Below are 57,671 nucleotides of genomic sequence, written 5' to 3'. Positions count from 1 at the left end.
TCTAAATCCGCTTGATTTTGAATCAGGTCTGCCACTTCTAGCGTTTGCTCAAGAAGATGGTCGTACATATCACCGAGTTGCTTTGGACCGACACTTTGCATCGTCATGAAGACTTTCAGTGCATCAAAGCGCTTGGTAGTCGCAATAGACTTATCGACTAGATTTGGCAGCTCATCGTGCTCGCGATTCAAGTAGTCTGCGTGATGCAGTAGGTACTTAAAGTTCGCTTTATCTTTCAGCAGCACAGCACCACAGCTGATTGTTTGGAAGAACAATTTGTGGAAATCAACGCTGACAGAGTCCGCTTTCTCGATGCCTTTCAGACGAGCTTTATGGCTACTTAAGATAAGCGCGCCACCGTAAGCACTGTCGACATGGAACCAAAGATCTTGTTGGTTTGCGATGTCAGCAATCGCTTCCAGATCATCAATCGCACCGTGATCGGTTGTACCCGCTGTACCGACAACAGCAAAAGGAATCAACCCTTGAGCTTTCAGCGCCTTCACTTCTGCGTCTAGCAAGTCAGGCTTGATAGTGCCGTTTGCGTTGGTGTCAACACAGCACACCGCGCTCTCGCCTAAACCAAGTAGTGAAGCGGACTTTTGAACCGTGAAGTGAGATTTGTTTGAGCACAAGATACGAAGCTTGCTCGCGTAATCTGGTAAACCCAGCTTTTGGATTGAGTGACCATCGTGTTTATCAGCAATCCAGTCTCTCGCTAGCAATAAGCCCATTAGGTTACTTTGCGTGCCGCCACTAGTGAAAACACCGTCCGCTTGGTCGCCAAGTTGGTACTTGTCACACATCCAATCCACCACTCGCTGCTCAACATAAGTCGCAGCAGACGCTTGGTCCCATGAATCCATTGATTGATTCAACACCGCGATAATCGATTCCGCTGCTACCGAAGCCATAAGAGGAGGAGTGTGGAGGTGTGCAATACAGTCTGGGTGTTGCACGAAGATGGAGTTTGCAGCGACAAGGTCTGCAGTGCTATCTACAACATCAACCAAAGCGTGTTGATTGTTATCGAGGTCGACAGCTTTGATAGCGGCCTCTAGTACTTTAGGTTCTAGACCTGAGTATGGCGTTTCAACTTGCTCAAAAACCGCTTTCATCGCTTGAGTGGTTTGGTTCATCACGTTAGCGAATTCGTCGCTACCGCCTAAACCTGTCTGGATGAAATGCTTGTTCCATTCTTGGTTTGCTTGTTCGCTTGAAGCTGGGTCTTTTTGTAAACCACCACCTGCTGCGATGATCGCTTCTTCCATGACGCGCAATGCAAAATCAATCTGCTCAAAAGAGATAATCATCGGTGGTAGGAAGCGAATCACAGAACCATCACGACCGCCCTTCTCGACCATCAAACCACGCTCTAGTGCTGCGCGTTGAATCGCTAGGGTGAGTTCACCGTCTGATTTCGGTTCACCAAATTTGTTAAGTTCGCCGCTTGGTTGCTTGATCTCAGCGCCAAGCATTAGACCTTTACCACGAACTTCAGCAATACAGTTAACGCGAGATTGAATCTTCTCAAGCCCATGACGTAAGTATTGGCCTGCGATGTTCGCGTGCTCAACCAACCCATCACGTTCGATGATTTCCAACGCCTTAGCGCCAGACACCATTGCTAATTGGTTACCACGGAAAGTACCAGTGTGCTCACCCGCTTTCCATGTATCAATGCTCTTATCGAATACAAGCAGCGACATAGGCAGTCCGCCACCAATCGCTTTAGACAAACATAAGATATCAGGGTTAACGCCTGACTCTTCAAACGCGAATCGATGACCTGTTTTGCCGACACCACACTGGATTTCATCAAAAATCAGTAGGATTCCGTGTTCATTACAGATGCGTCGTAAACCTTGTAGCCAAGACGCCGGAGCCGGAATCACACCGCCCTCTCCTTGCACAGGCTCAACGATCATCGCAGCCGGCTTCATGATGCCAGACTCGTCGTCGTTCAACATACGTTCGATATAACGAATGCTCGCGTTAGCCCCCGCTTCACCACCAATGCCAAACGGGCAACGAAGGTTGTATGGGAAAGGCATGAAATGTACGTCAGACATCAAACCGCTACGACGTTCTTTAGTACCTAGGTTACCCATCATACCCATGGTGCCGTTAGTCATGCCATGGTAAGCACCACGGAACGCAAACATGGTGTTACGACCTGTGGTTTGCTTAGCGAGCTTGATCGCCGCTTCCACAGCATCAGCACCAGATGGGCCACAGAATTGAAGAACTGAGTTATTTGAAAAGTCTTGAGGGAGAAAAGCTTTAACTCGCTTGATAAACGTCTCTTTTGCTTGAGTCGTGATATCAAGTGTTTGGTATGGCAAACCAGAATCGAGCTGGTCTTTAAGTGCTTGGTTAATCTCAGGGTGGTTGTAACCCAAAGAAAGTGTACCTGCACCGGCTAAGCAATCGAGAAACAGTTGGCCACGAGTATCTTCAACTAAAGCGCCACATGCTCGTTTAATAGCAATCGGCAGGCGTCTTGGGTAAGAGCGAACATCCGACTCATGCTGTTCTTGCTCTAGCAAAATAGCGTCAGGTGTTAGGTCGTACGTTCCCTCTAAGATAGGAACCATAGTTGAAAATGAATTTGCGATAGTATTGATATCGACTTCAAAGGCGGTAGTCATAAAAGTCCCCTTGAATGTGTTCATACTCACCTCCATCAGACGCAATTACCCACCAACTCTCGTTAAATTTGGAGAGAGTTCATAGTGAAGCACGCGTATTGTCTAGAAATGAGATATAGCTGTACGCTCGCATAAGTCAAATGACGAATACGAAATTAAGCCGTCTTAAGACAGCGATAAATTGTTAGCGTGAGCTCAAGGTTCAGTAATGCTACTGTTTTGAAGAATTGGACATTTTTGCAGGATCGGGCAGCTATGAGGAGCTGATCCCTTTGGAAATGCAGAGCTGATTAGCAATGTTGTAATTAGTGTGTTCAATGTTGGGTTTCCCATTAACATGGCGAACTGCGCCATAAGTATCCCGTCTATCAGCTAAAGGACTAGCCAATACCTACCCTACGTAATGTCCCAATCAGCAAGAATGGTCACTACGCGTATCCCCCAGAAGCAATCGTTGCTCTTCTTGAACATTGTTCATTCCGAGATTGCGCAGGAAAGTAACATAAAGTGAAATGAACGATCAATAGTTTTTAATAATAGCCTGATAAATAGCAGTGGTGGCTAAGCAATTGCTGAAAATATTGTCAGCAATATCGTTTAAGAAAGAGATCTCCGGTTCATTCGTTCCTCATGCCCGAGGATGACGACACAGGTATATAGGCGGTGTTAGTGATGGCTTGAGGCTGTGCCGCCTTTACATCATTCCCAGGTACGAGGAACGAGTTCATAGGGGATCTCGCTTTTAAAAACTAACTGTTCTAAACGAACTTAATTGCGAAATTTTGAAATAAAAATAGAAGTGAATTTTGAGTGTGGATTCAAACAACAAAAGTACAGATATGGAAACGCTGAACGCCAGAAACCAAAAAGCCCGAACATTTCTGTTCGGGCTTTTTAATTTGGAGCGATACATCGGGTTCGAACCGATGACCTCAACCTTGGCAAGGTTGCGCTCTACCAACTGAGCTAGTATCGCATTTGCTTTATCAAGATAAAGACTTTAATAGATGGTGCCCCGGGCCGGACTTGAACCGGCACAGCGCGAACGCCGAGGGATTTTAAATCCCTTGTGTCTACCAATTCCACCACCAGGGCACGCAATTCTTTATTGCGATGCCGATTACTGAAAAGTAAAACACCATCTTAATGCTGACGCCAATCAACATTACAAAATTTGGAGCGATACATCGGGTTCGAACCGATGACCTCAACCTTGGCAAGGTTGCGCTCTACCAACTGAGCTAGTATCGCATTTTCATTCATATTCTTTCTAGAAGAAAGAGAGAATGGAGGCGCCTCCCGGAGTCGAACCGAGGTCCACGGATTTGCAATCCGCTGCATAGCCACTCTGCCAAGGCGCCTTAGTAACTCCAAGCGAATCGCTTATTGCCATCCTCTTGGGTACGGCATGCATTCTACGGATTCAGACGATTGAGTCAATATTATTTTTGTATTTTTAATTCGTTTGAATAGATTTCATACGAAACAGGCCAAATAGCTGACTTTATGTTCAAAACACACTGTGAGCGGGTTATTCAAAGGAGATCTATATCACATTAGATATCCGCTATTTGTGGCTTAACCTTAGGTTAAAGATCAAAAAAGCGAGCCTCAGCTCGCTTCTTCATCAATGATGTTTTTCGTCTAACAAATCGTCTTTAGCGGCCATCAAGTATTGCGCCATTGACCAGTAAGTAAGAACGGTTGCGACATAGAGTGCAATGTATCCTACCCAAACCATCCAGTCGTCATAGCGCCAGATAAGCACCCAAAGGGCGAACATCTGAGAAACGGTTTTGACTTTACCAACCCAAGATACCGCAACACTTGCACGTTTACCGATTTCAGCCATCCATTCACGAAGTGCTGAAATGATGATCTCACGAGCAATCATGGTCACCGCTGGAATCGTCACCCAGATTGAGTGGTAATGCTCAGTAATCAGGATAAGTGCCGTAGCAACCAACACTTTGTCAGCCACTGGGTCAATGAATGCGCCAAAACGAGACGTTTGCCCTAACTTGCGAGCCAGCATACCATCTAGCCAATCAGTAAAGCCTGCCACCCAAAACACCATCGCAGCAGCAAAAGGAGCCCATTGATAAGGTAGATAAAAAACGACAACGAATACTGGGATCAAAAATAGTCTCAGTAAGGACAAAATGTTAGGTATATTCAAACGCATATTATTGGGCTCTTATTAATTGCGCTTTAATGGTGCGGGATTTTTACTATTGTTTCAATGCTTGATAAATGTTTTCTGCCAAAGAATGACTAATGCCCGGCACTTTGGCTATTTCTTCGACAGTTGCACGCTTAAGTTCTTGTAAGCCACCCATATATTTCAGCAACGCTTGACGACGTTTAGGCCCTACCCCTTCAATTCCTTCCAAAGCACTGGTTCTACGTGTTTTGCCACGTTTAGCTCTATGCCCTGCAATCGCATGATTATGGCTTTCATCACGGATGTGCTGGATAAGGTGTAGTGCTGGCGCATCACTGGGTAAATTGAACTCTTCCCCTTCTAGGGTCACTAGAGTCTCTAAACCAGGTTTACGAGTCACGCCTTTCGCAATACCCATCATTCTTGGTCTAAACGGCCAATCCCCCCAATATTGAGAAATGATCTCATGAGCGCGGTTTAGTTGACCTTTGCCACCATCGATAAAGATAATGTCTGGGATCTTGTCGACATCGAGTTGCTTCGAATAACGCCTCTCAAGCGCCTGAGCCATCGCAGCGTAGTCATCACCACCAGTAATGCCGGTGATGTTGTAACGACGGTACTCCGGTTTAACCGGGCCTTCTTGATTAAATACCACACAAGAAGCGATCGTACTTTCACCCATGGTATGACTGATATCGAAACATTCCATTCGCTTGATAGCATCCATCGACAGCACTTCTTGAAGCTCTTTGAAGCGCTGATTAATCGTCATCTTGTGATTAATCTTGGTAGTAATAGCCGTCAATGCATTGGTATTCGACAACTTAAGGTAACGACCTCGAGTCCCTGAAGGGTTGGTATTGAAGTGGATCTTACGACCCGCAACTTCACACAAAGCTTCTTGAATCGGTGTGACATCTTCCATCAAATCGGCATTGAGAATCAGACGAGTTGGGATGGTTCTCGCTTCATTATGCGCAAGATAGTATTGGCTTAGAAAACTCGAAAAGACCTCTTCTCGCACCGTATTGTTTGGAATTTTAGGGAAATGGCTTCTACTGCCTAAAACCTTGCCTTGGCGAATCATCAAGATATGAATACACGCTACGCCATTCTCTTGAGCAAAGCCCAACACGTCCATATCTTCCATTGAATCGTCAGATACATACTGTTGTTCTTGCACGCGTCGAATCGCTTGGATTTGATCACGGAAAGCGGCAGCTTGTTCAAAGCGAAGCTCTCGACTTGCCTTGTCCATCTTGTCGATGAGCGTTTCAAGTACGAGCTTATCCTTCCCTTGAAGGAACAAACGAACGTAGTCGATAAGCTCGCTGTACTCTTCATCAGAGATAATAGAGCTAACACAAGGCGCAGCACAACGACCAATCTGGTACATCAAACACGGGCGTGTTCTGTTCGCATAAACCGTGTCTTCACACTGGCGAGCAGGAAAAATCTTTTGGATGAGGTGTAGCGTCTCACGTACAGCGCCGGAATCAGGGTAAGGACCAAAGTATTCGCCCTTTTTCTTCTTAGCACCACGATGCATCGACAAACGAGGATGCTTGTGACCGCTAATAAAAATATAAGGGTACGACTTATCATCACGCAGAAGTACGTTGTATTTCGGTAAGTACTGCTTGATGTAGTTATGCTCAAGGATAAGAGCTTCTGTTTCCGTGTGCGTTACAGTGACATCGATTTTGTCGATATTGCTGACTAAAGCGCGTGTTTTTTCACTGTCGACTTTTTTACGGAAATAACTGGAAAGGCGTTTTTTGAGGTTCTTAGCTTTACCGACGTAGATAACAACAGCCTCGGCGTTATACATCCGATAAACGCCGGGCTGTTCTGTTACTGTCTTAAGGAATGAGACTGAGTCAAACAAGTTGGTCACTATAAGATCTCAGAGTTAAAGGGTCTCAGTATCTAACATTCCATGTCTAATCGCTAAATGCGTAAGCTCTACATCACCGCTGATGTCGAGTTTACTGAACAGTCGGTAGCGGTAGCTGTTAACTGTTTTAGGACTTAGATTGAGTTGTTCTGAAATATCCGTCACTTTCTGACCTTTGGTAATCATCATCATGATTTGAAGTTCACGTTCAGATAGATCAGCGAATGGATTCTCAGACGCAGGCGAGAATTGGCTTAAAGCCATCTGCTGCGCAATTTCTGGTGAAATGTATCGTTGGCCACTATTAACCACTCGAATAGCATTTACCATCTCGTCCGGACCTGCACCTTTAGTAAGGTAACCTGCAGCTCCAGCTTGCATCACTTTAGTTGGAAACGGATTTTCCGTATGAACAGTTAAAACGATGATTTTAACATCAGGGTTGAAACGCAAGATTTTCTTGGTTGCTTCTAAGCCACCAATACCAGGCATATTCATATCCATCAAAATAACGTCAGTATTATTAGTACGACACCATTTTGCAGCATCTTCACCGCTTTCAGCTTCCCCTGCTACGTTCATCCCACGGACGTCTTCAATAATACGTCGTATCCCTGTGCGAACCAGCTCGTGATCATCTACAAGGAAAACATTTATCAAACTTGTATCTCCACACTATTAATTGGCTCTGCAACCACTGTGTCGTTTCATCTATTTGAAACAATTAAACAAAGGAACAACGGGTCGCAGCATTGTGTATATCTTAACTCAATTACTAAATAAAATCTCTGTTGAATATGTGTCGAAACACTAACTTTAGCAAGTACTTATTTATAAATAAGCCAACTAAAACAACAAGCTTTAGGTAAAAATCAACTAGTTAAAACAACACCCAATAAAATTACACAAGATAAAGAGATTTTCAATACCATTGAATCTCGATTCATTACAATTTCACTCTTTTGCTTATTAAGTCCCGTTATTCTTCTCCAATTCTCAAAATATAGAGACTATTTTCGTTTGCTGTTGTGCGTGATGAGGCGCTAGATGGTAGTATTCCGCTCTCCATTTCAATAGGTTACTACATTGGATATTCAGCAAGGCTTTGTACTCACAAGACAAGCGCGAGACTTTTCAGGGCGCACACAAATCGACTTGTGGTTAAGCACCCCTAAAGGCCCTACGCTACTCACTATTCAAAACGAAAAGCCTGTCTTTTTTGTTGCTCAATCTGATATCGAAACGTGCCAATCTATTGCCGATAAAGAGGCCATAGATTGTCAGTTTAAGCCTTTAGAGCTAGCAACATTTGACCAAACCCCTTTAGCCGCTTGTTACACTTCCTTATCGAGAAGCAGCTTCGGGTTAGCTCAAGCCTTTAACGGTGAAGAGATCCAAACCTTTGAAAGTGATATTCGACTGGCCGATCGTTTCTTGATGGAACGCTTTATCAAGGGCAGTATCGAATTCACAGGCACTATCACTCCAAAAAGACAGCATCGCAGAGTATCGAACGCAAAATGCCGAGCTGGCGATTACTTGCCAAACTTGTCTGTGGTTTCGCTTGATATTGAGTGTTCGGAAAAAGGTGTGCTTTATTCCATCGGCCTAGACAGTCCAATGGATAGCCGAGTGATAATGATTGGCGATCCACAAGAAGCAGATACCAATATCCAATGGGTTACCAACGAGAAAGCGCTGCTTGAAGCTATGATTGCGTGGTTCTCCGAGTTTGACCCAGACATCATCATCGGTTGGAATGTCATCGATTTCGACTTTAGGCTGCTGCACAAACGTTCAGAATGGAACGAAGTGAAACTCAGTATTGGTCGCGACAATCAACCGAGTTTCTTTCGCAGCTCCGCACAAAATCAGCAGGGCTTCATTACCATTCCTGGTCGCGTGGTTTTAGATGGTATCGATATGCTTAAAACAGCAACCTACCATTTCCGTTCTTGGTCTCTTGAGTCCGTCTCACAAGAGTTACTGGGCGAAGGCAAAGACATTCATAATGTTCATGACCGCATGGATGAAATCAATCGAATGTTTAAGTTCGATAAGCCTTCGCTTGCCAAGTACAACCTTCAAGACTGTGTGCTAGTAAACCGAATCTTCGAACACACTCACCTACTCGATTTTGCTATTGAACGTTCTCGCTTAACTGGTGTTGAACTTGATCGCGTTGGCGGCTCTGTCGCGGCTTTTACTAACTTATACATGCCTCAGATACACCGAGCGGGTTACGTCGCGCCTAATTTAGAACCCGAGAACTGGATCGCAAGCCCCGGTGGTTATGTGATGGATTCGATTCCCAACTTGTATGACTCGGTTTTGGTGCTCGATTTTAAGAGCCTTTACCCATCGATCATTCGCTCTTTCTTGATTGATCCTATGGGGTTAATTGAAGGGCTAAAGCTAGAGTTAGGCTCTGAAGAAGACCAAGCGGTGGCTGGATTTCGTGGCGGTCAATTCCACCGCTCTAAGCACTTTCTACCAGAGATGATCGAAAATCTCTGGGCAGCGCGTGATGTCGCAAAGAAAAACAACGAGAAAGCTTTTTCTCAGGCGATTAAGATCATCATGAACTCTTTCTATGGCGTTCTAGGTTCTTCTGGTTGTCGTTTCTTTGATACTCGATTGGCATCCTCTATCACCATGCGTGGTCATGAGATCATGAAGCAAACCAAGGTTCTGATCGAAGATAAAGGGTATCAAGTGATCTACGGGGATACCGATTCAACTTTCGTGTCTCTAAATGGCAGTTTTGAGCAAGAACAAGCAGACGAGATTGGTCACTCCCTTGTTGCTTACATCAACGACTGGTGGACGAAGCACTTAAAAGAAACCTACAACCTAACCTCAATACTCGAACTGGAATACGAAACTCACTATCGCAAGTTTCTAATGCCAACCATTCGAGGCTCTGAGACAGGATCGAAGAAACGCTATGCAGGCTTGATCAATCAAGGCGACCAAGAGAAGATCATCTTTAAAGGGCTTGAAAGTGCACGAACCGATTGGACGCCCCTCGCACAACAGTTCCAACAAACCTTGTATGAGATGGTCTTTCACGACCAAGATCCAAGTGATTATGTTAGACAGTTTGTCGATGAAACATCCGCAGGCAAACACGATGACCTACTGGTTTATCAAAAGCGCTTGCGCCGTAAGTTGCATGAATACCAGAAGAACATTCCGCCACAGGTTCGCGCTGCTAGATTAGCCGATGAGATCAATGCTCAGCTCGGTCGCCCGCTTCAATACCAAAACAAAGGGCGTATTGAATATTTGATTACGCTGAGTGGCCCAGAGCCCAAGGAGTATTTGAAAAGCGGTATCGATTATCAACATTACATCGACAAGCAGATTAAACCGGTCGCAGAAGCGATCCTGCCATTTATAGGGTTGGATTTTGAAAGAGTCAGCGGGCAGCAGCTAGGTCTGTTCTAGATTGAATCCTCTTTTCGAAGCGACATTAGACTCGAGATATCTATTAAAACTCGAGCCAGACATAAAAACGAAAAAAGCAGAGGAGTGCTGTGTTACTCAGCCCGCTCTGCTTTTTAGTATTCATTGGGAGGTTACGAATCTCTACCCGATTCGAAACTCAGTTTTTTGATACTGCTTAACCAGCCATTCACCAAAGCCATCAAGAACCCCTATCACCGAACGTTTGGGAATCGCTCGCCCAGACAGTAAAATACCCAACCGTTGAATCTCAACTTCTTTCTCTGGATGATATCTCAAGAACTGTTGACCACACTCCATAGGTGCATCGAACCAATTCTTGTCTCGGTACATAACCAAAGAATAACTGGCTCGCAAAAGCTTCTTGGCAATAATCACCTGCGCGGCGACTTGTTGCTCAGGCGTTGTTGCTCGGGCAATCTTATTACGATAAACCGCTAACCAATTTTCCGCGTCCATATTCCAATGCTTAGCAATTTCCCAACTCGTTTCGAAATCACCATAGCAATCAGATAAGTCTTCACCATGCACACACACAGCTAAATGCTTGAGCATGAAGCCCCACGTAAAGATATTGTCGAAATCAACTATCTCGCTCACCACGGTGGTTTTGATCGCCACTTGAGTGACCTGAGGGAAGCTCTTTTGGAAGCGCCATTTGATAGTATTCAACAGCGTGGTTCGTTGATCTGGGAAAGAACGATGGGTAACCACAACCACATCTAGATTCGAGCGACCGACAACGGCTTGTTTGCGTGCCACACTGCCATAAACATAGACACTGTGCAGATTAGAACCTAACCCACCTTTTAGAAAGGTAATCAGATCGTTAACCACAGGTTGAAATTCAGGTTGAAATGGCTGTGTTGGGTCAATAACAGGTAGCTGCATAGGTCGTTTCGGTAAATAAAATAATGATTTAACTGTCTCTCTATGATCGCTTAGGTGACTTTATGATTCAAGCTATTCCTATTTATAGCGTCTACGAGATATAATCACCGGATAGACCCAATAAGGACAAACACAAAATGCCTAGAGCAAGTGAGATTAAAAAAGGTTTTGCGATCAATGTTGATGGCAAAACAGTACTCGTTAAAGATATCGAAGTAACAACACCAGGTGGCCGTGGCGGTCAAAAGATTTACCGCTTCCGTGGTCACGATGTAGCAACTGGTGTTAAAACAGAAGTTCGTCACAAGGCTGACGAAATCGTTGAAACTATCGACGTAACTAAGCGTGCAGTGATGTTCTCTTACGTTGATGGCAACGAGTACATCTTCATGGATAACGAAGATTACACACAATTCATCTTCAACGGTGAAATGATCGAAGACGAACTGCTGTTCATCAACGAAGATACGCAAGGTATGTACGCGATTCTTATCGACGGTACTGCGGCGACTCTTGAGCTACCAACTTCAGTTGAGCTAGTAATCGAAGAAACAGACCCTTCAATCAAAGGTGCTTCTGCTTCAGCTCGTACTAAACCAGCTCGTCTTTCTACAGGCCTTACTGTTCAAGTTCCTGAGTACATTGCAACTGGCGACAAAGTTGTTGTGAACACAGCTGAACGTAAATACATGAACCGCGCAAGCTAAGATACTGATTATGACCGAAGCTAACAACCTAATGTCTTACGACGACGCAATTGACACTGCATACGACATCTTTCTAGAGATGGCTGCTGATAATCTTGAACCTGCAGACGTGATCTTATTCACAGCTCAGTTTGAAGATCGTGGCGCTGCAGAACTTGTTGAAACTGGTGACGATTGGGTTGAACATGTTGGCTTTGAAGTCGACAAAGAGATCTACGCTGAAGTACGCATTGGTCTTGTAAATGAAGCTGATGATGTCTTAGATGACGTTTTCGCTCGTCTGCTGATCAGCCGTGACCCTGAACACAAGTTCTGTCACATGTTGTGGAAACGCGACTAGGCTCTTCTTAAACCAGCTCAGAGTACTGAGCTGGTTTTCTTACGACTTCACAGCCTCATCACTTTACCAAACTGCAACTCTACAAAATTATGACCAAAGCAAAGACAGATACCCTATCCAAAGGCTATGCCTGTGTTGGATTAGTAAATCCCAAAACCCCTGAAAATGTTGGCTCAGTAATGCGAGCAGCTGGTTGCTACGGAGCAAACTCTGTATTTTATACTGGCACCCGTTATGACCACGCTCGACAATTTCATACCGACACCAAAGAAAAGCATCTTGAGTTGCCTTTGATTGGTGTTGAAGATCTTAAAGATATTATTCCTGTTGGCTGCGTGCCCATCGCGGTTGATTTGATAGAAGGCGCTAAGCCTCTACCTGATTATAAGCACCCACCTCGTGCTTTTTATATCTTCGGCCCTGAAGATGGGACTCTGAAAAAAGAGATCACGGATTTTTGTCGTGAAACCATCTACGTCCCGACTAATGGCTGCATGAACCTTGCTGCCGCGGTCAATGTTATTTTGTATGACCGCATGGCAAAGGGTGACAACTTCTCGAATCATTTGAAAGTGACCTAATATCAATCGTAGCGAGTCAGCCGAGCTGGCTAAGCACTTCTAGCTAGTTAATCACTTCTAACTAGTTAAGCACTCCCACATGATTTGAACTGCGCCATATTCAAGACATAAAAAAACCTGCTAAGTTAGCAGGTTTTTTTGTATTCGAAACGTTGGATTAAGCTATAGAATCCACGAAATTACTTACGTGATCTTGGCTTAGCCGGTTTAGCCGGGCGTCCGTTGTTCAGTTTAGGCTTTTTGGTAGACTGAGGTTTACCATTGGTCGCTGGAGCACTACGACCTGAATCAGGTGTTGTAGTACCGCGAGTTGCAGGCTTCTTACGCTTAGTCTGGTTGCTACGGCCTTTAGGAGCATTTGCGCGCTCTTCGTGACGCTTAACAGCACGACGAATTTTCTGGCTGCGAGAACGCTCACGCTTACGAGAAGTGTTTGCAGGATCAAGGTCCAACAATGTCTCTTTTTCTGGCTGAAGTTCAACAAGCTCACGCAAGTAGTTTACTTCTTGAAGATCTAGCTCTTTCCAACCGCCACGAGGCAGTTTCTTATCAAGGTAGATATCACCGTAACGTACACGTTTCAGACGGCTTACTGTTGTTTCTTGTGATTCCCAAAGACGACGAACCTCACGGTTACGACCTTCGTTAATTGCTACGTAGAAAGTATGGTTCATACCTTCACCGCCAGCGTAAACCACATCTTCGAAACGAGCCATACCATCTTCAAGTTGAACGCCACGAGTCACGTTCTTAACTTTTTGCTCGGTTACTTCACCAAATACACGTACTAGGTACTCACGCTCAACCTGACGGCTTGGGTGCATTAGGCGGTTAGCTAGTTCACCATCGGTTGTGAACAACAGTAGGCCTGATGTGTTTGCATCAAGACGACCAACTGAAATCCAACGAGAACCACGGATCTTAGGTAGACGATCGAAAACAGTACGGCGACCTTCAGGATCGTGACGAGTACAAAGCTCACCTTCAGGTTTGTAGTAAGCAAGTACACGACAAACCACTTCTTCAGAGGCTTTGCCTGTAATTGTGTGGCCATCGATACGGATCACTGAGTTCTCGTCTTCAAGACGCTCACCCAATTTCGCAACTTGACCGTTAACACTTACACGACCAGATTTGATTAAACCTTCTAGTTCACGACGAGAACCGTGACCAGCTCGCGCTAAAACCTTCTGTAATTTTTCGCTCATTTACTCTTTTCTACCTAATTGTCGTCTTCACAGACGTCGAATGAATTTTTCGCGACCAAATCGCGGTCGCGTATTATCGCAAATAACCTGCCAAAAAGCACTTGTTATTTACTCTGGCAGGTTTGCTGTTTCGTTACAGACTGTTAATCAGTAACGCTATTATTCAAACGGCGCTGGATCACCGGCACCACGGCGTAAAACAACGGCGTCATCGTCACTGAAGTCAATAACCGTGGTTGGTTGTTCACCTAAGTAGCCGCCATTCAGAATGACATCAACCGCATGCTCTAGGCTGTCACGAATTTCTTCAGGATCCGATTCAGTTGTCTCGTTACCCGGAAGAATCAGAGACGTCGACATCAATGGCTCGCCCATTGCTTCTAGAAGGTCTAGGGCAATTTTGTTGTCCGGTACACGAATACCGATCGTTTTACGCTTAGCGTTCATCAAACGCTTTGGCACTTCTTTTGTTGCTTTGAAAATAAACGTGTAAGCACCTGGCGTGTGCGCCTTAAGCAGACGGAAAGCCACGTTATCTACTCGTGCATACAGTGACAACTCAGAAAGATCACGGCATAACAAAGTGAAATTGTGCTTATCATCGATTCGACGAATTTTACAGATGCGTTCGAGTGCTTGTTTATTTTCAAGCTGACAACCCAGTGCATAACCTGAATCTGTTGGATAAACCACAACGCCGCCATTGCGAATAATCGCAACCGCTTGAGTAATTAAGCGCGCTTGTGGGTTATCTGGGTGTACATAAAAAAACTGGCTCATTGTTGATCCTCGTTATCGAATCTCTCGACTCTATCATCAGAAGGAGCTGGTTCACCTAAAGACTATTCAGATGGTGAAACCGTTTGAAACTCCCAATCTTTCCATACTTCTTCGACCCCAGAAGGTAGCCAGAGATTACGTCCAAGTTCCATCCATGGGGATGGGTAATGGAAGTCGCTGCCTTGGGAGGCTAATAGTTTGTATTGTATAGCATAATCCGCAAGTGTGCGTCTTTCTTGTTGCGCTTGCTGAGGTTGAGCCACTTCCATAGCGTCACCATTTGCTTCAACAAATGCAGCGAGAAGGCGTTTAACCCACTTGGCGGTAAGGCCGTATCGCGCAGGGTGAGCTAATACCGCTTGACCGCCAGCCGCATGAATAGCCGTGACAGCATCACTCATTGAGCACCATGTGGGCGGTACATAACCTGGATTGTTGCGCGTAAGAAACTTTTTAAACACCTGCTGCATGGTTTTCGCGTAGCCATTGTCGACTAACCATTTCGCAAAGTGTGCTCGAGTAATTGGTGCATCACCTGCAATCAACTTAACCTCTTCTAACACACCTTCACGAGTCGCTTTTTCAAGACGTTGCGCAATCATCTCTGCACGTCCGACACGGTGTTGCTTCTGTTGTTCAATTAACGCTTTCAATTCTGGTGATTCAGGATCGACGTTTAACCCAACAATATGGATATCTTTGTTTTGCCAAACGGTTGAGATCTCGATGCCGTTAATCAACTGAATAGGAAGATTGTTATCAGCAATATAGCTGCGTGCTTCTTCAAGCCCATCAGTCGTATCATGATCTGTAATCGCTAACGCTTCGATGTTAAAGCCTAGCGCTCGGTCAATCAGTTCAGGTGGAGTAAGTCGGCCATCTGAGGCTGTTGTATGACTATGTAGATCAATTCTCATATATTCTTTTTCATTGTTTTCAATTTTTATCGTTATATTTGTGTCAACGCACTTGACCTGCAAGCACAAAACTAGTTAACTAGTACACAAATACGAAGTATCACATTTGATAGGTTCACTATGTTACAAGAATTTAACCAAAACCATAAAGATAAAGTTTTAGAACTTTCTTCAGTAGAAGCAAGTTCAGAGCTTAATTGGTGGCGCACTTGGACAAGTTCTTGGTGGGCCAACGTGTACTTCTAATTAAACAGTTTGTTTATAAAAAAGTTATCACTAAGCCCGCTTTCATAGCGGGCTTTTTAATTTGTCGAACATCTCACATTCAACTGACTAACAAATCAACGAATTGACCATATTCTAGATTGGGTGAAAGGTATCTTTATGCGACTATGTACGGCAGGAAATTTAAAGAATCATAAAGGAGGTCTTGTGAACAAGGCCATTGAAATCAAAAAGCTGGGAACCATTGAGGTCATCAATTCTTCCGTTCCTTACTCGCAAGATCCAACCAGCGTTTTTCATACTTTGTGTGAAAACAAAACAGACAGTCTGTTGTTGGAATCTGCTGAGATTGAATCTAAACAGAACCTGACAAGCCTACTCCTTATCGACTCTGCTGTTCGCATCGTATGTCGCGGACATGAAGTAACCTTTCAAGCATTGACTGAAAACGGTCAAGCGCTTATCGAACATCTTACTAAAAACGTTAAAGCAGAAATTAAATCTGACCTTACGGATAACGTTTTGACGCTGACTTTTGTCGAACCAAGCAACGAATTAGACGAAGATTCACGTTTAAGAGAAGCGTCTTCATTCGATGCACTGCGTTTGGTTCAACACAGCTTTGAGCAAGACGCGGATAACAAGCACGCGTTATTCATGGCTGGCCTATTCGCTTACGACATCGTGGCGAACTTTGAACCGCTAGGCGATGCTGAAGCGACCAACAATTGTCCTGACTTTGTTTTCTACGTTGCCGAGACACTATTACGTTTCGACCACCAAGAAAACGAAGGCCTACTTCACGCGAGCTTGTTTGCTCAAGATGAAAGCATCAAAGCGCAATTAACAGAGCGCCTAGCCGACATTCAAACACAGTGTCAGTCATTGAAAGCCATCACAGAAGTTACGCCACTAGACAATGTTGACGCTGTACCAAGCGTTTCAGATGAAGACTTCTGCCAAACGGTTCGTGATTTAAAAGAGTACGTCGTTAAAGGCGATGTATTCCAAGTGGTACCTTCACGTCGCTTTACGCTACCTTGCCCTGCTCCACTGGCGGCTTACAAAGAACTCAAGCAAAGTAATCCAAGCCCTTACATGTTCTACATGCAAGATGAGCTGTTTACTCTGTTTGGTGCTTCTCCAGAAAGTGCACTGAAGTACGAGACAGAAACCAACCAAATCGAAATTTACCCAATTGCAGGTACTCGTCGTCGCGGTAAACGCCCAGACGGTCAAATCGATTTCGACCTAGATAGCCGTATCGAACTTGAACTGCGTACCGACAAGAAAGAAAACGCTGAGCACATGATGCTAGTCGACCTAGCTCGTAACGATGTGGCGCGTATTGCAGAAGCTGGCACTCGCCACGTAGCAGACCTACTGAAAGTTGATCGCTACAGTCATGTAATGCACTTGGTTTCTCGTGTTGTTGGTCAGCTACGTGAAGACTTAGATGCCCTGCACGCTTACCAAGCTTGTATGAACATGGGTACGCTAACGGGTGCACCAAAAATCCGCGCAATGCAGCTTATCCGTGACGTAGAAAAAACACGTCGTGGTAGCTACGGTGGCGCAGTCGGTTACCTAACTGGTGAAGGCACGTTAGATACTTGTATCGTAATTCGCTCTGCTTACGTTGAAGATGGTGTAGCACAAGTACAAGCGGGCGCGGGTGTGGTGTTCGACTCTGACCCACAAGCAGAAGCAGATGAAACTCGCGGCAAAGCTCAAGCGGTCATCTCTGCGATTCAAGCAGCTCATACTAAAAACCTAACAAGTAATAAGGAGTCGTAATCATGGCTGATATTGTATTCATCGATAACTTCGACTCGTTCACTTACAACCTTGTAGACCAATTTCGTTCATTAGGTCACAGCGTGAAAATTTACCGTAACAACATTCCGGCAAAGGTTATTGAAGCGGCGATCAACGAGCTAGACAACCCTGTTGCACTGCTTTCACCAGGCCCTGGCGCTCCAGCAGATGCGGGCTGTATGCCTGAGCTGATTCAGCTTCTAAAAGGTAAAGTACCAATGATTGGTATTTGCTTAGGCCACCAAGCGATTGTTGAAGCCTACGGCGGCACCGTTTCAGGCGCTGGCGAAATCATTCATGGTAAGGTGTCGATGATGGAACACCAAAACCATGCGACTTACCAAGGCTTACCTTCGCCATTGGCTATCGCTCGCTACCACTCTTTGGTTGCAACGCATGTATCCGATAGCCTAACGGTGACCGCTGAAGTCGATGATTTGGTAATGTCTGTGGTCCAAGAACAAGACAAGGTGTGTGGATTCCAATTCCACCCTGAATCAATTATGACAACCTACGGTGCAACGCTTCTAGCAAATGCTATCGAATGGGCTCTTGAGAAACCTATTCATTTAGAGAAAAGCTCTCCCCTTGAGAAGACAGGAAAATAGGACGAAATCATGGAACAGATTAATAAGCTTTACGAACAGCAGTCTCTTACTCAAGAAGAAAGCCAACAGTTATTTGATGTGATCATCAAGGGCGAACTAGACCCAATCTTGATGGCTTCTGCTCTGACTGCATTGAAAATCAAAGGCGAAACGCCTGATGAGATCGCTGGCGCGGCGAAAGCACTGCTTGCGAATGCAAACCCGTTCCCACGTCCTGATTACGATTTTGCAGACATCGTAGGTACAGGTGGCGACGGTCATAACACCATTAATATTTCGACGACTTCAGCATTCGTTGCTGCAGCATGTGGTTTAAAAGTCGCGAAACATGGTAACCGCAGTGTATCGAGCAAATCAGGCTCTTCTGACTTACTGGACTCGTTCGGCATCAACCTGGCGATGACCGCGGAAGATACACGTACGGCTGTCGATGAGCTTGGCGTAGCATTCCTATTTGCTCCGCAATACCACGGTGGTGTGCGTCACGCGATGCCTGTTCGTCAAACTATGAAAACACGTACTATCTTCAACATCCTTGGCCCACTGATTAACCCTGCTCGCCCTAACATCGAGCTAATGGGTGTTTACAGCAAAGAGCTAGTACGCCCTATCGCGGAAACCATGCTGCAAATGGGCATGAAGCGTGCTGCCGTTGTGCACGGTAGCGGCCTTGATGAAGTGGCTATTCATGGCGAAACCATCGTTGCTGAAATCAAAGACGGCGCAATTCACGAATACACAGTGACACCGGCAGACTTTGGTTTGAACACTCACCCTCTTGAAGCAATCAAGGGCGGCGAGCCAGAAGAAAACAAAGCCATCACAACAGATATCCTAACGGGTAAAGGCACTGAAGCCCAAGTTGGCGCAGTAGCCGTGAACGTTGCTCTATTGATGCGTCTATTTGGTCACGAAGATCTAAAAGCCAACGCACAGCAAGCGATTGACGCAATGAACTCTGGCAAAGCGTACGAGCTTGTACAAAAGCTTGCTGCACACGCCTAACGAACGACGAGACAAAGAACATGACACAGACTACCGATAAATTGTCGACCCACGTTTCAGTCAAAGAAGCTGAAATGGCGGAAGTACTAGCAAAAATCGTTCGTGATAAATACCAATGGGTTGAAGCGCGTAAGCAGACTCAACCACTGGACGAGTTTAAAGCATCGTTAACCGCAACAGACCGCAGCTTTTATGATGCACTGAGCGGCGAACAAACGGTTTTCATCACTGAATGTAAGAAGGCCTCTCCGTCAAAAGGTTTAATCCGTGACGAGTTTGATTTGGACTACATTGCATCGGTTTACAACAACCACGCAAACGCGATTTCAGTGCTGACAGACGAGAAATACTTCCAAGGTGACTTTGAGTTTTTACCTAAGGTTCGCAGCATTGCTAAGCAGCCTATCCTGTGTAAAGACTTCATGGTTGATACCTACCAAGTTTACTTAGCTCGTCACTACTCTGCAGATGCTATCTTGTTGATGCTATCGGTATTAGATGATGAAGAGTACCAAGCACTTGCTGAGGTTGCTCACTCGCTCAACATGGGTGTACTAACCGAAGTCAGTAACGAAGAAGAGCTTCACCGCGCAGTCGCTTTAAAAGCAAAAGTGATCGGTATTAATAACCGTAACCTGCGTGACCTTTCGACGGATTTGAACCGTACTAAAGAGTTGGCTCCGCTGGTTCGCGAACTGGCTCCAAACGCAGTCGTGATTTCAGAGTCTGGCATCTACACACATCAACAAGTGCGTGACCTTTCAACATTTGCAGACGGCTTCCTAATCGGCAGCTCTCTTATGGCTGAAAAGAACCTAGAACTTGCGGTGCGCAAAGTGACGCTCGGTGAAAACAAGGTGTGTGGTTTAACTCACTCTGACGATGCCGCGAAGGCTTATCAAGCTGGTGCGGTATTCGGTGGTTTGATTTTCGTTGAAGCGTCTAAGCGTCATGTGGATATCGAAGCGGCTCGTTTAACTATGAGTGGCGCACCGCTGAACTACGTGGGTGTGTTCCAAAGCCACAGCGTAGCAGACGTTACGAAAACGGTATCTGAGCTAGGCCTATTCGCTGTGCAACTGCACGGTGATGAGTCTCAAGCATTTGTCGATGAGTTAAAACAATCACTGCCTGAAAGCGTTGAAATTTGGAAAGCTTACGGTGTGGCTTCTGGTGGTGAAAACGGTGCTAAAAGCGCGCTACCAGAATTACTGAAAAGCAACGTGACTCGTCACCTACTAGATACTAAAGTGGGTTCTCAAACGGGTGGTACTGGCCAAGCGTTCGATTGGAGCCTAATCAACAACCAAAGCGCAATTATGTTAGCGGGTGGCCTAAACCCAGAAAATGCTAACCAAGCGGCTAAGTTGGGCTGCTTAGGATTAGACCTAAACTCTGGCGTTGAATCAGCTCCGGGTAAAAAAGACGCAGACAAACTGCAACGCGCTTTTGCAGCGATTCGTAATTACTAGTCCAAGCTCGGCTCTAGGAATTAGAAAGCAGAAACTAAAAACATATTTGTGGGCTTTGCCTTTTGCGAAGCTCAAACAAGATTAAATGACTTGGTGTGAAGACACTCCAATAGAATTGAAGGAATAACACAATGGCTAAACTCGATGCCTACTTCGGTGAATACGGTGGTCAATACGTACCGCAGATCCTAGTCCCAGCACTAGACCAATTAGAACAAGCATTTATTGATGCACAAGCCGATCCTGAGTTCCGCAGTGAATTCATGACGCTTCTACAAGAGTACGCAGGTCGTCCAACGGCACTAACGCTAACGCGTAACCTGACTAAAGGTACAAAAACCAAACTGTACCTAAAGCGTGAAGATCTACTTCACGGCGGCGCTCACAAGACAAACCAAGTTCTTGGCCAAGCATTGCTAGCAAAACGTATGGGTAAGCAGGAAATCATCGCTGAAACTGGCGCAGGCCAACACGGCGTTGCAACGGCTCTAGCATGTGCTCTACTAGGCCTTAAGTGTCGCGTTTACATGGGTGCAAAAGACGTTGAACGTCAAAGCCCGAACGTGTTCCGTATGAAGCTAATGGGCGCAGAGGTTATCCCTGTTCATTCTGGCTCTTCAACGCTAAAAGACGCATGTAATGAAGCACTACGTGACTGGTCTGCAACTTATGAAGACGCGCACTACCTTCTGGGTACTGCGGCTGGCCCTCACCCATTCCCAACGATTGTTCGTGATTTCCAACGCATGATCGGTGAAGAAACGAAAAACCAAATTCTAGCTCGTGAAGGTCGCCTTCCTGATGCCGTTATCGCTTGTGTTGGCGGTGGTTCAAACGCTATCGGCATGTTCGCTGATTTCATTGAAGAAGAGTCTGTTCGCCTAATCGGTGTAGAGCCTGCTGGTAAAGGTATTGATACTGACCAACACGGCGCGCCGCTTAAACACGGTAAAACCGGTATTTTCTTCGGTATGAAAGCCCCACTGATGCAAGATGAGAACGGCCAAGTAGAAGAGTCTTACTCTGTTTCTGCGGGTCTAGATTTCCCATCAGTTGGTCCTCAACACGCGCACCTAAATGCGATTGGCCGTGCTGAATACGACAACGTGACCGATGATGAAGCGCTAGAAGCGTTCCAATTGATTGCACGTAAAGAAGGTATTATCGCAGCACTAGAGTCATCTCATGCTTTGGCTCATGCAGTTAAAATGGCTCACGACGACCCTGAGAAAGAACAGCTATTAGTCGTTAACTTATCTGGTCGCGGTGACAAAGACATTTTCTCTGTACACGACATTCTTAAAGAGAAAGGAGCATTATAATGGATCGCTATCAATCACTCTTCACTCGCTTAGCTGAAAAGAATCAGGGCGCATTTGTACCATTCGTAACGGTTGGCGATCCTAACCCTGAACAGTCTCTTAAGATCATGGAAACCTTGGTTGAAGCGGGTGCAGATGCACTTGAGCTTGGTATCCCATTCTCAGATCCGCTTGCAGATGGCCCAACAATCCAAGGTGCAAACATTCGTGCTTTAGATTCTAAAGTAACGCCAGATGTGTGTTTTGATCTTATTGGTCAAATTCGCGCTAAATACCCAGAGCTGCCAATCGGCCTACTGATGTACGCGAACTTGGTTTACGCACGTGGTATCGAGAACTTCTACGAACGCTGCGCAAAAGCAGGTATCGATTCAGTATTGATTGCTGATGTACCAACCAATGAAAGCGGCGAGTTTGTTGCTGCAGCGAAGAAGTTTGGAGTTCACCCAATCTTTATTGCTCCGCCAACAGCAAGCGATGAAACACTTCAATCAGTTTCTGAGCTAGGTGGCGGTTACACATACCTGCTTTCTCGCTCAGGCGTAACGGGTGCAGAAACAAAAGCAAACATGCCTGTGACTGCCCTACTTGATCGTTTGAACAAGTTTGATGCGCCACCAGCACTGCTTGGTTTCGGTATCTCTGCTCCTGAACAAGTGAAAGAAGCGATTGTAGCTGGCGCTGCAGGTGCTATCTCTGGCTCAGCGGTTGTGAAAATCATTGAAAACAACGTTGAACAACCAGAAGCAATGCTTAAAGCTCTTGCTGAGTTTGTTACGCCAATGAAAGCGGCTACGCAGAAATAATCGACGGTCACTAAATAGAACCTATGATTCAAAATATTAAAAGGCTCCACAACTGTGGAGCCTTTTTTATAACTCGTCATTCACGCTAACTACTCCTCAGCTTTCATCGCTTTCTTAATCGCTGCCTCATTGAGCGTCGCTTTGATCGGATCGGTTATCTTCTCCACTAGATCGATGGGCATTGGGAAGATGATGGTGGAGGTTCTTTCGTTAGCCACCTCGGTTAACGTTTGCATATATCGCAATTGAATAGCGTTGGGCGCTTGATTCAGCACTTCGGCCGCTTCACGTAATTTAGTCGATGCTTCTAACTCACCCGTCGCATGTATCACCTTGGCTCGACGAGAACGTTCCGCCTCTGCTTGTTTAGCAAGAGCACGCACCATACTGTCATCCAGATCAACATGCTTGATCTCGACATTGGCAATCTTGATCCCCCAGTTATCGGTGTGTTGATCCAGTATCGCTTGTAAGTCTCTATTAAGCTCTTCTCGCTCAGACAACAGCTCGTCCAACTCATGTTGCCCAAGCACCGAACGCAGCGTTGTTTGTGAAAGTTGGCTGGTCGCTTCAAGGTAATTCTCAACGTTGTTGATCGCCATCTTCGGATCCAGCACTCGGAAGTACACCACGGCATTCACCTTAACCGACACGTTATCGCGTGTGATCAAATCTTGTGTTGGAACATCCAACACGATAGTTCGTAGATCCACTCGCACAATTTGTTGGATAAAAGGAATGATGATAATCAAGCCCGGCCCTTTCACACCGTAAAAGCGCCCGAGGAAAAACACCACTGCACGCTCGTACTCGCGCAGCACTCTGAACATGCTGGCTATTAACAAGATAACGAGCACAATGACAATACCTATAGTGTGTATAAACATAACCGCCCCCTAATGGTAACGATGGCTAAGCAATTAATAATTCAATAACGTTTGTACTAGCATTCCACGCTAACAGTCCGCGCTAGCTAGGTTTCGATGATGTCTCATCGGGCAGCGCCTCCACATCCAACAACAACCCAGTCAGTTTGGTCACTCTAATAAGCTGTCCCGCTTGTAATTCACTCGCGCATTTGGCTTGCCAGATCTCACCTTCAACCAATACTCGACCCGCACCGGGGAAGCCGCTTACCACTTTGCCAGTGTCGCCGACAACCGCTTCCATCCCCGTAGTCACCGGCTTGTTTCTCACTCGGACTAACATAGAGATAGTTACAACGATAAAAGCGACAGAGAATAGGCTAATACCGATAATTAACGGCAATGCGATTTGATAACCCGGCACTTCGGTATCCATCAGCATGATCGAGCCCAATGTAAATGCGGCAACGCCACCCAAACCGAAGATACCAAAGCTCGGGCTAAAGGCCTCTGCGACCATTAAGGCAATTCCAAGCAGAATCAACGCAAGGCCTGCATAACTCACCGGCAGCATTTGTAAGGAGTACATCGCCAATAACAGACAGATACCGCCCAATACACCCGGTAAGCCGACGCCAGGGTTATAGAACTCAAGGAGCAAACCATAGATACCGATGAGCATCAGAATGTAAGCGACATTTGGATTTGTGATCACCGAAAGCAGACTAAAGCGCCAGTCTTGTTCTCGCTCGACAAAAGCAACATCACTAAGTTGGACTTCCTGACTGACACCGTTGATGGTGATGACGCGTCCGTTGCTCAGTTCAACCAATTGCTGAAGATCGCTGGCAATAAAATCAATCACGTTAAGAGTCAGTGCATTCTCAGAATCCAAGCTGGCTGCCTCTCTTACCGCTTTTTCTGCCCATTCTTCGTTACGTTTGTGCAGCTTAGCCAAACTGACGATGTAGGCAGCAGCATCATTGATGACTTTCTTCTCCATCGCAGTGGTGGCTTTTACTTGGTCTGAGTTCTCTTGTTTCGTTGCGTCTTGCTCACTGGCAGAAGTGCTGTCGTCTTTATTGGTATCGTCTTGAGGCGACAAAGGATTAGTCGGCGCTTTGCCACCGCCAAGAGACACAGGGGTTGCTGCACCTAGATTAGTTCCGGGCGCCATAGAGGCGATATGGCTGGCAAGTAAAATATAGGTTCCGGCGCTCGCTGCTCGTGAACCCGCAGGCCCAACCCAAGTAGCGACGGGGATCGGTGAGGTGGTGATGGATCGAATAATGTCACGCATCGACGAATCTAACCCGCCAGGCGTGTTCATTTTCAAAATGATGAGTTTTGCTTGCTCATCGTGAGCTTGTTCTATTTCTCTCGTGAGGTAATCACTGGTCGCCGGACCTATCCCCCCGTTCACCTCAATCACCCAGACATCATCGGCCTGAGCGAACGCAGAGCTGAACAACAGAAGAAACGCAAACAAGTACTTTAATATAAAAGTCATAGCCCCTCTCCTTACAACTGAGATGCTAGATAGACGTTTTATTTAAAGCGCAGAGGTAACATCTTGGTAATAAATAGATACCTTAAGCATAGTTCAGGCTAAATTTCACACAACACGTACCTGTGGATTCACCCCAACATAAACGTTCAAAAAACACTCGCAAATGAAATCAAAATGTTAATGGAACGTTTTCAACACCAACGCTTGAAAATCATTCACAAAATCCCCAGTCAAAAAGCTTTTATAAATTCAACAAATAACATCGCTATAAAAAACCAAGGCAAACGATTGCATTGTTGTGCAAAATCAAAAAATGACATTAGACCACTTGTTTTTCAGAGACTTTCACCTCTGCTCATATTGATAAATGTAAAGGATACGTGTAAAACTCGTCGCGAAATATTAATCCAATGGTACATCGTACATTGGTGAGTAGTTCTGGGATTTTTATATTTAGTAGCACAGAGGTTATGGAAGTGTTAAAAGAAAAGAGTTTACTAAGCAACATCGGCATTCAAGTCGTTATTGCAATGATCATCGGTACTGTAGTCGGTGCGATGATGGGTGACAGCGCAACTATGTTCGCTCCACTGGGTGCTATCTTCATCAATTTGATCAAGATGCTGGTTATTCCTCTAGTAGCGGTTGCCCTAATTTCAGGTGCTGCAGGTCTAGGTAATAGCTCATCGGCTGGTAAAGTCGGTGTAACAACACTGGGTTACTTTGCACTAACGTCTGCACTTGCTGTAGCACTAGCGCTTGTCATGGGTGAAGTGTTCGAACCCGGTCGTGGTATCGATGTTTCTGGCGTTGAAAGTATGTTCTCTTCAGAATACGCAGCGAAAGGCGAACTTCCAACGTTCTGGGCAACCATCACAGGCATGATCCCTACCAACGTTTTCCAATCACTGAATGAAGCAAACATTCTGCAAATTCTCGTTTTCTGCTTATTCTTTGGTATTGCGATTTCTAAACAAGCAAAAGAGAAACGTGACCCTATCATCAACGGTGTAAATGCTATCGTTGACGCTATGGTATGGATGATCAACAAAGTTATGATCATTGCACCACTTGGCGTATTCGGCCTAATGGCTGAAGCAGTAGGTACGTTTGGTTTTGGCGCGCTTATGGTCGTGTTCAAGCTGTTCATTGTTTACATCGCTGCGATTCTTATCTTCGGCTTTGTTGCTTACCCACTGATGATTCAAATCTTCACTAAGACTTCAGCTAAGAAGTTCCTAGTGGCAATGAAGAAGCCTCAAGCGGTTGCACTATCAACAGCCTCTTCAATGGCGACACTGCCAGTAACTATGGAAACGGTAGAGAAAGAACTTGGCGTTCGCAACTCTACGGCTTCATTCGTTCTGCCTCTTGGTGCGACGATCAACATGTCTGGCAACGCAATTTACTACGGCCTAGTTGCTATCTTCTTTGCACAGCTGTTCAACATCGACCTGTCTATGGGTGCTTACGTTGCTATCATCGTAACGTCTACGCTAGGCGCAGTTGGTCAAGCTGGTGTTCCAGGTCCTTCTTTCCTAGTGGTTGCGGTTCTTCTAGCAGCTGGTATCCCTATCGAAGGTCTACCTCTGTTGTTCGCTCTAGACCGTATCTTCGACATGATTCGTACTGCTCTTAACATCACTGGTGATGCAGCATGTGCAGTAATCGTTGATTCTCTAATCAAAGACGAAGAACAAGAAGCTGAGCTACAAAAACAACAAGCGTAAAGACGAAACGCTAAGTTGATTATTGATTGTTGATTGTTGATTGTTGATTGTTGATTGTTGCGCTGACATAAACGAAAAAATCCGAGAGCTTCACAGCCCTCGGATTTTTGGTTTCGGTGTTCTAATTTTTAGGCGTTAGACGAATTACAAATCAGCGCCATAGATATCAAACGTGAAGTACTTAGCGGCAATTTTGTCATAGGTACCGTTGGCTCTGATCTCTTCGATGGCGTTGTTGAATTGTTTCGCCAGTTTTGAATCTTGCTTCCTTAACGCTAGTGCCGTGCCTTCGCCAATGTAGGCTTTGTCGGTTACTGCTTTGCCTTTGAATTCAAAACCCTCGCCTTCTTTCTTGTCTAAGAAAGCCAATGACAGTTGATCTGAGTTACCGAAGGTTAGATCTAGACGACCGTTTTGCAGATCCAGATACACTTCATCTTGGCCGGTATAACGCTTAATGTTTGCCACATCGCCAAACTTGTCTGTTACGTAGCGATCGTGAATCGTACCTTGCTGAACACCGATAGTTTTGCCCGCTAAGCCAGCCTCATCTACGCTGAACTCCGCGCTTTTAGCAGCAACAAATACGGCTGGTGTTTGGTAGTACTTATCGGTGAACAAAATCTTGCGCTTACGCTCTTCGGTAATACGCATCGACGCCATGATCACGTCTGACTTTCTTGCCAATAAGCTTGGAATTAACGAATCCCAACTTTGTGAAACCCAAGTGCAATCGAGTTTGGCTTGCTCACACAGTGCATCAGCTATCTCAATATCAAACCCGACAGGCACACCATCACTGTTTTTGTAGTTGAATGGCGGATACGTAAAGTCTGACGCTAAACGGATTTCTTTCGCCTGTACTGTTGTACCAAGTAAAGCAGCCGCACAAGCGAGTCCTAGTATTATCTTTTTCATCATTGCCATCCTAGATATGATCTTTATCGAGTTGAGATTGAGTTTCTTTATGTTGAGATTGTTGAATTTGTTTGTCTTGCTGATTCTTTCTTATTTCGGTTTGGTAGCGTGAAAGTGACGCTATCACTTCCGTCATACTCTCTTGGCTACCAATACTGATTCGAAAGCAGTTACGTAAAGCCGGTTCGTGGTTTTGGTTCCTTGTTACAATGCCATCCTTCGTCAATACGCTAAACAGTTCATGCCCCGATTTTTGACGTAACAAAATGAAGTTGGTCGATGACGGATAAACGTGTTCAATAAAGTCGAACTGCATTAACTCCGCAGCAAACTGATTACGAATCTCTACCAATGTAGCGGTCGCCTGTTTCATCACCGCAACACGCTCATTAGATAACGCCTCTAAAACTATCTGAGACGAACAATCTGGCATTGGGTAAGGGGGAATCAGCTTAGATACGTATTGCATCACGTTAGGGCTCGCCAAAATAAAGCCACAACGTACGGCTGCGAGTCCAAACGCTTTAGATAAAGTACGAATAACGACGAGATGTGGATAACGCTCAATAAGGCTCACGGCCGATGTCTGAGGTTCAAATTCAATATACGCTTCATCGACCACGACTAGCGATTTGCCCACGGTTCCTTCCAGTACCTCAATAAGGTCAGCTTTTGGAATTACGTTGCCCGTTGGGTTGTTTGGTGAACAAAGAAAGACAAGATTAACCAGTTCAGACTTCTGCACAATATCAGCAACATTAAGATTAAAGTCTTCTTGTAATGGTGAGTCTAAAGTTTCGATAGCGAGTGCATCGGCGCAAAACTCGTACATTGCGTAAGTCGGAGAACAAATGAGAATATTGTCTTGTGCCGGTTTGCAAAAGGTTCTGATCAGTAAATCAATCGCTTCATCTGCACCACGAACGGCAACAGTCGCGGCATCAGTGCCACAGTAATCTTGGTAAGCCTTGGCTATGTCTTGCGGTAAGAAATCAGGATAACGATTGTAACCTTGCTCATCTTCGAACAAAGCATTTTCCAGTTCATTGGCATTTAGCCAGACACGTCCATCGCCGCCAATTCTTCTTGCTGATTGATAAGGTATTAATTTTTTTACAGCTTGAGGCGCTAAGTTATCAATAAAAGATGTCAAGAAGCTATCCCTTTCATGTAATTACGATTCCTTCACCACTGCCTTTATATTCAAAATATGTCACTTATGCACATATTGAATCACAAATGATGATTAAGTATTTACATTCAAACAGAACACTATTGATAAATGAATCGAAATAATCACATAATAGCCATGATAAAAAGTCATAGGTAAATTATGAATAAAACTCTCCCTTCAACAAAAACACTGCTCGCGTTCTTGTCTACAGCTAAGCACCTCAACTTTACACGTGCTGCACATGAGCTCAATGTCACGCAAGGTGCGGTAAGCCGTCAGGTGCTGTCGTTTGAAGAAAGTCTTGGGTGTGATCTTTTCTACCGACATGCTCGCGGGTTGTCATTAACACCTAAGGGAGAAGAACTGGTTCCGCTGATTCAAGATACCATCCAACAACTGCAATCGGCGTTAAATCAAGTTGCCAGCTCTCCATCGAAGATCAAACTCAACGCACCAAGTTGTATCACCTCTTGGCTATTGCCTAAGCTGATGTCATTTCAACAAGCCTTTCCTGAAATTGATGTAGAGTTGACCTCAACCATTAAGCACGTTTTCGAACCAAGCTTTGATCCTTTTGATGCCGTCATTACCTATGGCAAGAAGCCAAGCCAACAATCGATTGTTAGTCAACTCTTGTTCAACGAGCAACTGGCGCCCGTCTGCCAAGCACAAAGTATCAAACCCAGTCACCTTGCTAGTGGTACCTCCTCTCTAATCAAGCCACATAAACTTGCTCAATACACATGGCTACACGCCAATAACGAACAGAGTGACTGGCGACTTTGGTTAGAACATATTGGAAGTCATGACCTTTCAAGCAAGAAAAACCAGCAATTCGCAACACTCGATCAAGCGATGAACGCCGCAATACAAGGTTTTGGGATTGCGATTGGCGACATCACTCTCGCCAAGCAAGACATCGATTTAGGGAGATTGGTTAAGGTTAGTGAAGGAAGTATCTTTTCTGGCAACGGTTATTTTTTACTGCAACCTAAAAACCGTCAAAACCCTTCCCTATCAACTCTGGTTGACTGGCTTGTTGATTAACGGCCTATCAAAGTTGCCAATTCAAGACCATCAAAGCTTGAGTTGCTCGTCATAATGAGAATTTTACGATTCTCAAAATAAAACTATTTCTCGGTAGCTACGTATTGGTGTTTAGAGATTAGAACGGACGTTTATTTAACTAGTTGAAAAGAAAATTAATTCAACTTTTTACGTCAGAAATTCTATCCCAATGGATAAAATGGCATTCGAATTGCTTTGTCATAGATAACCCAACCAATATACAGCAGGTTGCATCAATAACATTGCAGCTTGTCACGGAGGATAGGCTATGACCTTACAAAGACATACATATTACGGCTTAATTCACCACGGAATTAAAACCTTATTAATGGATAGAATTGGCCACTTCACAGAACGCGAATATCACGAGTATCTTGATCTGACGACCGGAAAATCAACGTGTTTTGCGATGAGTGAGCAAGAGCTTGAAAACACTTTAGACACGTTGAAGAGTGAGGGCTACCTTGAAGATATCAAAAAACTGATCCCACGCTACCAAACATCGTCGATGCGGTGACAAGGAGTTCAAACAAAATAGTTTTGCAGCCAATTGTCTTGGGCTATTTAGCATCGAGGCAATTTTGGTTAGACTGTCTGCAACTCAACTAACTGGATACTCAGTGCCACATGAAGCAAATTCTTGATTTCATTCCTCTCATTATTTTCTTTGCGCTTTACAAGATGTACGACATCTACACGGCTACCGGTGCATTGATTGTTGCTTCCGCAGTACAAATCGTTTTGACGTACATCATCTACAAGAAAGTAGAGAAAATGCAGATCATCACATTTCTGATGGTTGCCGTATTTGGTGGCATGACCATTTTCTTGCATGACGACAATTTCATTAAGTGGAAAGTGACTATAGTTTATGCGCTATTTGCTATCGGCCTGACAGTCAGTCATCTAATGGGCAAATCAGCGATTAAAGGTATGTTGGGTAAAGAGATCTCTCTTCCTGAAGCGGTATGGGGCAAGATCAACTGGGCTTGGACTCTGTTCTTCACATTGTGTGCAATCCTCAATGTTTACGTTGCTTTCAACCTGCCTTTGGATGCGTGGGTCAACTTCAAAGTGTTTGGCTTACTGATCGCTACTTTTGCATTTACCTTGCTAACGGGTGTTTATATCTACAAGCATCTACCAAAAGATCAGCAGAAAGAGTTAACGGATAAAAATACCGACGAGAAATAACCCTTAGGGATGAGTCCGCATCCCCTTTTTGATACAATTATTATCAATATGCGATTTAACAGTGGCCAATGATACTCGTGATCATTGGCCACTGATTGTTTGTGTTCGGTGAATACGTAAAAAATACGACCACCGCGAGTCCCGCAAACACATCTATTTAAATTAAAAACAATCAATACCATTAAGAGTACAACAATGACTATTCAATCAACTTTGAACCCGATTGGTTCTTTACTTCTTCGCACCTTGGCGATGCCCTCTGATACCAATGCAGCAGGTCAAATATTCGGTGGTTGGATAATGTCTCAACTGGATCTGGCTGGCGGCATACTGGCGAAAGAGATCTCAAACGGGAAAATAGTCACAGTGTCAGTATCAAGCATCGAATTCAAACAGCCAGTATCGGTTGGCGATGTAGTGTGTGTTTATGGCGACTGCACCAAGATTGGCCGAAGCTCGATGAATATCGACCTAGAGGTATGGGTTAAGCCGGTACTTGATCACGGCATCGGAGATCGTTACAAGGTATGTGGCGCGACATTCAACTACGTTGCTGTAGACGAAAGCGGTAAGCCTCGCCCAATCAACAAATAGTCCTTCGACGACCTTATCTCTCTCAAAGGTCTTTAGTCATTTCGATTAAAAATGCTAAAGACCTTCTCACTCTGCCGCGCCATTTCACAATTTCTTATCATTAGCTCTTCCAATACCCATTAGTTCGCGTAAATTAGCCAGATAAATAATTTAATCGCTCTAATTCAGTGAAGTAACATAAGGATATCTCAACATGTGGTACGTGATTTTTTCTCAAGACGTCGAAAACTCATTAGAAAAACGCCTAAGTGTTCGCCCACAACATCTAGAACGCCTACAAACACTTCACGATGAAGGTCGACTTCTAACAGCAGGTCCAATGCCAGCTATCGATTCAGATAACCCTGGTGAAGCGGGTTTCACAGGTTCTACTGTGATCGCTGAGTTCAACTCTTTAGAAGACGCACAAGCATGGGCTGACGCAGACCCGTACATTGATGCTGGCGTCTACCAAAACGTCATTGTAAAACCATTCAAGAAAGTATTTTAACGTGAAAAAATGGATTATTGGCTCACTGGCAGCGGTTCTGCTTGCAGGCTGTGCTTCAAGCGAGCAAGACAAACAAAGACAGCTTGAAATGATGGCGCAGCACCGTGCTGGCGTTTTATCTGCAGGACTGCCGATTGAGTATGGCCCACTGTCAGTCATGCGTGTGCTTGCGAAAAACACCGTGATTGAGATCATGATGATCTACAACCAAGATGCAAAAGGTGCTAAGCCTTTAAATCAAGTTGTAGATATGAGTGTGAATAGCTACTGCACCAACTCAGAAGTAAGAGCAAACCTAGACATGGGCTTGGCTTACAACATCAAGATTCGTAACACTCGTGGACAATTGATGGTTGAGAAGCTGATCAGCAAAGATACTTGCCAGAGCAGCAGCTAGATTCGATATTCGAACAAGCATTAAACAGAAAGGCCTCGCATTTGCGAGGCCTTTTTTGTAGTTCATCGTGGATTAGCGGGTAATCAAACCCTAGTATTAGTTATGCTCAAGCTTCTGCGGCTTCCCACTCTTTACGCAGTGTCTTAGTCGCCGAAACTAAGTTAGTTAGTGCCGCTTCTGTCTCTGTCCAGTTACGAGTCTTTAATCCACAATCTGGGTTCGCCCACAAACGTTCTGCTGGGATTTTTTCTGCCGCTTTCTTAAGTAAATCCACAATCCACTCTTCTGAAGGAATGTTTGGCGAGTGAATATCGTAAACACCGGGGCCAATCGCATTCGGGTAGTTGAACTCTTCAAACGCTTTCAGCAATTCCATGTTCGAACGAGAAGTCTCAATGGTAATCACATCGGCGTCTAGCGCAGCCACTGAATCAATGATCTCGTTGAACTCGCTGTAACACATGTGTGTGTGGATCTGAGTCTCTGGCTTGGCACTCGCTGCTGAAATCTTAAAAGCATCCACTGCCCACTCTAAGTATTCTGCATGGTCGCTCTTTTTCAGCGGCAAACCTTCGCGAATAGCAGGCTCATCAATTTGGATAATGTTAATGCCTGCGTCTTGTAAATCCGACACCTCATCGCGCAGCGCAAACGCCAATTGATTGGTGATCTCTTTACGTGAGATATCTTCACGCGGAAATGTCCAACACAAGATAGTCACTGGCCCAGTAAGCATGCCTTTCATCTGCTTTGACGTCAGAGATTGAGCATAGGTAGACCATTCCACCGTCATCGGTTTTTCACGCTCAATATCCGCAACCACGATTGCTGGTTTCACGCAGCGAGAGCCATAACTTTGTACCCAGCCAAACTTAGTCGTTTGGAAGCCGGCTAGGTTTTCTGCAAAGTATTCCACCATGTCATTACGCTCAGCTTCACCATGCACAAGCACATCTAAATCAAGGGCTTCCTGACGTTTGACCGCATCTGCAATGTGACCTTTTAGTGCGTTGGTGTATTCCGCTTCACTCAATTGACCAGTGCGGTAAGCACTACGCTGAACTCGGATCTCACCTGTTTGTGGGAATGAACCGATCGTTGTTGTTGGCAACAACGGTAAGCCGAGAACTTCAGACTGATGCGCCGCACGTTCTGCATAAGGCGCACTTCGCTCTGCTAGCGCTTTCGTGATGGTATTAAGGCGCTCTTGTACCTGAGGCTTATTCACATGAGTCGCGCTCTTACGAGCAGTAATTGGTTGGCTGTACGTCTCACACGCTAAAATGGCATTATGATCGCCATCTAAAGCGGCCCCCAATAAACTCACCTCGGTGACTTTCTGTTTCGCGAAAGCAAACCAACTCTTCACTTCTTCGCTGAGCGAGTCTTCTAACTCCAAATCCACCGGGCTGTGCAGCAGTGAACATGAACTTGCCACCCACAGTTTGTCTCCTAGCTTCTGTTTCACTGGCTGTAGTAGCTCCAGCTGCGTGGCCAAATCAGCACGCCACACATTGCGACCGTTAATCGCCCCTGCAGAAAGTACCCAATCTTCCGGTAACTTATTTACCACTTCATCAAGTTGCTGCGGTGCTGCAGCCAAGTCGATGTGTAAGCCGTTGACAGGCAGTTCTACGATTTTATCTAGCGTGTCAGTCACCGAATCAAAGTAAGTGGTAAGCAGCAGTTTTACATCGCCTTGAATCACTTGATAAGCTAGTTTGAATGAATCTACCCACTTGGTATCAAGTTCCAGAGAGAGAATGGGTTCATCGATTTGAACCCACTCAACACCCAACTTGGCGAGTTTTGCCAAAATCGCTTGGTAAGCGGTAAGAAGACGTGGAAGTAGAGATAAGCGGTCAAAGTCCTCTTCTATTTCTTTGCCTAAGTACAAGTAAGAGAGTGGTCCAAGAAGTACAGGCTTAACTTTGTGTCCTGCTTTTATCGCTTCGTTCACTTCATCAAACAGTTGCGGCCAACTTACTTCAAAAGAGTCATCTTTGCTGAACTCAGGAACAATGTAGTGATAATTGGTGTTGAACCACTTGGTCATGTCAGAAGCAGCTGAACTGTCTTTCGTGACATCATTCGACGTATGCGTGCCACCGCAGCAAATAGATTGAACTTGAGATTGACCACGACCAACTCGGAACAAGGTATCTAAATCTGGGAAGGCTTTTTCATCTTCTGATCCACCAGCATGGCGCTTGGGAACGTGGCCTAGAAGTAGCGTCGTTGTCAGAACATGGTCGTACCATGCGAAGTCACCCGCAGTTGCAAAGCTAAGATTCGCGTCGGTTTGTACATTCCAGTTACGCTTTCTTAGCTCGCTGCCGAGCTGCTTAAGCTCTGATTGGTTAATCTCACCGCGCCAGTATTTTTCTAGTGTAAATTTGAGTTCGCGTTTTTCACCGATGCGTGGGTAACCAAGAATATGCGTTGTTGTCGTCATGAATCTGTTCCTTATTCGATAATTTTAATTTCAGGTCAGACTGCCTGTGATGATTTCATTTCTTACAAAGGCGTCTGGATGGCTAAACTATCGCCTTAATCCGATCTATGAACAATGTCCAAATATTCATCTTGTTTATTAATAATATTCATCTTGAATCATCCAAAGATGAATAGTTTAAATCCATCCGGACATCTAGACGTTTACAAGAGAGCAAAAACACCGTAGGGTGATTATTAAGAAATATTGAATTGGCTTAGGGAATATGAGGAATACTCATGATAGAGCTTAAACACCTTCGAACATTGACCACCTTGAGAGACAGCGGCTCGCTTACCGCCACTGCAACTTCTCTTCATCTGACTCAGTCGGCGCTTTCGCATCAATTGAAAGACCTTGAGGCTCGTATTGGCGGTCAGCTTTTCCTGCGTAAAACTAGGCCCGTAAAATTCACCTCTGAGGGTGAGATCTTGCTTAAGCTCGCAGATGAGATACAACCACGAATCGCCAAAGCAGAGAACGAACTCGCGAGCCTGAAAGAGGATGTGAATGGTCGATTGCACATGGCGATCGAATGTCACTCCTGCTTCCAATGGTTAATGCCCGCTTTAAAGGAGTACCAAGTTGCTTGGCCAAGCGTGACGCTCGACTTTTCATCAGGCTTTGGTTTTGAACCTTTACCAGCTTTGATGACTGGGGAACTCGATTTGGTGATCACATCAGACATTCAGCCGCGTTCAGAGGTCCATTACGAACCGCTCTTTGATTTTGAAATGCGTTTAATCACCGCTATTAACTCCCCTTTGGCGGAAAAGCCAAGCATTGACCCGCAAGATCTTAGCGATATCACGATGCTCTCTTATCCGGTTCAAAAGCAGCGTCTTGATGTTGTGAAGCACTTTTTGCAACCGGCAGGCGTAGAGCCTAAGAAATGGAAACAGGCAGACAACACATTAATGTTGGTGCAAATGGTATCGGCAGGTTTAGGTGTTGCAGCCTTACCTAATTGGGCGATCAGTGAGTTTTCAAGACAAGGGTTAATCGCCAGTAAACCACTGGGCAACGGGCTTTCAAGAAGACTGTTTGCAGCAGTAAGAAATTCAGAAAAAGACAAACGTTACCTGCAAGCTTTCTTTAGCACAGCAAGACAACAGAGTAAGAGTCATCTAGATGGGATTGAGGTCGTTTAAGAGATTCTCTATGAGGTTAATTCAAGTCTAAGTGGAGACTGATAGATAAGCGCCAGAAACAAAAAAGTCACAGATAATCTGTGACTTTTTTCTTTTAGCTTTAGTACCGACAATGGCTGTACTTGTACATTCACGATACTGGCTCACAGTCGATAACTAACTCACTCTCGATAATCAAGTCACAATCGATAGAAGATGCGCCAGTTTGCTGCTTATCTTGGATAAGACTTAAACTGGTTAGTTAATGGATCGTATTGATAGCCAAGCATATCAAGCTTACCTACAACACTTTCTATATCCATTTCATACATACTGATCAGCTCTTCAAAGCTATCGCATTCTAAGCGAAGTTTTTCATTCACGATTCCCAACAAGATAATGCTATCGAAACCTTTGACGTTGCTTAAATCCATCCCGTACTCCTAACGAACATACCGACTAGATTTAAGTTTAGAACGCTTACTAACAGCACGCTAAAAAACAGATCACACTTTTTCGATTCAACATCGAAAGGCTTGTGAGATCATTAACCGCCTACATCGCCCAAACTGGCGTTAAACCAACGGCCGCCACCAATAACATCAACAATGAAATAGTCAGCTGAAGCTTTTCAGGGGTTTTAACGAACAGTAGATGCCAACACCACACCACGATAGATGAGATAAGCAAAGCAAAGCTAAACAGCAGAGTTGAAATCACAGGCTCTAATTGAGCTTCAGAAAGGGAGTAAACATTAACGACCGTCGCCAGTACCACTAACATACCTGTTAACACACCCACAACAGGCAGAACGCGGTGAAATGCTTGTAAGCGCGTTCTTGCGATAGTCAGCAGTAAATGTCCGAAAGAAGCACCCAGTAAAGCTACCAGCAATACAGTTGCGATCATACCAACGGGATTTACCTGTTCGCTTGCTTGGATAGCGACGTATGACAGCGCCAAACCACACGCAAGATACATCACCCAGATAGGGCCAGAGTCACGTGTCTTCTTAGTTTGAACTTGAGAATAGAAGTAAAAGATAGCGAATACGATCAGAAACGCTTCAATTCTTAATGAAGCAACAGCAAGCCAAAGCACGCCAATCGCAGGTAACATCTTGTGAATACGGCCACGTTGACCAGGGCAAATATCACCCTTCACTAAGATTAAAGTTAAGATCAGTTGGGCTCCTAATAGCATGGGAGCAAATTGTACTAATAATGATTCGACCATTGTGGATCTACTTATTCAGACTTATTTTCGCGAATAATATCAAAAACTGCCCCGAACACTAATCAAAATCACAAATTAGCGACACGACTCAACGCCTCTACTATGCTGTTTTATGGTGTGGCGGGTGGACGTTAGCGACTGAATCCAGAAAGACACCAGAACTAACAGGGGCATGTTCTACTGGCTAGTCTAGCCTCATGCCGCTATAATTTCCGCCTCAAAAATCAGAGGTTGAAATATGTACAGCGATATCACTCCTATTCACGAACACAAAAAATACTGGGCCGAGTGCTACGGAACAGCACCCTTTTTGCCTACCAGTAGAAAGGAGATGGATGCTCTTGGATGGGATAGCTGTGACATTATTATTGTAACTGGTGACGCTTATGTCGATCACCCGAGCTTTGGTATGGCTATCATTGGCCGTTTGCTTGAGGCTCAAGGTTTCCGCGTGGGCATCATTGCCCAACCAAAGTGGGACAGTAAAGATGCCTTCATGGAGCTGGGTAGACCTAACCTATTCTTCGGCATCACTGCGGGTAACATGGATTCCATGATCAACCGCTACACCTCTGATCGCAAACTTCGTCACGACGATGCTTACACTCCAAACAATGAAGGCGGTAAGCGTCCTGACCGTGCCACTCTGATTTATTCTCAACGTTGTCGTGAAGCTTACAAAGGCACTCCAATCGTTCTAGGTGGTATTGAAGCAAGCTTACGTCGCGTTGCGCACTACGACTACTGGTCTGATAAAGTTCGTCGCTCTGTCTTGTTTGATGCAAAAGCAGACATTCTTCTTTTCGGTAACGCTGAGCGTGCACTGGTTGAAGTCGCACACCGAATTGCCGACGGCGAAGATATGTCAACGCTGACAAATATTCGCGGTACTGCAATCAACCTGCCTGCAGCGCCTGAAGGTTACAAAATTATCGATTCTTCTCGTATCGAAAAACCGAACAAAGCCTACGTTCCGGTTAACCCGTACGAAGTAGAAACGCAGTGTGATACCAAGAAAGATGAAAAAGAAGAAGTAAAGGCGCAACCAATTACGATTCGTCCTTCTCGTCACGATGCAAAAACAACCGCGGTTCGTATCCCTGGTTTCGAAAAGCTCAATAACGACCGTATTCTTTACGCTCACGCTAGCCGTATTCTGCACCTAGAGACCAACCCGTATTCGGGCCGTGCTCTTATTCAACGTCACGGTGACCGCGAGCTATGGGTAAACCAAGCGCCAATTCCTCTTGCAACTGAAGAGATGGATTATGTGTTTGGCCTTGCTTACAAGCGTGTTCCTCACCCTATGTATGGCAAAGCAAAGATCCCTGCATACGACATGATCAAAACTTCGGTTAACATCATGCGTGGTTGTTTTGGTGGTTGTTCTTTCTGTTCAATCACAGAGCACGAAGGTCGTATCATTCAAAACCGTTCGAAAGAATCGATCTTGGATGAAATCGAAGACATTAAAGATAAAGTACCTGGCTTTACCGGTACTATTTCTGATTTGGGTGGTCCAACGGCGAACATGTATCGCCTAGGTTGTTCTGATCCTAAAGCGGAAATTAACTGTCGTCGCCCGTCATGTGTGTTCCCTAAAATCTGTGAAAAACTGAACACAGACCATCAGCACACCATTGACCTTTACCGCTCAGCGAGAAAGGTTCCGGGCATCAAGAAAGTGATGATCGCATCAGGCGTTCGTTATGACCTTGCGATTGAGTCTCCAGAATACGTTCGTGAGCTTGTAACTCACCACGTTGGTGGTTACTTGAAGATTGCTCCAGAGCATACTGAAAAAGGCCCTCTGGATCTGATGATGAAACCGGGCATGGGCACTTACGATCGTTTCAAAGAGATGTTCGAGAAGTACAGTGCTGAAGCGGGTAAGAAACAGTACCTAATTCCTTACTTCATCTCTGCTCACCCGGGCACGGAAGATGAAGACATGCTTAACCTTGCGTTGTGGCTGAAAAAGCACAACTACGAGTGTGACCAAGTACAGAACTTCTACCCATCGCCAATGTGTAATGCGACGTCGATGTACTACTCAGAGACCAACCCTCTGAAGCGCGTGAAATACAAAAAACGTGAAGATGTTCCTGTGCCTAAAGGTGATCGTCAACGTCGTCTGCATAAAGCACTGCTTCGTTACCACGATCCAGAAAACTGGAAAATCATCCGTGAAGCACTGATCAGCATGGGCAAAAAGCACCTAATTGGTGACAAAGCGAACTGCTTAGTACCAGAAGAAGATTTTGAAGCTCAGACACCGGCACAGCGTCGTAAGTCTGGTCGTCACGGCTCACAACGTTTTGCAACTAAGCACAGCAAAGCTCAACCGGGTCTTGGCGGCGAAAGCCCACGTAACCATTCTAAACCAGGCGGCAATAAGCCTAAACCGGGTGGTAAGAAGCCAACAGGTAGCCAAAGCAACGGCAATCAGGGCAACGGAAAGCAGAACGGTAATGGTAATAAACCAGCAACTGGCTTCATCAAAAAAGCCCCTGCTAGCCAGCAATCGCAAGGCAATAGCGGCGGAAATGGCAAGCCAAACCGCAGCAAAGCGGGTAATGGTCAAGGTGGTAAACCGGCAAGTAACGGAAAGAATCGTCAACGCGCAACACAGCGTTAATATAGCGACTTCATTGACTTGATCATCATAAAAAAACAAAGCGCAGCTATTTAGCTGCGCTTTTTTGTACCTGTTACAAATGAACTACCCAAAGGTTTCACTTGGTTATGTGATTACAAGGGATTCTAACGGGTAAAGACCCAATATTGACTAAACAGATAGTTAGTGACCATGCCTACCAAAATACCAACCGCCATGGCAATAAATACTGCCCCAGTAAACGCAGGCAGTAATTCAGTCATCAGCTTAAAACACAGCAAATTAGGTACTGCCGATATTGACGCTGAGAACATGAACTTTTGCCACTGAATCAGTTTTTCAGACCAATTACCCTGCCCTTTGAACTCAAAGGTCAGCACTCGATTGCCAAACCACGTTGTCGTTGCTGCCGCAATGAAAGCCCCAATTCTCGCCGTCATTAAAGGCAAACCAACAATGTAATGCAGCAAGGCAAATACTACACAATCAACAACAAACCCACCAACACCAACCACAGCAAACCGAACCATCTTGTGATGGGACTGGAGCCTTTGACTGTGTGCCTGAAGCTTGTTGTTGAACATTTGCAGTCCTGAGTTAACGCTGAACATCACTTGCACTTCTAATGTGGCTTAGCGACAAATTTGGTTTGATGTTTTGGCTATGACAACTGAATAAAGCGCGCTTTACTTTGACCGTCGGTTCCAAAATACACGTTAATGCGTTGTCTTTGATCTTGGTTTCGACTTCGGCTCTTTTACCAATCAAATAGAACTTGTCGATACCATCGAGTTGCTCGATATCAAGTAGCTTCTTCGCTTGACCATGGCTATAAAATTGCCCAGAGAACGGTCGCTTCCCTACATAAAAACTCGGTGATGAATCAGTGATCTGTTCGAAGATGATACGGTCACTCTTCTCGTTCGCCTTGCCTAAGTTCAGGTAAACCATCGCGATCATCAATAAGACGGGTAGAACTAAAGCCACGCTTGAAAACCACTTCTTATCTTTTTCCACTACGAGTATAGCAACCAACAAACCAAGAGCAGGGATACCCGGTAACACGTAAGCAGGAAGAATATTGCCCGCCATAGTGAAAAGGATCAGAGGCGAAATAAGCCAGCACACAAGGAATGAAAACAAGCCGCGATTTTCAGTATTAATTTCTGCAATTTTCTTACGTCGAGCAAATGCTAGTATAGGCAATACAATCGACCAAGGGGCCGCAGCTTGAATCCAGAATATCCAGATCATGCCTCGCGCTTGATCATGAGCGGAGCCGTAAAGATCCCCTTCCCAGCCACTCACTACAAAACGCTTAAAGTGTTCGCCAACAATAAAGTAATCAATAAAACCCGGTGTCGCCATTTCAGCCATGATGTACCAAGGCAGAGCAATAACTAACATCACACCTACACCAGACAACAATGGGAAGCGTTGCCAAAGCACTTTGAAAGCGCCAAAGAAGCCATGCTGTAATACTAACCAAGGGAAAACTGCGATACCCATGATGACAATCGCTACCGGCCCTTTTGCAAGCAAGCCTAGTGCTAAACCGATGAAACCGACATAACCCCAAGATCGATTAGTCTTCGCGCTACCTTTTCCCTTACAAGCCTCTCCTCCTTGCCAACATAGGTAGAAACCTAACATGGCAATGGTCATCGCCAAGGTTAACGCGATGTCTGTCATCACAGCACCCGCGGCAATAGAGAAAATACCGCATGTCGCCAACACTACCGCGGCAACCAACGCACTTTGCCCTGTTCGCTTCGCCATGTAAGCCGTCAACAAAATCGTTACGACACCCGCTAACCAATGTGGTGCGCGAACCGCAAATTCACTCAAACCGAACAACTCAATACCGGCCGCGCTCATCCATGTGAACAACGGTGGCTTACCCCAGAAAGGAATGCCGTAATCAAACTGAGGTGTTAACCAATTGCCTGTTTCCACCATCAGACGAGCCATTTCGCCATAGCGCGCTTCTGTGGTGTCCATTAACGGGTATGTCGCTAGAGATAAAAGCCTTAGAACCAATGCAAAAGCCAACAAATACCATAGGTGCGTTCGGTTCAGGCTCATGCTGATTCCTCTAATTTAAAATGTGTTTTTAATGCTGGTGTATCGACCACCGATTGGATCAGATACAAAGGGCGATTCTTGGTTTCAATGAAAATACGACCTATGTACTCCCCCATTAAACCAATACTCAGAAGTTGAATGCCGCCAAGGGCAAGTTGAACGACCATCATTGATGGGTAACCCGTGATAGGCTCACCAAACATCATGGTTTTGAAAACGATGACCATGCCATACACAAAAGCCGTTAGGGCGACGAGGCCGCCGACTGCCGTTGCAATACGCAGTGGTCGGATAGAAAACGAGGTGATGCCATCCATCGCCAAACCGATAAGCTTCAAGTAGTTCCACTTGGTCTCACCACAAAAGCGAGCGTCGCGCTTAAATTGGAGCGTCGCTTGTCGGAAACCCGGCCATGAAAAAATGCCTTTCATGTAGCGGTTACGTTCTGGAAGTTGATTGATATGGTCGACAACTTCGCGGCTTAACAGTCTGAAGTCACCGACATTTTCAGGCACATCAATCTTCGCAGCCACGTTCATTACTTTGTAAAAGCTTGCCGCTGAAAACTTCTTAAACCACGTTTCACCATCACGCTGGCTGCGCTGCATATTGACCACGTCATAGCCTTCGCGCCATTTCGCGATCATTTGCGGAATCAACTCCGGAGGATCTTGTAAATCAGCATCTAATAGGATTACGGCTTGTCCACGACAATGCTCAAGGCCAGCGCTCATCGCTGACTCTTTACCAAAGTTGCGGCTTAAACCAATGACCGAGATTGAACTATTGATTGAAGTGAATGAACTCACCAAGTCCAAGCTGTTGTCTTTGCTGCCATCGTCGACATAAACAATCTCGCTCGTGATCGGTAAGCTATCGAGAACCTTAGTGAGGCGAGAGTGGAACTCTTCCAACACCTCTTGTTCATCGTAGAAGGGAACAATGATAGACAAAGAGACCGCAGGATTGATCTGCGATGTGGATATCTTAGGGCGGCTAATGTGAAGTTCAGACATAATACGTTCTTCTATTTTTTAATCTGAAGCCAATCTACCCTCCCATAAGTGAAAGTTATGTTATTGACATATTTTTCACGCTCACTCAGGATAATGTTACTGTCTATTTCTGTATGAGAATCAAAATGAAACGAGTTCTATTAGTCGAAGATAACCGTGAAATTGCAGGTGTCTTGTTTGATTATTTTGAGTGTATAGGGATGGAGCTCGATTATGCGGATAACGGTGAGCTTGGCTTGCAACTCGCGATGGATAACTCGTTTGATATCATCATATTGGATCTGATGCTGCCAAGAATGGACGGCCTAACAGTTTGCAACAAGCTAAGAGACCAAGGTAATACAACCCCGATCCTTATGCTTACCGCATTGGATAGCCGTGAAGACATGTTGAAGGGCTTTGAACACGGTGCCGATGATTACCTCACCAAGCCTTTTGATTTGGATATTCTAGAAGCAAGAATGAACGCGCTGGTTCGTCGTTACCGAGGAAAAGTAGCCTCTTCTAAGTTGCAGTTCGGCGAGCTCACCATCGACCAAAAAATCCGTAAAGCTTACCGACAAGACAAGCTTCTTGCGCTCAACCCAACCACTTACACCATACTTGAGATGCTTTGCCAAAGCGCACCTGAAGTAGTCACTCGCGAAGATATCTCATACAAGCTCTGGGAAGAAGACGAACCCAACAATGATGTGTTACGCAGTCACATCTATCAATTGCGTAATCAACTCGACAAGCCTTTCGACACCCAAATGCTAATCACAGTGCCTAAAGTAGGATTCCGTTTGGAGTCATCGAATTGATTTCAAATGTTCTCTCCAGCACCAAAACCCTAACTGGCCGCTTAGCGGTTTTCTTTGGGTTAATGGCCGTGATTGTATCTGCATTCGTCTATGTGGTGTTTATTGCCGCACTGTATTTGTCTGAAGATCGTGTTGGGGAAAAACGCATTCTTATCGATCGCAACTACGCGGTTGGTTTATTCCAATCTGGAGAAAGTGGTGAGATTCGCATTGATGACCTCACAGTGGCATACAACGACCTAGCTTACATTCCAAAGAAATACACTAAATATATAAAAGGAAAAGATAGCTTTCTGGGCGAAGTTGGCGATGAACCCGAATCACGCATGGTGTATGTCGGTGAGTATTCTGATGAAGGAGAAACCCACCCAATTGTTCTGTTGTCTGAAATCGATCGTGTCGAGTTTGATATCTATGAATTGGTGTATGCGACGACATTTATGTTAACGCTTCTCTCAATTCTGATATTCAGCTTTGGGGCGCTACTCTATAGACTCTCCAAGCGTTTGATTGAACCATTCAACTCGCTCTCCGCCCAACTGGAATCGAATAAGCTCAACCTAAACGAAGAGTTTGGCGTGAGTGACGATGCGGCGGTGGAATTTCGTCAACTGACCGATCAACTCAATCAATATCGTCGAGAAATCAACTCCCTTCTCAAGCGCGAACAAGCCTTTGCTCGCTATTCAAGTCATGAGTTGAGAACCCCGCTGACGGTCGCTCGCGGGGCAAATAAACTACTACTTCGTAGTGAAACAACCGAGTTTCAATCTCGCCAAGTTGAACGTATTGATGACGCCATTGTTCAAATGTCAGAAATGGTCGATGCCCTGCTTGGTCTCGTTCGTTACGAAAGAAACAGTGACGATGCACCGCTGCGCTTGTTCACCCAGCAAGAATTAGAGACTATCGTTTCGAAAAACTCGTTGCAGGCAAAAGAGAAAGAAGTCGAAATAGCCTTACAGATTCAATCAGAACCAACCATACAAGCCACCAGTACCATCATGAATATGTTGGTCGGTAACTTGTTGAGAAATGCGATTGCTGCGACCAATAGCGGCACCGTAACTATCACTCTTTCCCAAGATACTCTTGTGATTGAAGACCAAGGTGAAGGCCTTCAGGAACAATACAACCCAAATGGTCATGGGCTAGGCTTGTTGATTGTCGATGACTTATGTCAGCGCTTCCATTGGGACTTTGAATTGTTCAATCGTAGCTGTGGTGGCTGCACCGCGAAAATCGCCTTTCAAACCGATTCACCCTTGTCCATATCAGAGCAAGTAAACTCGTAGCACTAAGTTCAATATCCGACGAAAACTTGATTTAGTTGGTTTACAGCACTCGCTCGCTACTAGATACTCATTGGCCCTATTTGATTTTAAAATGCTGGCTCTTTAGTCAGCATTTTGTCTAAGTGCGATGAAACTAAATAATAGCCCTGTAACTCAGCATCAATTTAACGACCACACCTTTTTCTTAAAGCGTGACGACCAGCTTCACTCCCACTTTTGCGGCAACAAAGCCCGCAAGTTCATGAAGCTGCTGGAAGACGAGCAACCAGAAATCACCACTTTGATCAGCTATGGTTCTGCTCAGGCGAATTCTCTGTTCTCACTCTCCGCACTCGCAAAGATCAAAGGCTGGACGCTTGAGTTTTACATCGACCACCTTCCTCAATGGCTACAAGAACGCCCTATCGGTAATTACCGTGGTGCGATTGACCTTGGGGCTAAGGTTATTTCAACCAAAAAGATGGGCTCTGAACTTCATCCACAAGAATATATCGAACAAGTAAGACAACCAGACTCACACTGCATTGTGTTGCCTGAAGGTGGCCGCTCTCAGCTTTCTGAATATGGCGTAAAACAACTGGCGATGGAAATACTCAGCTGGACGCGCTTCGAAAACAAACACGATTTCGTGGTAGCACTGCCCGCTGGTACTGGTAGCACTGCGCTGTATCTTCATAAGCATTTGAAACTGCACAACATCCCGGTTTTAACCTGTGCATGTGTTGGTGGCAGTGACTACCTAACGCAGCAGTTCAATGAGCTTGGCGAGACCGATCACCCGCAGATATTACCGCTCAAAGCTAAGCACCACTTTGGTAAGTTGTATCAGCAGGATTACCAAACTTGGTTAGATCTACAAGAGCAAACCGACGTTGAGTTCGACCTGCTGTATGACCCATTGATGTGGCAATGCTTAGGACAATGGCAAGAAGACAACCCGACCAAAACCATCATCTACGTCCATCAAGGTGGCATCTTAGGCAACGAGTCGATGTTGCCACGCTATCAGCGTAAATATCCAGATATGTGCAGCAGCACGACCAACGCTTCCTGGTAATTGTTCACCTTACTGCTAACTTCTAACTTCTAACTTCAGCTATTTGAATTTCCGTTTTCTGAAAACAACACCAAACAACCATCACACTTAATACGTGATGGTTGTTTAACCCCTTCCCCTTCAATCTTTACCTCCACCGTTACACTTCAAATTAGAGGCGGAAATCTGGCGAGAATCATCGCGTTATCTATACTTTCGATTGGAACGTCACTGTCATCGAAAGGAATAACGCATGCGAACACTCACCACGCTAGGCTTGTTTTCAGTTTTACTGCCCTTCTCTGCAATTTCGGGAGAAAATGTCACTTATCAAGTCGACGGTATGGACTACGAAGGTTATTGGAGTGAAGCCAGTGATCAGGCTCCTTTGGTGCTGCTAGTACATGATTGGGACGGCTTAACCGATTACGAGAAGAAACGTTCTGAGATGCTCAATGAACTGGGTTACAACGTGTTCGCCATCGACCTATTTGGTAAAGGCATTCGCCCAACCGAAGTGAAAGATAAAAAACAACACACAGGTGAGTTGTATAAAGACAGAGAAAAAATGCGGGCGCTGCTTAATGCAGGTGCAATGGAAGCCAAACGGCTTGGCGGCAACTTAGATAACAACGTGATGATGGGATACTGCTTTGGCGGAGCTGCTGTGTTAGAAGCCGCACGTGCGGGGATTCCTTCGAAAGCTTATGTCACCTTCCATGGTGGTTTATCAACACCGAAAGGCCAAGACTACTCTCAGACCAAAGCCCCTATCGTCGTATTCCATGGCACAGCAGATTCGATGATTTCAATGGAAGATTTTGGAAGCCTAGCAGCTCAACTCGAATCGACCAAAGTCACACATGAAATGATCACCTATAGTGGTGCTCCACATGCCTTCACTGTATTCGGGTCTAATAACTATCAACATGAAGCTGACCAAAAATCGTGGGATCGCTTTACTCATGTATTAGAAACCACCACTAGATAAGCAGCAACACTAGAACTAAATTAGCCCATGCTTAGTGATAAACATGGGCTAATTCGTATAACCAAGTATTTTGATGAGCTACAAGTAGCGATGAATACTCAAGTCATCGGTTTTGATGTCACTAGCTGAACCGCTAACCACGCTTGCCAAGATCTTTCCTGAGCCACACGCCATCGTCCAACCCAAGGTTCCGTGTCCCGTATTAGTAAACAAATTCTTAATCGGTGTTTTACCGATAATAGGTGTGCCATCTGGCGTCATGGGCCTTAACCCAGTCCAGTATTCAGCCTTAGAAAAGTCACCCGCTTGTGGGAAAAGATCTTTTATCACCATATCAATCGTGGCTTTGCGTTTTTCAGGAATGAGATAATCAAAACCAGCAAGCTCTGCCGTTCCTGCAATACGAATACGATCATCAAAACGAGTCATCGCTACTTTGTAGGTTTCATCCATCACGGTAGAGGTTGGTGATTTATCAGCATTCACGATCGGTAGTGTTAGTGAATACCCTTTGACTGGATAAACCGGGACAGACAAGTCGACTTGTTTCAATAGATCTCGAGAATAACTGCCTGATGCAACTACGTAAGCGTCCGCTTTGAATACACCTTGAGTCGTTGTAATACTCTCGATGTTTTGATTCTGATGATTCAAACTTACCACTTCAGTATCAAACATGAACCTAACACCCAGTTGCTTGGCTTTCTCAGTCAAGGTTAAACAGAATTGATGGCAATCACCGGTTTCATCGTGTGGTAAATACAGACCACCCACCAGCTTATCTTTAACGTCTGCTAAGCCCGGTTCGATGGATAAGCACTGCTCAACATCAAACAACGAATGTTCGATTCCACTCTCTTTAAGCAGCTTCATATCCTGCTGAATGAAATCCAATTGTTTCTCGCTTCGAAACACTTGCAGTGTCCCTTTCTGCCGACCTTCATAAGCCAGTTCTTCACTGGTTCGCAGGTGAGTTAGACAATCACGACTGTAATTTGCCACTCTCAACATGCGAGATTTATTCTGTGCGTATTTGGCTTCGTTGCAATTGGCGAGCATCTTAGTCGCCCAAGAGACCAATTCCGGAGAAATTGACGGTTTCACTTTTAGTGGCGCATGCACTTGGGTTAGCCACTTCATTGCTTTTAAAGGGATTCCGGGGGCAGCCCATGGGGAAGAGTAACCGTAAGAGATTTGGCCAGCATTCGCAAAACTGGTTTCCTTACCACTGCTATCTTGACGGTCGAAAACCGTCACCGAGTGGCCCTCTTTCGCCAAATACCATGCGCTGGTCAACCCAATAACACCACTGCCAATAACGATAACTTCCATTGCATCCGCCTTTTATGTCACGCAACATTCTTGTAACTTTCGGACACTTTATTGGGCAGGCATTGACTTAACAATACAGTTAGCGTTGATAAAAAGTCATCACTCTATGATTAAAAGAAATACTTGGGATTACAAAACAATAGCGTGAGCATCGCTACGTAAAAAAGACGTGTTCTCCATTAAGAAGTCGAGGAAGGTTTCGGCTTGAACACTCAGTTCTCTGCCTTTCAAAGATTGCACCTTAACGGTCGCTTTGGATAGCACCTCAATCTCCGTTGGCACGACTTCTATACGGCCCGATTCTATCTCTTCTAGAACCGTCAGCTTAGGCATAAAAGTGATGCCAAGCCCCGCGACAACAAAGTTAGTCAGCGCAGTCACCGAGTTGGTTTGTAATTTAGGTTGGAGATTAAAATGCGACATTTGCTCGGCGTGTTTCACTAATCGTCCCATGCCAGTCGAAGTGTCAATCAAAGCCAACGACACACCTTTAATTTCTTGCAGCGTCACAGGTGTCTCTTTCATTGTTAGAAAGTGCCCTTTTGGAGCAATAAGTTCTAATGGGTGACTGCGTTCCACATGCGTTCGTAGTTTTGGATGCGGTGCTGCTGCGTAAGTGATCGCAAAATCGATCTGCTGATCTTCAAGCAGCTTAACGGCATCAAGAGCACCGGCTATTTCTATCGACAAGTTGATGTCTGGATAGCGGGTCATAAAGGTCTGCATCGGCTCAGACACTAAATTAGTTATAAACCCTTCACCTATCGCAATACTGACGCTACCACCGGTCAGATTTTTAAGCTTGGTCAATTGAGTTAATACTGTCGCCTCACCTCTTATAATCGTGCGATAGTGATTCAACAACTCGTTTCCCGCTTCTGTTAAATAAGACTGGCGGTTATTGCGCTCCCACACCTTCATCTCAACCTGATCTTCAAGTTGAGACAACATACGACTCACTGCGGCCGGATCAACATTCAACATCTTCGACGCTTTACGTAACGAACCGTATTTCGACAAAGCATTAAGGTATTCCAGCGCGCGGATATTAAAGTGGTGCATTCAACTTCCTTGTGATTCCAGTGACTCTAAGAGCAAGCGTCTCATAAATTCGGCATTAACCGATATTCCAATTTGATGAGATAGGGTTTACGCTCATCAACTTGTGCACCGAGTCACTTCAGACAATGGTTGATCGGCTATTCAGGTGTTTTATTTGTTCCTAATAAGACAAAGGCGACAACTTTCGTTATCGCCTTTGTACTGTTGATTTCTGACTAAAAATGAATAACGACTATTTCAACGCCAATAATTTATCTGTGAACTCAGCGAAACCATATCCGCCGGGTTTCTTCATAACAACAACCGGATGATGCGATAACTTGGTCCAATAGTGTTCAATGTTCGCTACACCAACACTGAAAGGCAAAATTTCAAACATGTATTGGTCGTTCATCGAGTCACCAACATAGCAACTATGCTCTATTATCTCTTGCTCCGATAGCCCCTTCTCTTTGAGAAAGGCGGTCGATGTCGCTTTCTTAGAGTGCTCACCATACCAAGCATTAATGTGAATAGAGCTTGCTGTGGCATGTGCACCTAAAGCGTGAATCTTAGAGACAATCTCTTCAATAATGGCATCGTCGACTTTAGGACGATTTTGACCGATGTCGATCGCAACCTCACACAAGCGATAAGACTGATCCAGCGTTAAACTGAGCTCTGGGTAATCGCTCAAAATAGCTAATACTTGTTCTTTGAGCTTACTTTGATTAGCACTAATTTCTGGCAAAGGGATATCAGAACGCAATGTCAGATAACCATTTTTCTTTTCCATAATAAACGCACCATTCTCACCGAGAACCGCATCCACAGGCCATAGTTGCGCGATATGATCACACCAACCAGCACACGCACCCGTTACAGCCACAACCTTTTTCCCCGCATCTCTTAGCGCTTTCAAGGCCACCAAGGTTTCTGGTGGTAACTGTCCTTGCCAAGTTAAGGTATCGTCGACATCCGTCAGTACCCAATCAATGCTTTTCCAATTTAGGTCTAAATCATTCGTTACCGAATTCATTTCTACACCCTCAAATATAAACTAACTTATTAGTGTTAAAGTAAATTCGGTAAAAACATCACTAAACTTTCAGAGAAAGTCAGCAACATCAACACCGACAATAAAGCGAGTAGCAAAGGCACTACTTCTTTTACAAAGTCGACCATACGAACCTTCAAGATGGAACATACGGTAAACATCATCGAACCGAACGGTGGCGTCACACCACCAATCATAATATTGACGATCACGATAATGCCGAAGTGAACTGGGTTAACCCCTAGATTGAGCACAGCCGGAAGCAGCAACGGCGTTAAGATGATCATCGCGGCGCCACCTTCAATGAACATCCCAACAACGAGCAACAGTACGTTAATCAACAACAGCAAGACTAACTTGTTGTCGGTAAGCTCAATCAAAGCAGAAGCAACATTGTGCGGGATTTGCTCAAGCGTCATGTAATAACCGAAGACCATCGCTCCGATAATAATGAACATCACACTACTGGTGCCCTGCACCGTTTCACGCATGATGAGCGGGATATGTCGCAGGCCAAGCTGACGATAGACAAAAATGCCAATAATCGCACAAAGCAATACTGCGATTGCGCCCGCTTCTGTCGGTGTAAACAAACCAAAACGCATACCAAGAATAATGCCGAAAGGAATCAGTAACGCGGGAATCGCTTTTAGAAAGTAATGAAAACGCTCTTTCGCAGACGCAGGCTCAGAACGAGAAGGCTTATAACGACGCTTACGTGCGATAAACGCGATTGTCACCATCAGCGCTAACGCCATCAAAAAGGCAGGAACATAACCCGCGATAAACATCTGATGAACGGAAACATTAGCTAACAAGGCAAAGATGATTAAGTTAATACCCGGTGGGATAACAGGACTGATACTTGATGACGCCGCCGTCACTGCAGCTGTAAATGGCAGGTCATAACCGCGCTTAGTCATTTCAGGGGCAAGGATTTTTGATTGCATCGCGGCATCGGCATTCGCAGAGCCAGATATGCCACCCATTAGTGTACTCAACGCCACATTTACCTGCGCAAGACCGCCCGTTTTATGGCCAATCATTGAATCTGCAAAAGCCAATAAGCTTTTACTGATCCCCGCATAGTTCATCACCGAACCAACCATGATAAAGAACGGAATGGCTAACAATGGAAATGACTCTGTCGAGCTAATAAAGCGCTGCATTACCAAGCTGACGGGAATTGAGTCATTGATAAAGAGAAAGTACACCATTGCTGACGCGATCAATGAAAAGGCAATGGGTATATTCAATAGAAACAGAACAAAAAGAATGAGGATTGGAAGATAGCTTTCCATGAATCGTACCTACTTAAAAGAGCGCTTTAGAGAAGCAACATCGCTGACGATGAATCGAACCGTGTGGATTGCCATCAATGAGAAGCAAAGTAACAACACACCATTGATAGCAAAATATGACATGCCCATCACTGGTGTTACCTTGTTAGATAACATCAAGTATTGATAACTCAGAACGGCCATCAAGATGTTCAGAGCCAGTAGGAAAACAGAAACACATAATCTAAACGGGATTTTGGCTTTTTCAGGCAGCATGGCAACCACCACATCAACACCCATGTGAAGCTTATGCTTATAGCAGGAACTAATGCCTAAATAGACAGCCCATATGAAGCAAATAACCGAGAGTTCTTCACTCCAAGGGACAACAAATCCAAACCCATAACGTAAAACGACGTTAATGATGACAACCAAAACGGTAATCGAAATAGCAATAGAGGCGAGGATTTCTTCAATATTTTTCAATAAAAACAAAAGACTTCTCCAGTAAAGCACCCAACATCACGTCGGTTACTTCAGGAATAAACGGCCTGCAGGAAATCAGGCCGTCTTCATTAACAAATTAATCTACATTCGCACAATTACTGTGCAGCTCGAATCTCTTCTAACTCTTTCATGATCGTTGCGTGTATACCTTCGCTCCATGTTGGGAACTGGTTGTACACGTCAGCTGTCAACTCATTAAACTCGTCAGAGTTCACTTCATTAAACATAACGCCTAGCTCTTCAAGTTTCTGCGTGTATTCAACATCAAGCTTAACCAGCTCTGCAGTATTAGATTCTGCGCCCGCTTCTAGCTCTTCATTGATGATTTGCTGTTGCTCTGGCGTAAACTTGTCCCAAAGAGTCGGTGAAATGTAGATACCAACCGTGCCTAGGAAGTGTTTGGTCAAAGACATATTCTTCGCTACCTCGTAGATTTTGGTTGAGTACATGGTCAGGATTGAACCTTCAAGGCCGTCAACAACACCCTGTTGAACACCTGCATAGGTTTCTGGGAATGGCAGAGAAGCTGGAGCCGCGCCCATTGCTGAAAGCGTGCTGATGAACAACTGACTTTGTGGAACACGAATACGCATCCCTTTCATGTCTTCAGAGTTCACAATCTCTTTATTGGTGATCATGTGACGGAACCCAAACATGTAGTCTGCATTCAGTACTTTTATGCCTTTCTCTTCAGCTTTAGCCTTCAAGCCCGCGACAAATTCCGTATCCATCATCGCTAAATATTCATCATACGTGTTGTACAACATTGGGCCTGCCAGTGCAGCGAAGTTTGGTACGTAATCGCCTAGGTAGGTTAAATCCTCAACAGCAATCTAGTTTGCGCCGTTAACGACTTGCTCCAAGTTATCTTTATAAACCGGTAATTGACCACCAGGAAAAACTTTAATGTTTACCGAACCTTCAGTTCTTTCGCGTATTTTGTCGGTTGCTTTGATGAGCTCTTGGGTTAACAACTCGTTCTGAGTGAACACAAGGCTCATGTTGATATTGATCGGCTCATCTTTAGCGTCCGCTCCGGCCTTGTCAGCTTCACCACAACCAACAAGTAACGTTGCCGCCATAATTACTGTACCTAATAGCTTTTTCATTTTTAATCACCTTATCGTGGCTATCTTTTCTAAATATAGAGGGTGTTATTAAGTTTTCGTAGAGTATGTAAGTGAATTATTACATTCATATGAACATTTATCTTAGCCACTTGAACATATTGAGTATAAGGTCTCACTATTGTATAAACTCTGTACAACACCTTTAAGCTAGTTCTCATTTAAAATAAGCAGATATGGCGGATAGATAATAAATCTGTAATAAAGTAGAGCTACTGTTTCCTGAATTTTCAAATGAACATCGAGATTGAATTATGATCACAGGCCACCGCGGTGCCGCTTCTTTAGCACCAGAAAATACGCTAGTCAGTATTGAACAAGCAGCGAAAGCTGGTGCTACATGGATTGAAATTGATACCCAGTTAAGCGCTGATGGCACCCCAATGGTTTTTCATGATAAGACGGTAAATCGTTGCACTAACGGAACGGGCAATATCGCAGACTTAGATTTAACCGCTCTCAAAAAGTTAGATGCTGGCAGTTGGTTGGGTAGTGAGTTCGCGGGAACAACTATTCCGACGTTGAGTGAAGCGCTCGACAAGTGCCTAGAGCTCGATGTGACCTTAAACCTTGAGATCAAAATTTACGACGATAAGGCTATCCAACCTTTAGTTGAGAAAGTTGCCGCACTGGTTGAACAAAAGCAGTTCCCTGTTGAAAAACTGCTCATCTCAAGCTTCAAAAAAGAGGCACTGAGCCTTTGCCAGCAAATAATGCCAGAGGTTAAACGAGGCTTTATCTGCGAGGTTTGGAATGATTTCAGCCTAGAGTCACTTAAATCACTCGACCTTTACAGCATTCATATTGACCACCGAGTTCTTGATGAGAAAACGGCGAAAGCGATCAAAGATTCAGGTGCGGTTCTTAAAATATGGACGCTAAATGACCCCAAATTGGCGAACAAATATCTCAATCTAGGTGTTGATAACATCATTACCGACGTACCAAACCAATTTTAGTGAGCTTCTATGGAACTGAACCACCGCCAAAAACAAATACTCGCGACGCTTAAAGCGAATCAAGACGTACAGATTGATCATTTAGCCGAGCTATTTGCCGTAACCACTCAAACCATTCGTCGTGACGTCAACCACTTATGCGAGCAAGGTTTAGCACGAAGAGTGCATGGAGGCGTGAGCTTACCGACAACACTGACTAACACCAGTTATCGATTCCGAGCAGGCGTTGAATCAGAAATGAAAGACAGTATCGCCAAGGCTGTTGCAGATGCGATACCTGAAGGTTCAACGGTAATGATGGGCATTGGTACGACCGTCACTCGTATCGCACAGTATTTATTAGCTAAACCTGCATTACGAGTGATCACCAATAACCTGCAAGTCGCTCGAATCCTCGAAGCAAACGAGCAGATCGAAGTGTACTTAGCGGGCGGTTTATTTCGAAGAGAACATCAAGATATGGTGGGAAGTAGCGTAGTTCATTTCTTCTCAGATTTTGAAGCCGACATTGGCATTTGTGGTTGTGGCTCTGTAACAGACAGCCATTTCGCCATGGAGCATGAGCAAGTTGAAGCCGACCTTTCAAAATCTATTATCAAGAACAGCCGTGAAAGTTGGCTTGTCGCAGATGCCAGTAAATGGGGTCGTTTTGCTGCACTAAAAGTTGCGTCACTGGAGCAATTTGATCGTATATACACCAATAACAGCCAATTACCTTCGGAGCTAAACATACACTTAGTAGAAGACGCTACTCATACTTAGATAAAAAGGGCTAGCTATTTCAAAATACCTAGCACTCTAAGCAAATAAGTTTAGGCATCAAGCACTAGGCTCGGTCGAATCAAATCATAGATGTAATCTAGTTCATCACTTTTCTGAAGCTGGCTGTTGATGATGCCACCAGCCATGTGAGAATGCCCACCTCCAAAACCGATCCCTTTATCGTTCAGTGCCCTTTTAACTATATTTGCGACATTGTTATTGGAACACTCTGAACGAAGAGAGATAAAGGTTTTCTCATGACTCTTCGCAGTGAGCACAATGATATCAAGCTCATCAACACTTAATAGAAAATCACCTAATACACCGAGCATATTTTTAGGACAACCTTCAGGAAGCACCGCAAATGCTGCATTTTTTTCACGGCGTAAGTTAGTAAGCATTGAATTGAAAAGTTGCAATTCGTGGAACTCGACCTGATTACGACAAATCTTGTTGACCATGGTATTGTCTGCCCTCTCTTGAAGGTACAGCAGTGCTTTTAGATCAGCCGATCCTACAGCCCGAGTAAAGTTAGCGGTATCAAAGCTCAAACCGACCAATAGTGCTGTTGCAACTTTTTGTGGCATCGGCAAAGAAAAATAGCGGTAATACTCGACCATCATGGTTGCTGTTGCGCCATAATTTGCTCGCACATCTGAGTACCATACAAAATCAGGAACTTTGACTTGGTGGTGATCAATTACTGCGACTTCTAAGCCTGGAACGTCGGTAACGTTCTTTTCACCAATGCAGCCATCAACAACAATAATCTTGTCGTCAGGTTGTAGCTTCAAGTCTTTTGGTTCATAGATCGGAATCTCCAACCAATCTATGAGATTCCTAAGTGACACTCTATCGATGTAACCATGAAAGGTAATAAATGGATGAAAGCCTTTCTTTTTTAATAGGTAAGCCAGAGCGTACGCCGAAGACAATGCATCATGGTCTGGGAAGTCATGAGCTTGGACAATGATTCGTTTATTGCCTTTGAGTCTTTCTAGAAAGGTATCGAATTTTGAATTTGCCATAATCCAACTGCTGATAAAAGCTCTAGCTTTGTAAGAAACTAGAGCTGGTGTGTTAATGCTTAACTCTTATGAATCAAACGATACTCTGTGTTCGATAAAATCGCTTCTTCAAGGGCGTCGACACCTAATGTACTGTAACCATAGAAGTTTGGTTTGGCGCTCAACCTCAAAGACTGGACGCTCGAAACGACATCTTCGTCCATCGTTAACGAATCAACTACAGCGGCCAGCAAATTCCTATTGCCTTTTGTCATTGGCGTAATAAATTCACTAACACCACTGATTGAAGAATAGAGATATCCGAATTCCCCGCCGTTGTTTTCTTCAATGTAATAATTACCGGTTCTAGCGAACGACGCTCGGATTTCATTGACACTTTCAATGGCATTAAAAGGCTGGTTAAAAAACGCTGAACCACCTGTATGTTCTTGTGTTTCAGGTGCAAAACCTTCATCAGGGAGGACAAGGTAAGCGACAATAGCGTTATCTCTAGTAATCGTAGACAGTATGAAATTATCATCTTGATAATACTTGATCACATCATCACTGCTTGAACGTTTTATATATACCGGTGCGCCAAACGTTTGATCCAAAGCTTCAGCGGATGACCGAATATATATTCTCTCTAGCTTTTTATGAGATGGAATATCCGTCATTTGAGAAAGACCAAAGTCGAACATCTTTTCCAATGCATCAAAGCTGTCATTAAAGCCACCCAAAGCAATAGAAATAACCGAGACCAAACCTATAGTACGAGCTAGGCCGCCTTTCTTTTGCTCTTCTAGCAGTGATTCTTGCGCGTCTTGGAGTTCTTGTAATTCCTCTTGAATATCTTGAGAAATATCAGCTCTCTGTTCTTCAGACATTTTTAACCTTTGATCTTATCAATTGTATCCATCAATGCATCTTTGCCGTCTTCAGCACGTTCCTGCACTCGCTCAAAAGCATCGGTGTCCATGATATCTTCAATTTCGTCGCGGTAATTAAGGCCTAGGTAAATACCAATAGCGATGAAAACTTAACAACCACCTACTAAAGTAGGTGGGTTAGTATTACGGACTGAAAGTCCGG

Annotated in this window: 51 protein-coding genes, 4 tRNA genes, 1 pseudogene and 1 other annotated feature (1 of these 57 running past the window's edge); of the genes and pseudogenes, 26 read left to right on the top strand and 30 right to left on the bottom strand. The window is 44.8% G+C overall.

Translation table 11 applies throughout. The features are described from left to right. From ED652_RS07145 to uvrY, 8 genes are all read right to left on the bottom strand, one after another. On the bottom strand, nt 1-2,675 hold the 5' portion of the coding sequence (locus ED652_RS07145) for a pyridoxal phosphate-dependent class III aminotransferase (RefSeq protein WP_174214619.1). The gene continues 265 nt to the left of window position 1, outside the view; 2,675 of the gene's 2,940 nt are visible here — the first part of the coding sequence; the start codon lies at nt 2,673-2,675; its stop codon lies off the left edge, out of view. Nucleotides 2,676-3,551: 876 nt separating this feature from the next. Beyond that, nucleotides 3,552-3,627: transfer RNA gene (locus tag ED652_RS07140), tRNA-Gly, on the bottom strand. Between the two features lie 32 nt (nt 3,628-3,659). Then, nucleotides 3,660-3,746 (bottom strand) — tRNA-Leu (locus ED652_RS07135). Nucleotides 3,747-3,826: 80 nt separating this feature from the next. Continuing rightward, nucleotides 3,827-3,902, bottom strand: a tRNA-Gly gene (locus ED652_RS07130). Between the two features lie 36 nt (nt 3,903-3,938). Continuing rightward, nucleotides 3,939-4,012, bottom strand: a tRNA-Cys gene (locus tag ED652_RS07125). Nucleotides 4,013-4,278: 266 nt separating this feature from the next. Beyond that, complete coding sequence (gene pgsA, locus ED652_RS07120; RefSeq protein WP_048659595.1) at nt 4,279-4,836, bottom strand: CDP-diacylglycerol--glycerol-3-phosphate 3-phosphatidyltransferase; 558 nt, start codon at nt 4,834-4,836, stop codon at nt 4,279-4,281. Nucleotides 4,837-4,882: 46 nt separating this feature from the next. Then, nucleotides 4,883-6,715, bottom strand: a complete 1,833-nt coding sequence (gene uvrC / locus ED652_RS07115; protein ID WP_122054059.1) for an excinuclease ABC subunit UvrC — start codon at nt 6,713-6,715, stop codon at nt 4,883-4,885. 15 nt (nt 6,716-6,730) lie between these two features. Then, complete coding sequence (gene uvrY, locus ED652_RS07110) at nt 6,731-7,375, bottom strand: UvrY/SirA/GacA family response regulator transcription factor (RefSeq protein WP_004729778.1); 645 nt, start codon at nt 7,373-7,375, stop codon at nt 6,731-6,733. A 426-nt stretch (nt 7,376-7,801) separates the two neighbouring features. Here uvrY and ED652_RS07105 point away from each other — a divergent pair, with 426 nt between their 5' ends. Continuing rightward, entirely contained in the window at nt 7,802-10,165 is a 2,364-nt protein-coding gene (locus ED652_RS07105; protein WP_122054057.1) for a DNA polymerase II, read from the top strand. A gap of 141 nt (nt 10,166-10,306) precedes the next feature. On the opposite strand, the gene ED652_RS07100 is transcribed toward ED652_RS07105, so the two are convergent. After that, nucleotides 10,307-11,074, bottom strand: coding sequence for a nucleotidyltransferase domain-containing protein (locus ED652_RS07100; RefSeq protein ID WP_122054055.1), 768 nt, complete (start codon nt 11,072-11,074; stop codon nt 10,307-10,309). A gap of 137 nt (nt 11,075-11,211) precedes the next feature. Between ED652_RS07100 and yeiP the strand changes: the two genes are divergently transcribed. From yeiP to ED652_RS07085, 3 genes are all read left to right on the top strand, one after another. Then, a complete protein-coding gene (gene yeiP / locus ED652_RS07095) occupies nt 11,212-11,781 on the top strand; it encodes an elongation factor P-like protein YeiP (protein ID WP_009848748.1) in 570 nt (189 codons plus the stop codon). A gap of 10 nt (nt 11,782-11,791) precedes the next feature. Continuing rightward, nucleotides 11,792-12,121, top strand: coding sequence for an HI1450 family dsDNA-mimic protein (locus ED652_RS07090; RefSeq protein WP_017108380.1), 330 nt, complete (start codon nt 11,792-11,794; stop codon nt 12,119-12,121). An 89-nt stretch (nt 12,122-12,210) separates the two neighbouring features. Further along, the gene (locus ED652_RS07085) at nt 12,211-12,702 is read left to right on the top strand and encodes an RNA methyltransferase (protein WP_004729783.1); all 492 of its coding nucleotides are present in this window, start codon (nt 12,211-12,213) and stop codon (nt 12,700-12,702) included. A gap of 179 nt (nt 12,703-12,881) precedes the next feature. On the opposite strand, the gene rluB is transcribed toward ED652_RS07085, so the two are convergent. The 3 genes from rluB to ED652_RS07070 all read right to left on the bottom strand — a co-directional run bounded on the left by rluB (nt 12,882) and on the right by ED652_RS07070 (nt 15,607). After that, a complete protein-coding gene (gene rluB, locus ED652_RS07080) occupies nt 12,882-13,910 on the bottom strand; it encodes a 23S rRNA pseudouridine(2605) synthase RluB (protein WP_017104066.1) in 1,029 nt (342 codons plus the stop codon). Between the two features lie 159 nt (nt 13,911-14,069). Beyond that, a complete protein-coding gene (locus tag ED652_RS07075) occupies nt 14,070-14,690 on the bottom strand; it encodes an L-threonylcarbamoyladenylate synthase (protein WP_009848751.1) in 621 nt (206 codons plus the stop codon). Between the two features lie 62 nt (nt 14,691-14,752). Next, nucleotides 14,753-15,607 carry a PHP domain-containing protein gene (locus tag ED652_RS07070; protein ID WP_122054053.1) on the bottom strand — a complete coding sequence of 285 codons (855 nt, stop codon included), beginning with the start codon at nt 15,605-15,607 and terminating at the stop codon, nt 14,753-14,755. 120 nt (nt 15,608-15,727) lie between these two features. On the opposite strand from ED652_RS07070, the gene ED652_RS07065 reads away from it, so the two are divergent. The 7 genes from ED652_RS07065 to trpA all read left to right on the top strand — a co-directional run bounded on the left by ED652_RS07065 (nt 15,728) and on the right by trpA (nt 22,863). Beyond that, complete coding sequence (locus ED652_RS07065; protein ID WP_009848753.1) at nt 15,728-15,853, top strand: trp operon leader peptide; 126 nt, start codon at nt 15,728-15,730, stop codon at nt 15,851-15,853. Then, nucleotides 15,800-15,914, top strand: a sequence feature (Trp leader region). Its footprint overlaps the gene before it by 54 nt. A 125-nt stretch (nt 15,915-16,039) precedes the next feature. Continuing rightward, entirely contained in the window at nt 16,040-17,629 is a 1,590-nt protein-coding gene (locus ED652_RS07060) for an anthranilate synthase component 1 (RefSeq protein WP_122054051.1), read from the top strand. Between the two features lie 2 nt (nt 17,630-17,631). Beyond that, entirely contained in the window at nt 17,632-18,258 is a 627-nt protein-coding gene (locus tag ED652_RS07055) for an aminodeoxychorismate/anthranilate synthase component II (RefSeq protein ID WP_076668831.1), read from the top strand. Nucleotides 18,259-18,267: 9 nt separating this feature from the next. After that, on the top strand, nt 18,268-19,263 hold the full coding sequence (trpD, locus tag ED652_RS07050) for an anthranilate phosphoribosyltransferase (RefSeq protein ID WP_012604340.1): 996 nt from the start codon (nt 18,268-18,270) through the stop codon (nt 19,261-19,263). A gap of 20 nt (nt 19,264-19,283) precedes the next feature. After that, nucleotides 19,284-20,735 (top strand): bifunctional indole-3-glycerol-phosphate synthase TrpC/phosphoribosylanthranilate isomerase TrpF, encoded by a 1,452-nt coding sequence (trpCF, locus tag ED652_RS07045; RefSeq protein WP_122054049.1) that lies wholly within the window; start codon nt 19,284-19,286, stop codon nt 20,733-20,735. A 131-nt stretch (nt 20,736-20,866) separates the two neighbouring features. Then, entirely contained in the window at nt 20,867-22,057 is a 1,191-nt protein-coding gene (gene trpB / locus ED652_RS07040) for a tryptophan synthase subunit beta (RefSeq protein WP_009848758.1), read from the top strand. Continuing rightward, nucleotides 22,057-22,863, top strand: a complete 807-nt coding sequence (trpA, locus tag ED652_RS07035; protein ID WP_017080965.1) for a tryptophan synthase subunit alpha — start codon at nt 22,057-22,059, stop codon at nt 22,861-22,863. The genes trpB and trpA overlap by 1 nt, the downstream gene beginning before the upstream one ends. Before the next feature lie 89 nt (nt 22,864-22,952). Here the strand turns inward: trpA and ED652_RS07030 are convergent, their stop codons facing one another. Beyond that, on the bottom strand, nt 22,953-23,750 hold the full coding sequence (locus tag ED652_RS07030; RefSeq protein WP_017104072.1) for a slipin family protein: 798 nt from the start codon (nt 23,748-23,750) through the stop codon (nt 22,953-22,955). An 82-nt stretch (nt 23,751-23,832) separates the two neighbouring features. Next, complete coding sequence (locus ED652_RS07025) at nt 23,833-25,239, bottom strand: nodulation protein NfeD (RefSeq protein WP_122054048.1); 1,407 nt, start codon at nt 25,237-25,239, stop codon at nt 23,833-23,835. Nucleotides 25,240-25,649: 410 nt separating this feature from the next. Between ED652_RS07025 and ED652_RS07020 the strand changes: the two genes are divergently transcribed. Next, complete coding sequence (locus tag ED652_RS07020) at nt 25,650-26,969, top strand: dicarboxylate/amino acid:cation symporter (protein ID WP_367889460.1); 1,320 nt, start codon at nt 25,650-25,652, stop codon at nt 26,967-26,969. Between the two features lie 144 nt (nt 26,970-27,113). On the opposite strand, the gene ED652_RS07015 is transcribed toward ED652_RS07020, so the two are convergent. Continuing rightward, complete coding sequence (locus ED652_RS07015) at nt 27,114-27,887, bottom strand: ABC transporter substrate-binding protein (protein ID WP_102486587.1); 774 nt, start codon at nt 27,885-27,887, stop codon at nt 27,114-27,116. Between the two features lie 10 nt (nt 27,888-27,897). Next, nucleotides 27,898-29,040: a histidinol-phosphate transaminase gene (gene hisC / locus ED652_RS07010; protein ID WP_122054044.1), complete on the bottom strand. Its 1,143-nt coding sequence runs from the start codon at nt 29,038-29,040 to the stop codon at nt 27,898-27,900. 180 nt (nt 29,041-29,220) lie between these two features. On the opposite strand from hisC, the gene ED652_RS07005 reads away from it, so the two are divergent. From ED652_RS07005 to ED652_RS06980, 6 genes are all read left to right on the top strand, one after another. After that, nucleotides 29,221-30,108 (top strand): LysR substrate-binding domain-containing protein, encoded by an 888-nt coding sequence (locus ED652_RS07005; RefSeq protein WP_017110997.1) that lies wholly within the window; start codon nt 29,221-29,223, stop codon nt 30,106-30,108. 289 nt (nt 30,109-30,397) lie between these two features. Further along, nucleotides 30,398-30,646, top strand: coding sequence for a hypothetical protein (locus ED652_RS07000; RefSeq protein WP_017105193.1), 249 nt, complete (start codon nt 30,398-30,400; stop codon nt 30,644-30,646). A gap of 110 nt (nt 30,647-30,756) precedes the next feature. Continuing rightward, on the top strand, nt 30,757-31,323 hold the full coding sequence (locus ED652_RS06995; protein WP_122054043.1) for a septation protein A: 567 nt from the start codon (nt 30,757-30,759) through the stop codon (nt 31,321-31,323). Between the two features lie 195 nt (nt 31,324-31,518). Then, nucleotides 31,519-31,917, top strand: a complete 399-nt coding sequence (gene yciA, locus ED652_RS06990) for an acyl-CoA thioester hydrolase YciA (RefSeq protein ID WP_017061510.1) — start codon at nt 31,519-31,521, stop codon at nt 31,915-31,917. A gap of 193 nt (nt 31,918-32,110) precedes the next feature. Further along, nucleotides 32,111-32,407 (top strand): YciI family protein, encoded by a 297-nt coding sequence (locus tag ED652_RS06985; protein ID WP_004741234.1) that lies wholly within the window; start codon nt 32,111-32,113, stop codon nt 32,405-32,407. A gap of 1 nt (nt 32,408) precedes the next feature. Beyond that, a complete protein-coding gene (locus ED652_RS06980; RefSeq protein WP_017105190.1) occupies nt 32,409-32,804 on the top strand; it encodes a GspS/AspS pilotin family protein in 396 nt (131 codons plus the stop codon). A gap of 106 nt (nt 32,805-32,910) precedes the next feature. Here ED652_RS06980 and metE read toward each other — a convergent pair whose 3' ends face one another. Continuing rightward, nucleotides 32,911-35,259 carry a 5-methyltetrahydropteroyltriglutamate--homocysteine S-methyltransferase gene (gene metE, locus ED652_RS06975; RefSeq protein ID WP_122054041.1) on the bottom strand — a complete coding sequence of 783 codons (2,349 nt, stop codon included), beginning with the start codon at nt 35,257-35,259 and terminating at the stop codon, nt 32,911-32,913. Between the two features lie 278 nt (nt 35,260-35,537). On the opposite strand from metE, the gene ED652_RS06970 reads away from it, so the two are divergent. Further along, complete coding sequence (locus ED652_RS06970; RefSeq protein ID WP_122054039.1) at nt 35,538-36,449, top strand: LysR substrate-binding domain-containing protein; 912 nt, start codon at nt 35,538-35,540, stop codon at nt 36,447-36,449. 212 nt (nt 36,450-36,661) lie between these two features. Here the strand turns inward: ED652_RS06970 and ED652_RS06960 are convergent, their stop codons facing one another. Beyond that, entirely contained in the window at nt 36,662-36,862 is a 201-nt protein-coding gene (locus ED652_RS06960) for a DUF4250 domain-containing protein (protein WP_004736508.1), read from the bottom strand. A 121-nt stretch (nt 36,863-36,983) separates the two neighbouring features. Beyond that, nucleotides 36,984-37,664 (bottom strand): hypothetical protein, encoded by a 681-nt coding sequence (locus ED652_RS06955; RefSeq protein WP_122054038.1) that lies wholly within the window; start codon nt 37,662-37,664, stop codon nt 36,984-36,986. A gap of 238 nt (nt 37,665-37,902) precedes the next feature. On the opposite strand from ED652_RS06955, the gene ED652_RS06950 reads away from it, so the two are divergent. Beyond that, nucleotides 37,903-40,302: a YgiQ family radical SAM protein gene (locus ED652_RS06950; RefSeq protein WP_122054036.1), complete on the top strand. Its 2,400-nt coding sequence runs from the start codon at nt 37,903-37,905 to the stop codon at nt 40,300-40,302. 125 nt (nt 40,303-40,427) lie between these two features. Here ED652_RS06950 and ED652_RS06945 read toward each other — a convergent pair whose 3' ends face one another. From ED652_RS06945 to ED652_RS06935, 3 genes are read right to left on the bottom strand one after another with little or no spacing between them, the layout of a single operon-like run. After that, a complete protein-coding gene (locus tag ED652_RS06945) occupies nt 40,428-40,892 on the bottom strand; it encodes a GtrA family protein (RefSeq protein ID WP_122054034.1) in 465 nt (154 codons plus the stop codon). Then, nucleotides 40,879-42,366 (bottom strand): glycosyltransferase family 39 protein, encoded by a 1,488-nt coding sequence (locus tag ED652_RS06940; protein WP_122054032.1) that lies wholly within the window; start codon nt 42,364-42,366, stop codon nt 40,879-40,881. Before ED652_RS06940 ends, ED652_RS06945 begins: the two co-directional genes overlap by 14 nt. After that, a complete protein-coding gene (locus tag ED652_RS06935) occupies nt 42,363-43,382 on the bottom strand; it encodes a glycosyltransferase family 2 protein (RefSeq protein ID WP_017111005.1) in 1,020 nt (339 codons plus the stop codon). Before ED652_RS06935 ends, ED652_RS06940 begins: the two co-directional genes overlap by 4 nt. A 125-nt stretch (nt 43,383-43,507) precedes the next feature. On the opposite strand from ED652_RS06935, the gene ED652_RS06930 reads away from it, so the two are divergent. The 4 genes from ED652_RS06930 (at nt 43,508) to ED652_RS06915 (ending at nt 47,507) form a co-directional block, all read left to right on the top strand. After that, nucleotides 43,508-44,185: a response regulator transcription factor gene (locus ED652_RS06930; protein ID WP_029225702.1), complete on the top strand. Its 678-nt coding sequence runs from the start codon at nt 43,508-43,510 to the stop codon at nt 44,183-44,185. Beyond that, nucleotides 44,182-45,480, top strand: a complete 1,299-nt coding sequence (locus ED652_RS06925) for a HAMP domain-containing sensor histidine kinase (protein WP_122054030.1) — start codon at nt 44,182-44,184, stop codon at nt 45,478-45,480. Before ED652_RS06930 ends, ED652_RS06925 begins: the two co-directional genes overlap by 4 nt. Before the next feature lie 127 nt (nt 45,481-45,607). After that, entirely contained in the window at nt 45,608-46,537 is a 930-nt protein-coding gene (locus ED652_RS06920) for a 1-aminocyclopropane-1-carboxylate deaminase/D-cysteine desulfhydrase (protein ID WP_122054028.1), read from the top strand. A gap of 232 nt (nt 46,538-46,769) precedes the next feature. Beyond that, nucleotides 46,770-47,507 (top strand): dienelactone hydrolase family protein, encoded by a 738-nt coding sequence (locus ED652_RS06915; protein ID WP_122054026.1) that lies wholly within the window; start codon nt 46,770-46,772, stop codon nt 47,505-47,507. A gap of 78 nt (nt 47,508-47,585) precedes the next feature. Here ED652_RS06915 and ED652_RS06910 read toward each other — a convergent pair whose 3' ends face one another. The 6 genes and pseudogenes from ED652_RS06910 to ED652_RS06885 form a co-directional block, all read right to left on the bottom strand. Continuing rightward, the gene (locus ED652_RS06910) at nt 47,586-48,839 is read right to left on the bottom strand and encodes a D-amino acid dehydrogenase (RefSeq protein ID WP_122054024.1); all 1,254 of its coding nucleotides are present in this window, start codon (nt 48,837-48,839) and stop codon (nt 47,586-47,588) included. 129 nt (nt 48,840-48,968) lie between these two features. Next, complete coding sequence (locus tag ED652_RS06905) at nt 48,969-49,901, bottom strand: LysR family transcriptional regulator (protein ID WP_122054022.1); 933 nt, start codon at nt 49,899-49,901, stop codon at nt 48,969-48,971. Nucleotides 49,902-50,133: 232 nt separating this feature from the next. After that, on the bottom strand, nt 50,134-50,919 hold the full coding sequence (locus ED652_RS06900) for an HAD-IIB family hydrolase (protein ID WP_122054021.1): 786 nt from the start codon (nt 50,917-50,919) through the stop codon (nt 50,134-50,136). A gap of 35 nt (nt 50,920-50,954) precedes the next feature. After that, nucleotides 50,955-52,238: a TRAP transporter large permease gene (locus ED652_RS06895; RefSeq protein WP_122054019.1), complete on the bottom strand. Its 1,284-nt coding sequence runs from the start codon at nt 52,236-52,238 to the stop codon at nt 50,955-50,957. 9 nt (nt 52,239-52,247) lie between these two features. Then, nucleotides 52,248-52,712 (bottom strand): TRAP transporter small permease, encoded by a 465-nt coding sequence (locus tag ED652_RS06890; protein ID WP_065103289.1) that lies wholly within the window; start codon nt 52,710-52,712, stop codon nt 52,248-52,250. A 107-nt stretch (nt 52,713-52,819) separates the two neighbouring features. Then, nucleotides 52,820-53,833: pseudogene (locus ED652_RS06885) on the bottom strand (C4-dicarboxylate TRAP transporter substrate-binding protein). Nucleotides 53,834-54,105: 272 nt separating this feature from the next. Between ED652_RS06885 and ED652_RS06880 the strand changes: the two are divergent. Continuing rightward, entirely contained in the window at nt 54,106-54,810 is a 705-nt protein-coding gene (locus ED652_RS06880; RefSeq protein ID WP_122054018.1) for a glycerophosphodiester phosphodiesterase family protein, read from the top strand. 9 nt (nt 54,811-54,819) lie between these two features. Then, on the top strand, nt 54,820-55,572 hold the full coding sequence (locus tag ED652_RS06875) for a DeoR/GlpR family DNA-binding transcription regulator (protein ID WP_102351674.1): 753 nt from the start codon (nt 54,820-54,822) through the stop codon (nt 55,570-55,572). Nucleotides 55,573-55,622: 50 nt separating this feature from the next. On the opposite strand, the gene ED652_RS06870 is transcribed toward ED652_RS06875, so the two are convergent. Next, complete coding sequence (locus tag ED652_RS06870) at nt 55,623-56,600, bottom strand: bifunctional oligoribonuclease/PAP phosphatase NrnA (RefSeq protein ID WP_102278125.1); 978 nt, start codon at nt 56,598-56,600, stop codon at nt 55,623-55,625. A 59-nt stretch (nt 56,601-56,659) separates the two neighbouring features. Then, the gene (locus ED652_RS06865) at nt 56,660-57,466 is read right to left on the bottom strand and encodes an ETEC_3214 domain-containing protein (RefSeq protein ID WP_122054016.1); all 807 of its coding nucleotides are present in this window, start codon (nt 57,464-57,466) and stop codon (nt 56,660-56,662) included. Nucleotides 57,467-57,671: the final 205 nt, after the last annotated feature.

It is taken from the genome of Vibrio sp. Evd11 (assembly GCF_900382755.1).
In the GTDB taxonomy this organism is placed as follows: Bacteria; Pseudomonadota; Gammaproteobacteria; order Enterobacterales; family Vibrionaceae; genus Vibrio; species Vibrio lentus.
The sequence above is the reverse complement of the archived record's forward strand: the minus strand, read 5'-3'. Positions and strand labels throughout refer to the sequence as shown.

Coding starts and splice junctions, on each gene's coding strand:
- pgsA (WP_048659595.1), bottom strand. CDS start 4,836: ATGCGTTTGAATATACCTAACATTTTGTCCTTACTGAGACTATTTTTG.
- ED652_RS07100 (WP_122054055.1), bottom strand. CDS start 11,074: ATGCAGCTACCTGTTATTGACCCAACACAGCCATTTCAACCTGAATTT.
- yeiP (WP_009848748.1), top strand. CDS start 11,212: ATGCCTAGAGCAAGTGAGATTAAAAAAGGTTTTGCGATCAATGTTGAT.
- ED652_RS07090 (WP_017108380.1), top strand. CDS start 11,792: ATGACCGAAGCTAACAACCTAATGTCTTACGACGACGCAATTGACACT.
- ED652_RS07085 (WP_004729783.1), top strand. CDS start 12,211: ATGACCAAAGCAAAGACAGATACCCTATCCAAAGGCTATGCCTGTGTT.
- rluB (WP_017104066.1), bottom strand. CDS start 13,910: ATGAGCGAAAAATTACAGAAGGTTTTAGCGCGAGCTGGTCACGGTTCT.
- ED652_RS07075 (WP_009848751.1), bottom strand. CDS start 14,690: ATGAGCCAGTTTTTTTATGTACACCCAGATAACCCACAAGCGCGCTTA.
- ED652_RS07070 (WP_122054053.1), bottom strand. CDS start 15,607: ATGAGAATTGATCTACATAGTCATACAACAGCCTCAGATGGCCGACTT.
- ED652_RS07065 (WP_009848753.1), top strand. CDS start 15,728: ATGTTACAAGAATTTAACCAAAACCATAAAGATAAAGTTTTAGAACTT.
- ED652_RS07055 (WP_076668831.1), top strand. CDS start 17,632: ATGGCTGATATTGTATTCATCGATAACTTCGACTCGTTCACTTACAAC.
- trpD (WP_012604340.1), top strand. CDS start 18,268: ATGGAACAGATTAATAAGCTTTACGAACAGCAGTCTCTTACTCAAGAA.
- trpCF (WP_122054049.1), top strand. CDS start 19,284: ATGACACAGACTACCGATAAATTGTCGACCCACGTTTCAGTCAAAGAA.
- trpB (WP_009848758.1), top strand. CDS start 20,867: ATGGCTAAACTCGATGCCTACTTCGGTGAATACGGTGGTCAATACGTA.
- trpA (WP_017080965.1), top strand. CDS start 22,057: ATGGATCGCTATCAATCACTCTTCACTCGCTTAGCTGAAAAGAATCAG.
- ED652_RS07030 (WP_017104072.1), bottom strand. CDS start 23,750: ATGTTTATACACACTATAGGTATTGTCATTGTGCTCGTTATCTTGTTA.
- ED652_RS07025 (WP_122054048.1), bottom strand. CDS start 25,239: ATGACTTTTATATTAAAGTACTTGTTTGCGTTTCTTCTGTTGTTCAGC.
- ED652_RS07020 (WP_367889460.1), top strand. CDS start 25,650: ATGGTACATCGTACATTGGTGAGTAGTTCTGGGATTTTTATATTTAGT.
- ED652_RS07015 (WP_102486587.1), bottom strand. CDS start 27,887: ATGAAAAAGATAATACTAGGACTCGCTTGTGCGGCTGCTTTACTTGGT.
- ED652_RS07005 (WP_017110997.1), top strand. CDS start 29,221: ATGAATAAAACTCTCCCTTCAACAAAAACACTGCTCGCGTTCTTGTCT.
- ED652_RS07000 (WP_017105193.1), top strand. CDS start 30,398: ATGACCTTACAAAGACATACATATTACGGCTTAATTCACCACGGAATT.
- ED652_RS06995 (WP_122054043.1), top strand. CDS start 30,757: ATGAAGCAAATTCTTGATTTCATTCCTCTCATTATTTTCTTTGCGCTT.
- yciA (WP_017061510.1), top strand. CDS start 31,519: ATGACTATTCAATCAACTTTGAACCCGATTGGTTCTTTACTTCTTCGC.
- ED652_RS06985 (WP_004741234.1), top strand. CDS start 32,111: ATGTGGTACGTGATTTTTTCTCAAGACGTCGAAAACTCATTAGAAAAA.
- metE (WP_122054041.1), bottom strand. CDS start 35,259: ATGACGACAACAACGCATATTCTTGGTTACCCACGCATCGGTGAAAAA.
- ED652_RS06970 (WP_122054039.1), top strand. CDS start 35,538: ATGATAGAGCTTAAACACCTTCGAACATTGACCACCTTGAGAGACAGC.
- ED652_RS06960 (WP_004736508.1), bottom strand. CDS start 36,862: ATGGATTTAAGCAACGTCAAAGGTTTCGATAGCATTATCTTGTTGGGA.
- ED652_RS06955 (WP_122054038.1), bottom strand. CDS start 37,664: ATGGTCGAATCATTATTAGTACAATTTGCTCCCATGCTATTAGGAGCC.
- ED652_RS06950 (WP_122054036.1), top strand. CDS start 37,903: ATGTACAGCGATATCACTCCTATTCACGAACACAAAAAATACTGGGCC.
- ED652_RS06945 (WP_122054034.1), bottom strand. CDS start 40,892: ATGTTCAGCGTTAACTCAGGACTGCAAATGTTCAACAACAAGCTTCAG.
- ED652_RS06940 (WP_122054032.1), bottom strand. CDS start 42,366: ATGAGCCTGAACCGAACGCACCTATGGTATTTGTTGGCTTTTGCATTG.
- ED652_RS06935 (WP_017111005.1), bottom strand. CDS start 43,382: ATGTCTGAACTTCACATTAGCCGCCCTAAGATATCCACATCGCAGATC.
- ED652_RS06930 (WP_029225702.1), top strand. CDS start 43,508: ATGAAACGAGTTCTATTAGTCGAAGATAACCGTGAAATTGCAGGTGTC.
- ED652_RS06920 (WP_122054028.1), top strand. CDS start 45,608: ATGAAACTAAATAATAGCCCTGTAACTCAGCATCAATTTAACGACCAC.
- ED652_RS06915 (WP_122054026.1), top strand. CDS start 46,770: ATGCGAACACTCACCACGCTAGGCTTGTTTTCAGTTTTACTGCCCTTC.
- ED652_RS06910 (WP_122054024.1), bottom strand. CDS start 48,839: ATGGAAGTTATCGTTATTGGCAGTGGTGTTATTGGGTTGACCAGCGCA.
- ED652_RS06905 (WP_122054022.1), bottom strand. CDS start 49,901: ATGCACCACTTTAATATCCGCGCGCTGGAATACCTTAATGCTTTGTCG.
- ED652_RS06900 (WP_122054021.1), bottom strand. CDS start 50,919: ATGAATTCGGTAACGAATGATTTAGACCTAAATTGGAAAAGCATTGAT.
- ED652_RS06895 (WP_122054019.1), bottom strand. CDS start 52,238: ATGGAAAGCTATCTTCCAATCCTCATTCTTTTTGTTCTGTTTCTATTG.
- ED652_RS06880 (WP_122054018.1), top strand. CDS start 54,106: ATGATCACAGGCCACCGCGGTGCCGCTTCTTTAGCACCAGAAAATACG.
- ED652_RS06875 (WP_102351674.1), top strand. CDS start 54,820: ATGGAACTGAACCACCGCCAAAAACAAATACTCGCGACGCTTAAAGCG.
- ED652_RS06870 (WP_102278125.1), bottom strand. CDS start 56,600: ATGGCAAATTCAAAATTCGATACCTTTCTAGAAAGACTCAAAGGCAAT.
- ED652_RS06865 (WP_122054016.1), bottom strand. CDS start 57,466: ATGTCTGAAGAACAGAGAGCTGATATTTCTCAAGATATTCAAGAGGAA.